Source organism: Metabacillus lacus (genome assembly GCF_009674805.1).
In the GTDB taxonomy this organism is placed as follows: Bacteria; Bacillota; Bacilli; order Bacillales; family Bacillaceae; genus Metabacillus_C; species Metabacillus_C lacus.
In genome coordinates this window covers 1-57,671 of the sequence record NZ_WKKI01000014.1, presented here as the reverse complement: position 1 = coordinate 57,671, position 57,671 = coordinate 1, and the positions used below count along the sequence as shown (strand labels likewise).

At 43.6% G+C, this 57,671-nt stretch carries 58 protein-coding genes, 1 tRNA gene, 1 other RNA gene and 1 pseudogene (1 of these 61 running past the window's edge); 51 read left to right on the top strand and 10 right to left on the bottom strand.

Annotated features, from left to right (window positions below):
• The 5 genes from uvrA to GJU40_RS09450 all read left to right on the top strand — a co-directional run.
• On the top strand, window positions 1-848 hold the 3' end of the coding sequence (gene uvrA, locus GJU40_RS09470) for an excinuclease ABC subunit UvrA (protein ID WP_154307516.1). 2,029 nt of this gene lie to the left of the window's left edge; 848 of the gene's 2,877 nt are visible here — the last part of the coding sequence; its start codon lies beyond the left edge, outside the window; it ends in the stop codon at window positions 846-848.
• 126 nt (window positions 849-974) lie between these two features.
• Entirely contained in the window at window positions 975-1,298 is a 324-nt protein-coding gene (locus GJU40_RS09465) for a magnetosome magnetite crystal formation protein family (RefSeq protein ID WP_154307515.1), read from the top strand.
• 29 nt (window positions 1,299-1,327) lie between these two features.
• Window positions 1,328-2,440: a DUF4097 family beta strand repeat-containing protein gene (locus GJU40_RS09460; RefSeq protein ID WP_154307514.1), complete on the top strand. Its 1,113-nt coding sequence runs from the start codon at window positions 1,328-1,330 to the stop codon at window positions 2,438-2,440.
• A gap of 6 nt (window positions 2,441-2,446) precedes the next feature.
• The gene (locus GJU40_RS09455; RefSeq protein WP_343031492.1) at window positions 2,447-2,647 is read left to right on the top strand and encodes a PspC domain-containing protein; all 201 of its coding nucleotides are present in this window, start codon (window positions 2,447-2,449) and stop codon (window positions 2,645-2,647) included.
• Window positions 2,648-2,649: 2 nt separating this feature from the next.
• Window positions 2,650-3,018: a phage holin family protein gene (locus tag GJU40_RS09450; protein ID WP_154307513.1), complete on the top strand. Its 369-nt coding sequence runs from the start codon at window positions 2,650-2,652 to the stop codon at window positions 3,016-3,018.
• Between the two features lie 212 nt (window positions 3,019-3,230).
• Here GJU40_RS09450 and GJU40_RS09445 read toward each other — a convergent pair whose 3' ends face one another.
• Both GJU40_RS09445 and msrA read right to left on the bottom strand, forming a co-directional pair.
• Entirely contained in the window at window positions 3,231-3,752 is a 522-nt protein-coding gene (locus GJU40_RS09445) for a CBO0543 family protein (protein WP_154307512.1), read from the bottom strand.
• Window positions 3,753-3,937: 185 nt separating this feature from the next.
• Window positions 3,938-4,468, bottom strand: a complete 531-nt coding sequence (gene msrA, locus GJU40_RS09440; RefSeq protein ID WP_154307511.1) for a peptide-methionine (S)-S-oxide reductase MsrA — start codon at window positions 4,466-4,468, stop codon at window positions 3,938-3,940.
• A 127-nt stretch (window positions 4,469-4,595) separates the two neighbouring features.
• Between msrA and GJU40_RS09435 the strand changes: the two genes are divergently transcribed.
• Window positions 4,596-5,492, top strand: a complete 897-nt coding sequence (locus tag GJU40_RS09435) for a metallophosphoesterase (protein ID WP_170289369.1) — start codon at window positions 4,596-4,598, stop codon at window positions 5,490-5,492.
• Here GJU40_RS09435 and GJU40_RS09430 read toward each other — a convergent pair.
• Entirely contained in the window at window positions 5,482-6,057 is a 576-nt protein-coding gene (locus GJU40_RS09430; RefSeq protein ID WP_154307509.1) for an N-acetylmuramoyl-L-alanine amidase family protein, read from the bottom strand. The genes GJU40_RS09435 and GJU40_RS09430 overlap by 11 nt on opposite strands.
• Before the next feature lie 143 nt (window positions 6,058-6,200).
• Here GJU40_RS09430 and GJU40_RS09425 point away from each other — a divergent pair, with 143 nt between their 5' ends.
• The 16 genes from GJU40_RS09425 (at window position 6,201) to trxB (ending at window position 22,957) form a co-directional block, all read left to right on the top strand.
• On the top strand, window positions 6,201-7,334 hold the full coding sequence (locus GJU40_RS09425) for a CgeB family protein (RefSeq protein WP_154307508.1): 1,134 nt from the start codon (window positions 6,201-6,203) through the stop codon (window positions 7,332-7,334).
• A gap of 195 nt (window positions 7,335-7,529) precedes the next feature.
• Window positions 7,530-8,471 carry an HPr(Ser) kinase/phosphatase gene (gene hprK, locus GJU40_RS09420; protein ID WP_154307507.1) on the top strand — a complete coding sequence of 314 codons (942 nt, stop codon included), beginning with the start codon at window positions 7,530-7,532 and terminating at the stop codon, window positions 8,469-8,471.
• A 24-nt stretch (window positions 8,472-8,495) separates the two neighbouring features.
• Window positions 8,496-9,314 (top strand): prolipoprotein diacylglyceryl transferase, encoded by an 819-nt coding sequence (gene lgt, locus GJU40_RS09415; RefSeq protein WP_343031491.1) that lies wholly within the window; start codon window positions 8,496-8,498, stop codon window positions 9,312-9,314.
• Window positions 9,315-9,327: 13 nt separating this feature from the next.
• On the top strand, window positions 9,328-10,278 hold the full coding sequence (locus GJU40_RS09410) for a nucleoside recognition domain-containing protein (protein ID WP_154307506.1): 951 nt from the start codon (window positions 9,328-9,330) through the stop codon (window positions 10,276-10,278).
• Entirely contained in the window at window positions 10,268-10,909 is a 642-nt protein-coding gene (ppaX, locus tag GJU40_RS09405) for a pyrophosphatase PpaX (RefSeq protein ID WP_154307505.1), read from the top strand. The genes GJU40_RS09410 and ppaX overlap by 11 nt, the downstream gene beginning before the upstream one ends.
• 2 nt (window positions 10,910-10,911) lie before the next feature.
• Entirely contained in the window at window positions 10,912-11,418 is a 507-nt protein-coding gene (locus GJU40_RS09400) for an acyltransferase (protein WP_343031490.1), read from the top strand.
• A gap of 2,377 nt (window positions 11,419-13,795) precedes the next feature.
• On the top strand, window positions 13,796-14,971 hold the full coding sequence (locus tag GJU40_RS09395) for an ATP phosphoribosyltransferase regulatory subunit (RefSeq protein ID WP_343031489.1): 1,176 nt from the start codon (window positions 13,796-13,798) through the stop codon (window positions 14,969-14,971).
• A complete protein-coding gene (gene hisG, locus GJU40_RS09390; protein ID WP_154307504.1) occupies window positions 14,968-15,603 on the top strand; it encodes an ATP phosphoribosyltransferase in 636 nt (211 codons plus the stop codon). The genes GJU40_RS09395 and hisG overlap by 4 nt, the downstream gene beginning before the upstream one ends.
• A 10-nt stretch (window positions 15,604-15,613) precedes the next feature.
• Window positions 15,614-16,894 (top strand): histidinol dehydrogenase, encoded by a 1,281-nt coding sequence (gene hisD / locus GJU40_RS09385; RefSeq protein WP_154307503.1) that lies wholly within the window; start codon window positions 15,614-15,616, stop codon window positions 16,892-16,894.
• A 1-nt stretch (window position 16,895) separates the two neighbouring features.
• Window positions 16,896-17,483 (top strand): imidazoleglycerol-phosphate dehydratase HisB, encoded by a 588-nt coding sequence (hisB, locus tag GJU40_RS09380; protein WP_154307502.1) that lies wholly within the window; start codon window positions 16,896-16,898, stop codon window positions 17,481-17,483.
• A complete protein-coding gene (gene hisH, locus GJU40_RS09375) occupies window positions 17,484-18,119 on the top strand; it encodes an imidazole glycerol phosphate synthase subunit HisH (protein ID WP_154307501.1) in 636 nt (211 codons plus the stop codon).
• Window positions 18,119-18,850, top strand: coding sequence for a 1-(5-phosphoribosyl)-5-[(5-phosphoribosylamino)methylideneamino]imidazole-4-carboxamide isomerase (hisA, locus tag GJU40_RS09370; RefSeq protein ID WP_154307500.1), 732 nt, complete (start codon window positions 18,119-18,121; stop codon window positions 18,848-18,850). The genes hisH and hisA overlap by 1 nt, the downstream gene beginning before the upstream one ends.
• Window positions 18,847-19,605 carry an imidazole glycerol phosphate synthase subunit HisF gene (gene hisF, locus GJU40_RS09365; protein ID WP_154307499.1) on the top strand — a complete coding sequence of 253 codons (759 nt, stop codon included), beginning with the start codon at window positions 18,847-18,849 and terminating at the stop codon, window positions 19,603-19,605. The genes hisA and hisF overlap by 4 nt, the downstream gene beginning before the upstream one ends.
• On the top strand, window positions 19,602-20,228 hold the full coding sequence (hisIE, locus tag GJU40_RS09360) for a bifunctional phosphoribosyl-AMP cyclohydrolase/phosphoribosyl-ATP diphosphatase HisIE (protein ID WP_154307498.1): 627 nt from the start codon (window positions 19,602-19,604) through the stop codon (window positions 20,226-20,228). Before hisF ends, hisIE begins: the two co-directional genes overlap by 4 nt.
• 224 nt (window positions 20,229-20,452) lie before the next feature.
• Window positions 20,453-21,898, top strand: coding sequence for a tetratricopeptide repeat protein (locus GJU40_RS09355; RefSeq protein ID WP_170289368.1), 1,446 nt, complete (start codon window positions 20,453-20,455; stop codon window positions 21,896-21,898).
• 102 nt (window positions 21,899-22,000) lie between these two features.
• Window positions 22,001-22,957: a thioredoxin-disulfide reductase gene (gene trxB / locus GJU40_RS09350; RefSeq protein ID WP_154307496.1), complete on the top strand. Its 957-nt coding sequence runs from the start codon at window positions 22,001-22,003 to the stop codon at window positions 22,955-22,957.
• Between the two features lie 203 nt (window positions 22,958-23,160).
• On the opposite strand, the gene gerQ is transcribed toward trxB, so the two are convergent.
• A complete protein-coding gene (gene gerQ / locus GJU40_RS09345) occupies window positions 23,161-23,685 on the bottom strand; it encodes a spore coat protein GerQ (protein ID WP_154307495.1) in 525 nt (174 codons plus the stop codon).
• 22 nt (window positions 23,686-23,707) lie between these two features.
• A complete protein-coding gene (locus GJU40_RS09340) occupies window positions 23,708-24,187 on the bottom strand; it encodes a cell wall hydrolase (protein ID WP_154307494.1) in 480 nt (159 codons plus the stop codon).
• Window positions 24,188-25,507: 1,320 nt separating this feature from the next.
• Here GJU40_RS09340 and GJU40_RS09335 point away from each other — a divergent pair.
• From GJU40_RS09335 to GJU40_RS21530, 8 genes are all read left to right on the top strand, one after another.
• The gene (locus GJU40_RS09335) at window positions 25,508-25,966 is read left to right on the top strand and encodes an NUDIX hydrolase (protein ID WP_154307493.1); all 459 of its coding nucleotides are present in this window, start codon (window positions 25,508-25,510) and stop codon (window positions 25,964-25,966) included.
• 54 nt (window positions 25,967-26,020) lie between these two features.
• Window positions 26,021-26,920, top strand: coding sequence for an RNase adapter RapZ (gene rapZ / locus GJU40_RS09330; RefSeq protein WP_154307492.1), 900 nt, complete (start codon window positions 26,021-26,023; stop codon window positions 26,918-26,920).
• Between the two features lies 1 nt (window position 26,921).
• The gene (locus GJU40_RS09325) at window positions 26,922-27,878 is read left to right on the top strand and encodes a gluconeogenesis factor YvcK family protein (protein WP_343031488.1); all 957 of its coding nucleotides are present in this window, start codon (window positions 26,922-26,924) and stop codon (window positions 27,876-27,878) included.
• 66 nt (window positions 27,879-27,944) lie between these two features.
• A complete protein-coding gene (gene whiA / locus GJU40_RS09320) occupies window positions 27,945-28,895 on the top strand; it encodes a DNA-binding protein WhiA (protein ID WP_154307491.1) in 951 nt (316 codons plus the stop codon).
• A 27-nt stretch (window positions 28,896-28,922) separates the two neighbouring features.
• Window positions 28,923-29,183: an HPr family phosphocarrier protein gene (locus tag GJU40_RS09315; RefSeq protein ID WP_154307490.1), complete on the top strand. Its 261-nt coding sequence runs from the start codon at window positions 28,923-28,925 to the stop codon at window positions 29,181-29,183.
• Between the two features lie 221 nt (window positions 29,184-29,404).
• The gene (locus GJU40_RS09310; protein ID WP_154307489.1) at window positions 29,405-30,277 is read left to right on the top strand and encodes a GNAT family N-acetyltransferase; all 873 of its coding nucleotides are present in this window, start codon (window positions 29,405-29,407) and stop codon (window positions 30,275-30,277) included.
• Between the two features lie 216 nt (window positions 30,278-30,493).
• Window positions 30,494-31,525: an alcohol dehydrogenase AdhP gene (gene adhP, locus GJU40_RS09305; protein ID WP_154307488.1), complete on the top strand. Its 1,032-nt coding sequence runs from the start codon at window positions 30,494-30,496 to the stop codon at window positions 31,523-31,525.
• A 215-nt stretch (window positions 31,526-31,740) separates the two neighbouring features.
• A complete protein-coding gene (locus GJU40_RS21530; RefSeq protein WP_154307487.1) occupies window positions 31,741-31,956 on the top strand; it encodes a DUF3951 domain-containing protein in 216 nt (71 codons plus the stop codon).
• 13 nt (window positions 31,957-31,969) lie between these two features.
• Here the strand turns inward: GJU40_RS21530 and GJU40_RS09295 are convergent.
• From GJU40_RS09295 to yvfG, 4 genes and pseudogenes are all read right to left on the bottom strand, one after another.
• Window positions 31,970-32,934: pseudogene (locus tag GJU40_RS09295) on the bottom strand (IS1595 family transposase).
• A gap of 644 nt (window positions 32,935-33,578) precedes the next feature.
• A complete protein-coding gene (gene clpP, locus GJU40_RS09290) occupies window positions 33,579-34,184 on the bottom strand; it encodes an ATP-dependent Clp endopeptidase proteolytic subunit ClpP (RefSeq protein WP_154307486.1) in 606 nt (201 codons plus the stop codon).
• Between the two features lie 287 nt (window positions 34,185-34,471).
• Window positions 34,472-34,546, bottom strand: a tRNA-Arg gene (locus tag GJU40_RS09285).
• A gap of 132 nt (window positions 34,547-34,678) precedes the next feature.
• A complete protein-coding gene (gene yvfG, locus GJU40_RS09280; protein ID WP_154307485.1) occupies window positions 34,679-34,894 on the bottom strand; it encodes a protein YvfG in 216 nt (71 codons plus the stop codon).
• A 79-nt stretch (window positions 34,895-34,973) separates the two neighbouring features.
• Between yvfG and rpoN the strand changes: the two genes are divergently transcribed.
• The 16 genes from rpoN to GJU40_RS09195 all read left to right on the top strand — a co-directional run bounded on the left by rpoN (window position 34,974) and on the right by GJU40_RS09195 (window position 52,115).
• Window positions 34,974-36,290, top strand: a complete 1,317-nt coding sequence (gene rpoN / locus GJU40_RS09275) for an RNA polymerase factor sigma-54 (RefSeq protein ID WP_154307484.1) — start codon at window positions 34,974-34,976, stop codon at window positions 36,288-36,290.
• 16 nt (window positions 36,291-36,306) lie between these two features.
• Window positions 36,307-36,555 (top strand): glutaredoxin family protein, encoded by a 249-nt coding sequence (locus GJU40_RS09270; RefSeq protein ID WP_154307483.1) that lies wholly within the window; start codon window positions 36,307-36,309, stop codon window positions 36,553-36,555.
• A gap of 134 nt (window positions 36,556-36,689) precedes the next feature.
• Window positions 36,690-37,709 (top strand): sugar-binding transcriptional regulator, encoded by a 1,020-nt coding sequence (locus GJU40_RS09265; RefSeq protein WP_154307482.1) that lies wholly within the window; start codon window positions 36,690-36,692, stop codon window positions 37,707-37,709.
• A gap of 51 nt (window positions 37,710-37,760) precedes the next feature.
• Window positions 37,761-38,768, top strand: a complete 1,008-nt coding sequence (gap, locus tag GJU40_RS09260) for a type I glyceraldehyde-3-phosphate dehydrogenase (protein ID WP_154307481.1) — start codon at window positions 37,761-37,763, stop codon at window positions 38,766-38,768.
• A 208-nt stretch (window positions 38,769-38,976) separates the two neighbouring features.
• Complete coding sequence (locus tag GJU40_RS09255) at window positions 38,977-40,161, top strand: phosphoglycerate kinase (RefSeq protein ID WP_154307480.1); 1,185 nt, start codon at window positions 38,977-38,979, stop codon at window positions 40,159-40,161.
• Window positions 40,162-40,208: 47 nt separating this feature from the next.
• Window positions 40,209-40,970 carry a triose-phosphate isomerase gene (tpiA, locus tag GJU40_RS09250; RefSeq protein ID WP_154307479.1) on the top strand — a complete coding sequence of 254 codons (762 nt, stop codon included), beginning with the start codon at window positions 40,209-40,211 and terminating at the stop codon, window positions 40,968-40,970.
• Window positions 40,963-42,498 (top strand): 2,3-bisphosphoglycerate-independent phosphoglycerate mutase, encoded by a 1,536-nt coding sequence (gene gpmI / locus GJU40_RS09245; RefSeq protein ID WP_154307478.1) that lies wholly within the window; start codon window positions 40,963-40,965, stop codon window positions 42,496-42,498. The genes tpiA and gpmI overlap by 8 nt, the downstream gene beginning before the upstream one ends.
• A gap of 20 nt (window positions 42,499-42,518) precedes the next feature.
• Complete coding sequence (gene eno / locus GJU40_RS09240; RefSeq protein ID WP_154307477.1) at window positions 42,519-43,814, top strand: phosphopyruvate hydratase; 1,296 nt, start codon at window positions 42,519-42,521, stop codon at window positions 43,812-43,814.
• Between the two features lie 172 nt (window positions 43,815-43,986).
• Window positions 43,987-44,220, top strand: coding sequence for a preprotein translocase subunit SecG (gene secG / locus GJU40_RS09235; RefSeq protein WP_154307476.1), 234 nt, complete (start codon window positions 43,987-43,989; stop codon window positions 44,218-44,220).
• 335 nt (window positions 44,221-44,555) lie between these two features.
• Window positions 44,556-45,296 carry an alpha/beta hydrolase gene (locus GJU40_RS09225; RefSeq protein ID WP_154307474.1) on the top strand — a complete coding sequence of 247 codons (741 nt, stop codon included), beginning with the start codon at window positions 44,556-44,558 and terminating at the stop codon, window positions 45,294-45,296.
• 20 nt (window positions 45,297-45,316) lie between these two features.
• Window positions 45,317-47,671 carry a ribonuclease R gene (gene rnr / locus GJU40_RS09220; RefSeq protein ID WP_154307473.1) on the top strand — a complete coding sequence of 785 codons (2,355 nt, stop codon included), beginning with the start codon at window positions 45,317-45,319 and terminating at the stop codon, window positions 47,669-47,671.
• A 103-nt stretch (window positions 47,672-47,774) separates the two neighbouring features.
• Window positions 47,775-48,245: an SsrA-binding protein SmpB gene (gene smpB / locus GJU40_RS09215; RefSeq protein WP_154307472.1), complete on the top strand. Its 471-nt coding sequence runs from the start codon at window positions 47,775-47,777 to the stop codon at window positions 48,243-48,245.
• 178 nt (window positions 48,246-48,423) lie between these two features.
• Window positions 48,424-48,788, top strand: a transfer-messenger RNA (tmRNA) gene (gene ssrA, locus GJU40_RS09210).
• Between the two features lie 387 nt (window positions 48,789-49,175).
• Entirely contained in the window at window positions 49,176-50,627 is a 1,452-nt protein-coding gene (locus GJU40_RS09205) for a serine hydrolase domain-containing protein (RefSeq protein WP_154307471.1), read from the top strand.
• 118 nt (window positions 50,628-50,745) lie between these two features.
• A complete protein-coding gene (locus GJU40_RS09200; RefSeq protein ID WP_154307530.1) occupies window positions 50,746-51,192 on the top strand; it encodes a MarR family winged helix-turn-helix transcriptional regulator in 447 nt (148 codons plus the stop codon).
• A 56-nt stretch (window positions 51,193-51,248) separates the two neighbouring features.
• Window positions 51,249-52,115, top strand: coding sequence for a permease (locus GJU40_RS09195; protein WP_343031486.1), 867 nt, complete (start codon window positions 51,249-51,251; stop codon window positions 52,113-52,115).
• A 795-nt stretch (window positions 52,116-52,910) separates the two neighbouring features.
• Here GJU40_RS09195 and GJU40_RS09190 read toward each other — a convergent pair.
• Window positions 52,911-53,228, bottom strand: coding sequence for an iron-sulfur cluster biosynthesis family protein (locus tag GJU40_RS09190; RefSeq protein WP_170289367.1), 318 nt, complete (start codon window positions 53,226-53,228; stop codon window positions 52,911-52,913).
• 451 nt (window positions 53,229-53,679) lie between these two features.
• On the opposite strand from GJU40_RS09190, the gene wecB reads away from it, so the two are divergent.
• From wecB to GJU40_RS20830, 5 genes are all read left to right on the top strand, one after another.
• The gene (wecB, locus tag GJU40_RS09185) at window positions 53,680-54,774 is read left to right on the top strand and encodes a non-hydrolyzing UDP-N-acetylglucosamine 2-epimerase (protein WP_154307468.1); all 1,095 of its coding nucleotides are present in this window, start codon (window positions 53,680-53,682) and stop codon (window positions 54,772-54,774) included.
• Window positions 54,761-55,750, top strand: coding sequence for a polysaccharide biosynthesis protein (locus GJU40_RS09180; RefSeq protein WP_343031494.1), 990 nt, complete (start codon window positions 54,761-54,763; stop codon window positions 55,748-55,750). Before wecB ends, GJU40_RS09180 begins: the two co-directional genes overlap by 14 nt.
• Window positions 55,747-56,574, top strand: a complete 828-nt coding sequence (locus GJU40_RS09175; protein ID WP_154307466.1) for a dTDP-4-dehydrorhamnose reductase family protein — start codon at window positions 55,747-55,749, stop codon at window positions 56,572-56,574. The genes GJU40_RS09180 and GJU40_RS09175 overlap by 4 nt, the downstream gene beginning before the upstream one ends.
• Entirely contained in the window at window positions 56,571-57,476 is a 906-nt protein-coding gene (locus GJU40_RS09170; RefSeq protein ID WP_154307465.1) for an NAD-dependent epimerase/dehydratase family protein, read from the top strand. Before GJU40_RS09175 ends, GJU40_RS09170 begins: the two co-directional genes overlap by 4 nt.
• A partial coding sequence (locus tag GJU40_RS20830; RefSeq protein WP_212029813.1) for a hypothetical protein occupies window positions 57,466-57,671 on the top strand: 206 nt, incomplete at its 3' end. The genes GJU40_RS09170 and GJU40_RS20830, both read left to right, overlap by 11 nt.

Sequence of the window (57,671 nt, the reverse complement as noted above, 5' to 3'; positions counted from 1 at the left end):
CGGAACAGCTTGATAAAGTCATCGATATTGATCAGTCGCCGATCGGCCGTACGCCGCGTTCCAATCCTGCCACCTATACAGGTGTCTTTGATGATATCCGTGATGTATTTGCCACCACCAACGAGGCAAAAGTCCGCGGCTACAAGAAGGGCCGGTTCAGCTTTAATGTAAAGGGCGGCCGCTGCGAAGCCTGCCGAGGAGACGGCATTATCAAAATTGAAATGCACTTTCTCCCAGATGTGTATGTTCCCTGCGAAGTCTGCCATGGCAAGCGCTATAACAGGGAGACCCTTGAAGTGAAATATAAAGGAAAAAACATTTCTGACATTCTAGATATGACGGTGGAAAACGCTGTTGATTTTTTCGAAAATATTCCCAAAATCAAGCGCAAGCTGCAAACGATCTTTGATGTTGGACTGGGCTATATTACGCTTGGCCAGCCGGCAACAACTTTGTCAGGAGGGGAAGCACAGAGGGTAAAGCTTGCTTCTGAACTTCACAGACGTTCCACGGGAAGATCTCTTTACATTCTTGACGAGCCTACAACAGGCCTGCACGTCGACGATATTGCCAGACTGCTGAAGGTGCTGCAGCGCCTTGTAGAAAATGGCGACACTGTACTCGTCATTGAGCATAACCTGGATGTGATAAAAGCAGCTGATTATATCATCGATATGGGTCCTGAAGGAGGAGATGGAGGCGGAACGGTTATTGCATCCGGAACTCCGGAAGAAGTTGTAAAGGTGAAAGGTTCCTATACGGGAAAATACCTCAAACCTATTCTGGAAAGAGACAGGGAAAGAATGAAAAGAAGGATCAGCGAGAAGGAAGCTGTTGTAAAAAGTTAACATTGGAGGAACGGATCTATGCTAAGTAGATCCGTTTTTACATATAGTTGATTGTGATGAGCATATAAAAATAAATGAAACCTCTCCTGTACCTCTTTCGTAGTAACTATTAAGGAGCTGATACTCATGCAGTCAAAGAGCCTGCTATCTTGCCTTTGCTATTTCAGTGTTTTTTTTGCGCCATTGATATTTCCGGTTATCGTCTATTTTGTTGCCGATGACGCAGAAACAAAAATGCATGCAAGAAAGTCGCTTCTCTCACACTTGCTGGCGCTTATCACGGTTGCCATTGCTTCAATCAGTTTTATCTTCGTTTTGGGAGCAGCCGTGTCCATAGGGACAGAATTATTCTTGTTAACAGTAGCCGGTTTTTTCCTATTTGGTCTAGTGAACCTAATGATCATCGTGTGGAATATTGTTCAAGGAGTTAAGCTGTTAAAAACTGTTTAAAATTGACATTTTAAAGGAGCTGGAAAGCAATGAAAGAGGAGAAAAAAAGAATACTTAGGTTAGTAGAACAGGGTAAAATAACTGCTGAAGAGGCCATTACGCTGATTGAAAGGCTTGAAGACGATTATGCTGCGAAAGAAGAGAGCATGATTTCTGCTCTTTCCACTGAGGTGCTGTCTCAAGATAATAGCGGCAGCCAGAAGAGCGAACAGCAGTCTCATCAAAAGCAGTCAACATTTGCTGCCAAGCTGATCGATTTGATCGACGGAGCTGTTAAAAAAGTAAAGGAACTGGATCTGGACCTGGATCTGCCGATCGGACAGTCACAGGATGTAAACCACACCTTTCAGTTCAATGGGGGAAGCTTGGACAGCCTGTATCTTCAATTTGTCTACGGAAGTGTTAACATCCTGCCGGGCAGCGGAGAGGATATCCGAGTTGAATGTGAAGCGAAGGTTTACAGAACAGACAGTTCAGAAGAGGCAAGAACCTTCTTTTTGGAAAACTTTGCAGTTGACCTTGAAGCTAACAAACTCAGCATTGTTTCAGATAAAAAAACCTTAAAGACAAATGTGACTCTGTACATCCCTGAAAGAAACTATAATGACGTCCAAGTGAGACTGTTTAACGGGCCAATCAGAGGGGAACATGTAACTGCAAGAGAGTTAAAAGCAAAGACCGCTAATGGCATGATTTCGTTTCAATCACTGAGCGGAGGATCTGCAAGTCTTGAAACAGCCAATGGGCAAATCAAATTGGCCAATAACCAAAGCAAAAAGATAGAAGCAGAAACAATTAATGGGATTATTGATGTGAACGGCAGCCCCGAAAAGCTTGATTTGCAGAGCTTCAACGGAAACATAGTGGTTGATTTGTTCAATCAGTCCTGTTCGACCCTGCTGGCAAAAACGACAACGGGAAGCATCGATGTGTATCTTCCTGAGCATACTCCCATTAATGGCGAGTTAAAATCTAATTTCGGAAATCTTTCAGCTTCTGTAAAAGGTGCTGAGATACTCACCGAGAAAAATGAAAATCTTCAAAAGGAACTTAAAATAGGAACAGGGGATGCACAGCAGGCCCTCAACCTTTTTGCAGAAACTAAAACAGGTTCCATATCCATAAAACATAACAAGAGGTGATGCTGAGTGAAACGTTTAGTCCGATCTAGACATGACAGAAAATTATCAGGAGTTCTGGGAGGCCTGGCAGCCTATTCAGGCCTTGATGCCACCCTGCTCAGGGTGATATACGCAGTCGCATTTATTTTCACAGGCTTTTTTCCATTAGGAATCGCTTATATTGCCGGAATTATCCTCATGCCAAATGAATCAGAAGGAACGCTCTGATCATGGCAAGATGGGCCATTAGCATTCTGGTCAATGCGGTCATACTCATTGTAGTGGCAGGCTACTTCAATTCCTTTTATTTAAGCGGAATTGGAGCAGCCATTGTTGCCAGTGTGATACTGAGCATTCTGAATGTGCTGGTCAAGCCGCTGCTCGTGCTGCTCACCCTGCCGGTTACAGTGTTAACTCTGGGATTGTTTCTCTTTGTCATCAATGCCATTACCCTGATGATTACACAGGGAATGATGGGAGATTCATTTCGTATCGATGGGTTTGGCACTGCTGTTTTGGCAGCGATTTTTATTGCAGTGCTGCATCTCCTGATCCAAAAAGCGGTGGTTGAACCGCTTCAAAATAGAAGAAGACCGTAGGAAAGCTCTCTGACAAGGGGGCTTTTTTATTTGTTGAAAAAGATTTTCTATAAAAAGCCAATAGAAAAAGCCGCAGATTCCTCTGCAGCTCTCTATCTTTCTGTTCCCCCTGTTCTGGCAAGGTAGACAGACATGATAATGTATGTGCTAAACAGCAGAAACAGAAACAGCGGTACCGGCAAAACATTTTCTATGTGCATTGTGTCACCTCACTACTTTAATGTTTCCAGTGGAACCGGAAATAATAAATAGAAAATGAGAGCAATCGGAGCTGATAAAATTAAAGCAGCTACAGGATATCTATAATGAATTCTCAAAATACTGAACAGGATTATATTCAGCCAAATGTTATGCCAGCTGTTCCATCCATTGTCATACACATACATTCCTTTATGGGCGAACAGTGCCTGAATGACAGTGAAAAAAGCTACCCATACGGAAAAATAAATGATCCTTGCTCTTCTAGCAGCATGAAAAGGATAACGCTGCAAATAGATAATGAGTGCCATCGGACAAATAAAGAAGGAAAATGCAAGGTTAATAATTGAATGATTCAGCCATTCAGCAGTAATGCCTCGAAAAGCCCACAGTGTATGGTTAAAATACAAATGGTTATAAACAAAGTTGATCACCACAAAAAATAGAATTGTCGGATATTGCTTGTGCCACTGCCTCCAGTCAATGAATTTATAGGCAAACAGAATCCAGACAACAATGACTAACAACAAATACATACGTAACCACCCTAACATAGAGAATGTTACCATCTTTGACAGAATTGTTTGTCACTATACAGGGAGAGCAAAAAGGGCTGTTTGCTGAGTGTGAGGGGGATGGTTTTTAGCTGGTGGGGAGAATTGCTAACTGTTTCAAAGGCAGCAAAAAAATCCCGGCTGCTACTCCGGGATTGTGACAAGTTTTATTTCCAGTTGTTGGTGATAAACTCTTCCCTGCCTGATTCAACGCGCTCCTGCTTATATTTCTCAGGATTTTTTTTGTAAAAGTCCTGGTGATACTCTTCTGCAGGATAAAACGGGGCTGCAGGAAGAATTTCAGTTACAATCGGTTTTTGAAAACGACCGCTTTGCTCCAGCTCTGATTTGGATTTTTCGGCAAGCGCCTTTTGTTCTTCAGTATGATAAAAGATGGCTGCTTTATATTGGCTGCCGCGGTCGAAAAACTGCCCTTCGTCATCTGTCGGATCAATTTGGGGCCAGTACAAATCCAGCAGCTGCTGATAAGGAAATACTTCAGGATCATATGTGATTCTAACAACTTCATAATGTCCTGTGCTACCCGTTTTTACCTGCTCATATGTTGGGTGTTCTGTATGGCCGCCTGAATAGCCGGAAACAATTCCTTTAATGCCGGGAAGTTCATCAAAAGGTTTCACCATGCACCAAAAGCAGCCCCCGGCAAACGTTGCCAGCTCTTCTTGATTTTTTTCCATTTCTTTTCCCCCTCAAATGATGTTTATCCTATTTTGCCACCAACTCCTGGATGAAGCAATAAAAAGGTTTTTCCCCTGATTTCATACTTCTTTCTTCTGTGGACAAGCTAAGGGCAAGGTGATGTGTATGAAATACGTTAAGTGGCTGTTATGCCTGGAAGCGATCTTGCTGCTATGTTCTTTTCCTTCCTCTTCAAACGCTTATAATCAAAAACCGTTCACATTTGTCTGGATGACGGACACTCAGTATTACGCCAAAAAGTACCCTGAAATTCTGCAAAAACAGCTGTCCTGGATTGTGAACAACCGGGAAAGTGAAGACATCCGCTATGTTCTGCATACAGGAGATCTTGTTCACAATGCGACTGACCCCCTACAATGGGAAAGGGCGCATTTGTTGTTGAGGATGCTGGATGCTGAACAAATTCCCTATGGAGTACTGCCGGGAAATCATGATTTGGAGCAGCAGCAAGAGAAATATCAGTCCTACTATTATTATTTCGGTGAACACCGTTTCAATTCACAAGCGTCCTACGGTGGCAGCTACCAAAACAATTATGGCCATTATGATCTTTTGGAGGCGGGGGATACCCAATTCCTGATTGTTCATATGGGGTGGAAGCCGACGAAGAACAGCATAAAGTGGATGAACGACATATTAAAATCGCACCGTGAGGCATATGCCATTCTTGCTTTTCATGATTATGTCAGCATTTCCGGCAGAAGAAGCAAAGACGGAGAAAAACTGTTTCAAAAAGTCGTCAAAAAAAATGAAAATGTAAAGCTTGTTCTCTCTGGCCATTATTATGGAAACCGCGAGCTGGTTACGGATGTGGAGGGCAGGAAGGTTTATCAGCTGCTGTCCAACTTTCAGGCCTTCCCACGGGGAGGAAAGGGATACATGAGGCTGCTGACATTTGATCCTGTTCAGAAGCTGATCAGCATTAAAACTTATTCTCCTTATCTCTCCTCAGGCTATAAAGAGCATCTTCAGATACCGTTTGAAAACCTGTCTAGCAACTAGACAGGTTTTTCGGCTTTAATCCATAGCATTCTGCAATTCCGGTGCAGATTGCCCTCGCGCAATCTTGCCTGTATGAATGTGTCCGGAGAAGAGCTGCCTCCGTCTTGTTTGTCATAAATCCGCATTCACAAAGAATGGCTGTCATCGCTGTTTTGCGAAGGAGAAAGTAGTCAGCTGCTTTGACGCCTCTGTCTCTTCTATTGGTGATGAAAATAAGCTGTTTTTGGATAGATTTCGCAGCTTCCACAGCTGCTGGAGGACGTGATGTATGAACAAAGGTTTCAATGCCGTTCGCTGAATTCCATGCCTCACCATTTCCATGGGCATTGGCATGGATGGATATCAGCAAATCAGCTTTCCACCTGTTTGCGGCAGCTGCCCGTTCGGCAAGCGGAACGTCCATGCTGTGATGGTGGGTAAAAAGTGTTTGCACGTTGTGATATTGCTGGAGCAGTCTGGAAAGTTCTTCTGCAGCTGCAGAATTAAAACTATATTCCTTCATTCCGTCTACTGTTTGTTTGCCGCGGGTCATGGGGCCGTGGCCTGCATCAATCGCAATTCTCATGTTTCTCCTCCTTTTGTAGGTGTATTCCTTTAAGTTATAGAAAAGAGGCATCTGCGGAGTAGCGCAAAGTAGCGAAGTAATGCTAATCCGAATATAAGTGTGTAGGAAGTAACTTTTACAATCTAACTGAAAAGGAGACAACTATGGATTTGATACGACACACTGTTGAGTCGGGAAAAGCGGTGTACGGCAATACGGCCCATGAGCTGCTTGCAGCCCTTGATTACTATTATGACAGAGACCATGTAAAGGCTGCCATGCTTGCGTCCCTTCTTCTGCAAATGGATCTCAGCCAGCATGAGCGTACAGCTGTAGAGATAAAGCTATGTGTCTCTGCCTATTATGCAGGATTGTTCGGGCTGGGCAGGAAGATAGCAGAGAAACATAGAAAGCTTCAACCGGAAAATGAAATTTATAAAAGAAATGTCGCGGCATTTAACGCCTATTTTCAACAGCACTTTGATTATTGTCTGTTCATTTGGCCACAAACCTACAAGCATTTGGCTGATGCAGCGAAGGGGCTGAAATGGAAGCTGGAAAGAGAGGGCAGCAATGTGATTCTGTCTGAAAGCATCATTCCTTCAGCGGAAAAAACGGTTGTGTTTGGAGCGTTCCTATCCCACAGCATTCCTGTCAGCATTCCAGAGAATTCTATTATATACAATCTGGAAATTCTGTATGACGGCTGTTCGTCAGATCATCCTGTTTTTCTGGATATGATAAAAGACAAAGAAATCTGGGATTACAGCGCCCATAATATTGAATGGCTGAAGAGGAGAGGTCTTGGCAAAAACCATCTTCATATGAAAATCGGCTATTCGCCCAACCTGCTAATAAACAGGGAGATTTTAAGGCAGCCTGTTATTGAAGACATAGACATCTTATTTATCGGCGCGCCAAATCAACGTAGAAATTTACTAGAACAGCAGCTGAAAGAATTAGCTCCGGACTTGAAGATTGTATTTATCAATGGCATTTGGGGGCCGGCAAAAGATGAATATATTCTCAGGTCAAAAATTTTATTAAATATTCATTACCTAGATTCTACCGAAGTGGAGTCCCCTCTGGAAACAGCAAGAATTGCCCAGTATATTGCCAATGGAAAATTTGTGATATCAGAGCACAGCTGCCGCGATGAAGAGCAGGAATGGCCGGGGATTGTGTTCACAGATTATGAAAATTTGGCGGAGACCGCTGTGACATATGCACATCTTCCAGAAGAGAGAAACTCGTTTGCGGAGCTCGGGCGCCGGTACTTTACAGAATCTTATAACTGAAGAAGAGCAGGAGATCCCGGCAATTTGTTTGGGTCTCCTTTTCTTATTTCTGGAGAAACACTTTTCTGAAATCCCTGCACTTTCCGCACAGAGAAATAACAGCAGTATTTTTTGTAGTTTTAGATTCGCAGAGAAAAGTGCTAAAATGGAAAAAGGGTTGTCAAAAGCAGGATCTACATGAAGGAGGAATTTCTTTTGCCAAAAGTACGTACGAAAGATTTGTTAGAAAATTTCCAGTTTGACCTGATCAGCGGTGAAGAGGGAATTAACCGTCCCATCACGACCAGTGATATTTCACGTCCCGGCATCGAGATGACAGGTTATTTCAGATATTATCCGCAAGAGCGTGTGCAGCTGCTTGGAAAAACAGAGATTTCTTATTTTAATCAGCTTTCAGATGCAGAAAAATCAGAACGTATGGCGTCACTATGTACAGAGGTAACGCCGGCAATTATCATCTCCAGAGACATGGATGTTCCTCACGAGCTCCTGGAAGAGTCCGAAAAAGCAGGAGTTCCGGTTCTCAAGTCACAGCTGAAAACAACGCGGCTTTCAAGCCATTTGACAAATTTTCTTGAAGGCAAGCTGGCACCGACAACAGCTGTACATGGTGTGCTTGTTGATATATATGGTGTAGGCGTTCTAATCATAGGAAAGAGCGGAGTTGGTAAAAGTGAAACGGCGCTTGAGCTTGTCAAACGCGGACACCGCCTTGTAGCGGATGACTGCGTGGAAATCCGTCAGGAGGATCAGGATACGTTAATCGGCAACTCTCCTGAATTGATTGAGCATCTTCTTGAAATTAGGGGGCTTGGCATCATCAATGTGATGACGCTTTTCGGTGCCGGAGCTGTGCGCAGCAATAAGCGGATTACGCTCGTTATCGATTTGGAACTGTGGGATCCGAAAAAGCAGTATGACAGAGTCGGCCTTGAAGAAGAAAAAATGAAAATTATTGATACAGACCTGACAAAGCTGACAGTCCCTGTAAGACCTGGGCGAAATCTGGCTGTTATCATTGAAGTTGCAGCGATGAATTTCAGGCTGAAACGCATGGGTGTGAATGCAGCCGAGCAGTTCACGAACAAGCTGGCTAACGTGATTGTCAGCAATGAAGAAAAAGAAAAAGAGAAATGAAGGAGTACATAGGGGGAAACTGAAGTGGAAAATGCTTTTCAGCCTATTAACCCGATAGCGCTTGATTTGGGAGTGCTCCAGATTCATTGGTACGGTGTGATCATCGGCCTGGGAGCTCTTCTTGGATTGCTGCTTGCTGTCCGGGAAAGCGAAAGACGAGGGCTTCATAAGGACACATTTGTTGATTTAGTCCTGTTTGCTATTCCGATTGCCATTCTGTCTGCAAGAGCTTACTACGTGATTTTTGAGTGGGATTATTACTCCCAGAATCCTGAGCAGATTCCAATGATCTGGCAAGGCGGTTTAGCCATTCACGGCGGCCTTTTGGGTGCATTCATTACAGGTGCAGTCTTTGCCAGGATAAAGAAAATCAGTTTTTGGAAGCTGGCAGATATTGCAGCCCCGAGCATTATACTCGGCCAGGCGATAGGCCGCTGGGGCAACTTTATTAACCAGGAAGCACATGGCGGTCCTGTTACACGCGAGTTTCTGGAAGGACTGTATCTCCCGGAATTCATCGTCAACCAGATGTTCATCAACGGTGTGTACTATCATCCGACGTTTCTTTATGAATCGCTATGGAATCTGGCAGGCTTTGCAGTGCTGATGCTCCTAAGAAGAGCAAATTTCCGCCGCGGCGAGCTGTTCCTAACTTATATTATCTGGTATTCTGTGGGCCGCTTCTTTATTGAAGGCCTCAGAACAGACAGTTTGATGATAACAGAAACCTTGCGTACAGCACAGGTGATTTCAATTGTCCTGATCGTTGCGGCTGTTGCAGTGCTCATTTATCGAAGAGTGAAGGGCTATTCGCAGGTACGCTATTTGGAAAAAGGGGAGTAAGGGGGAAGGGTTCTTGAATGCAAGCATAGTAAGCGGCTTTCAAAAAGGGCTGCAAACGACCTGGACACTTGGAAAGGTCATTTTTCCTGTAACACTTGCCGTCTCCTTGCTGCAGCATACTCCGTTGATTGACTGGATTATCTTTCTGATCACTCCGGTAATGGGCATTTTCGGTCTTCCGGGAGAGGCGGCCATTCCGCTTGTACTAGGGAACCTGCTCAACCTGTATGCAGGAATAGGCGCTATATTGACGATGGATCTTAGTGTAAAAGAGGTATTTATTCTCGCAGTCATGCTCTCTTTTTCGCACAATCTTATCATTGAATCGACAGTTGCCGCAAAAGTCGGCATAAAAATCTGGATTATTCTGGCCGTCAGGCTTGGGCTTGCTTTTTCATCCGCTTTTGCCATCAATCTGATATGGCAGGGCGGGCAGGAGCAGGCGCACTATGGCCTGGTTGCTTCCACCGGAGCAGCTCCTGAAGGATGGCTTGCCATCATTGCTGATGCTGTCATGAAAGCAGGACTTGGGATCGTGCAGCTTGCGGCAATTGTCATTCCGCTGATGATTTTGATTCAGCTGATGAAGGATAGGGGCCTTCTGAAGGTTTTTTCAAGATGGCTTGCCCCCTTCACCAGGATGCTGGGAATGAAAGAAAATACCTCATTGACGCTGGTAGCCGGTTTAACAATCGGTTTGGCATATGGAGCCGGAGTCATGATTCAAGCTGTAAAAGAAGACGGGGTCAGCTACAGAGATCTGACGCTGGCATTTATTTTTCTCGTCTCGTGCCATGCCGTGGTGGAAGATACGTTAATCTTTATCCCGCTTGGCATTCCGGTGCTGCCGCTGCTGTTAATCCGGGTTGTAGTAGCCATTGTACTGACTATTGTTGTAGGGCTCGTGTGGAAACGGGCAGAACATTCAACGAGAAGGGAAGCAAAAGCAACTTATGAAAATTAATACTATCCTATTTGACCTCGATGGAACACTGATTAATACAAATGATCTTATTATCGAATCTTTCCTGAGCACATTGAATGATTACTATCCGGATACGTACGAGAGAATGGATGTGCTTCCGTTTATCGGCCCGCCTCTTCTGGATACCTTTTTGGCCATCGATCAGGACCGTGCGGAAGAAATGGTAAAAGCTTACCGCAAATTCAATCATGAACAGCATGACCTGCTTGTGACTGAATACGAAACAGTATTTGAAACAATCTCAGCGCTACGTGAAAAAGGCTATAAACTGGGAATCGTCACAACAAAAATCAGGACCACCGTCAATATGGGCCTGAAGCTGACAAAGCTGGATCAGTTCTTTGATGTTGTGGTGACCCTTGACGATGTGAAAAATGCAAAGCCCCATCCTGAACCGGTTCAGCTCGCTCTCAGCAAACTGAATTCTTCCCCGGAAGAAAGCATCATGGTTGGAGACAATCACCATGATATCCAATCCGGCAAAAGTGCGGGCACGAAAACAGCCGGCGTTTCCTGGACAGTGAAGGGCATTGACTACCTAAGCAAATACGAGCCGGACTATATGCTGAATCAAATGAGCGACCTCTTAGAAATAGTTGGAGCGGAGTAATTGTGAGAAGAACGACCTCCCACCCCGTAACCGGTGCAAACTCTCTGTGGCACATCTATCAAACTGTGCCATTTTGGAAAGTGGTCAAAAACTTTATCATTATCCAGCTGGCAAGATACACGCCGTTTCTGGGCCTGAAAAACTGGATGTACAAAACGTTTCTCGGGATGAAAGTGGGCCATCAGGCATCCTTTGCCCTGATGGTCATGCCTGACATCATGTTTCCTGAAAAAATCAAAGTCGGTGACAATTCAGTGATTGGCTATAACACCACCATTCTGGCCCACGAGTACCTCATTGAAGAGTACCGGCTTGGAGACGTGGAAATCGGAAGCAGGGTGCTGATCGGCGCCAACACCACCATCCTGCCAGGGGTGATCATTGGCGACGGGGCCATCGTATCCGCTGCGACCCTTGTCAACAAAGATGTCCCGGCAGGTGCATTTGTCGGAGGAAACCCCATGAGGGTGATTTACACAAAGGAAGAAATGGAAGAAAGAACGAAATAGCTGCCGGTGTTCCGGCGGCTTGCTGGGGGAGGATCTCTTTGAGATTCTCTCTTTTTTTGGTTAGAAGGGGGCGGGGGTGTGGGTGTGGTGTTAGGGGAAATGCGATGAAGGCGGGGTTTGTTCTAGTATCTTTGAGATGCTATAACAAAGTGAGGGGTTTTGTTATACTATCTCTGGAAAAACGCCAGATAGTATAACAAAGAGGTCTGTTTTGTTCTACTATCTTTGAGATGCTATAACAAAGTTGGGGGTTTTGTTATACTATCTTCGGAAAAACGCCGGATAGTATAACAAAGAGGTGTGTTTTGTTCTACTATCTTTGAGATGCTATAACAAAGCGGGGGGTTTTGTTCTACGATCTTCGGAAAAACGCCGGATAGTATAACAAAGAGGTCTGTTTTGTTCTACTATCTTTGAGATGTTATAACAAAGCCATCAATTCCATAAGATTGTGTAAATACTTGGTGGAAGAGCGCCTTGTGAAAGCCATTATACAAATATAAACGGAAGAATTCCGCCTATTAGGAAAAAACAACGAAAATGGTTTGAAATAAACGGAGGATTTCCGTCTAAGCACCTAAAAAACCTTAAAATGGCGTGTTTTCAGCAGCTTAAGCGGAATTCGTTCCCTTATTTTCTCTAACAAACGGCTTATTTTGAAGTTAACCGGAATTCTTACGCTTATTTTATCTTTGTTGGGATGTGGGGCGCCTTGTGCTTGCTGTTCCACTCAATTTTGTCCTTCATCGGCCTTATGAAGGACATTTCAGAAGCTATTTCACTCGATTTTGTCCTTCATCGACCTTATGAAGGACATTTCGGATGCTATTTCACTCAGTTTTGTCCTTCATCGACCTTATGAAGGACATTTCCGAAGCTGTTTCACTCAGTTTTGTCCTTCATCGGCCTTATGAAGGACATTTCCGAAGCTATTTCACTCAGTTTTGTCCTTCATCGACCTTATGAAGGACATTTCCGAAGCTGTTTCACTCAGTTTTGTCCTTCATCGGCCTTATGAAGGACATTTCCGATGCTGTTCCACTCAATTTTGTCCTTCATCGACCTTATGAAGGACATTTCCGAAGCTGTTTCACTCAACTTTGTCCTTCATCGGCCTTATGAAGGACATTTCCGATGCTATTTCACTCAGTTTTGTCCTTCATCGACCTTATGAAGGACATTTCCGAAGCTATTTCACTCGATTTTGTCCTTCATCGGCCTTATGAAGGACATTTCCGATGCTGTTCCACTCGATTTTGTCCTTCATCGACCTTATGAAGGACATTTCCGATGCTATTTCACTCGATTTTGTCCTTCATCGACCTTATGAAGGACATTTCCGATGCTGTTTCACTCAGTTTTGTCCTTCATCGACCTTATGAAGGACATTTCCGAAGCTGTTCCACTCAATTTTGTCCTTCATCGCCCTTATGAAGGACATTTCCGATGCTATTTCACTCAATTTTGTCCTTCACCGGCCTTATGAAGGACATTTCCGATGCTGTTTCACTCAACTTTGTCCTTCATCGACCTTATGAAGGACATTTCCGATGCTGTTCCACTCAATTTTGTCCTTCATCGGCCTTATGAAGGACATTTCCGATGCTGTTTCACTCAATTTTGTCCTTCATCGACCTTATGAAGGACATTTCCGAAGCTGTTTCACTCAACTTTGTCCTTCATCGACCTTATGAAGGACATTTCCGAAGCTGTTCCACTCGATTTTGTCCTTCATCGGCCTTATGAAGGACATTTCCAATGCTGTTCCACTCAATTTTGTCCTTCATCGGCCTTATGAAGGACATTTCCGAACCTGTTTCACTCAGTTTTGTCCTTCATCCACCTTATGAAGGACATTTCCAAAGCTGTTTCACTCAATTTTGTCCTTCATCGCCCTTATGAAGGACATTTCCGATGCTGTTTCACTCAACTTTGTCGAAGCTGTTCCACTCAATTTTGTCCTTCATCGCCCTTATGAAGGACATTCCCCTAGCTGTTCCACTCAATTTTGTCCTTCATCGCCCTTATAAAAGACATTCTCTTCCTGTGGCACTACTATCTTTAAGTCCCTATAACAAAGCACCAGCTTTTCTCCATCCCACTATCCTCAAATCCCCGCAACCCAAATCCCCCAACCCCAACCACACATCCCCGTCCCAGCCACGCACCCCCGCTACCCCCAACAGGTTTTCTCTCTTAATCAAACATTTGTTTAAAGGTAATAGCCCCTATCATATCGAAGAAAATAACAGAGGAGAAACGCATACATAGGAGTTTGCCTACTTGATTTTATTTCTGCAGTTTGTTAGTATGGTAACAAATTAGCGAACTAAAGGATTTTGAAAATTGTAATCAGTCCGTTACGGAGGTGCAGCACGTGTTTATGTTTGAAAAACCGCTCGGTATGAGGGATACTCTGCCTTCATTATATGAAACGAAAAGAGTGACACGCTCGGGGTTAACAGAGGTGATTAGAAAGTGGGGGTATCAGTTTTTGGAGACTCCGACGTTGGAGTTTTATGAAACTGTTGGTGTGCAGTCAGCCATTTTGGATCAGCAGCTTTTTAAATTGCTGGATCAGCAAGGGCATACGCTTGTGCTTCGTCCGGACATGACGGCGCCTATTGCAAGGATTGCAGCTTCACGGCTTTATAATGGAAAGCATCCGCTCAGGCTTGCTTATGCAGCAAATGTGTTTCGGGCTCAGCAGCGTGAGGGTGGAAGGCCGGCTGAGTTTGAACAGGTGGGCATTGAGCTGATTGGCGATGGTACGGCAAATGCGGATGCAGAAGCGATTGCGCTTATGATTACTTCTTTAAAGGAAGCGGGTCTGCAATCCTTTAAGGTGGCGGTTGGGCATATCCGCTTTGCAAATGCCCTGTTTGAAGAGGTGCTGGGAAATCAGGAGCGTGCTGATACAGCAAAGCGTTTTCTTTATGAGAAAAATTATGTGGGATACAGAGAGCATGTAAAGTCACTGCCTCTGTCTTCGATTGATCAGCAGCGTCTGCTTGGTCTTCTTCAGCTCAGGGGCGGAATTGAAACGGCGGAAGCAGCTGCCGGCATGACTTCGACTAGAGAAGGTAAAGAAGCTGTTGCAGAAATACACAGGCTGTGGGAGATTCTTGAGGATTACGGACTGACCGATTATGTAAAGCTTGATTTTAACCTTGTGAGCCACATGAGTTATTACACCGGTATTTTATTTGAGGTTTATGCATCGGATGTAGGCTATCCGATTGGTAATGGCGGAAGATATGATAATCTTTTTCAAGAGTTTCAAACGCCTGCCCCCGCTACCGGATTCGGCCTCATTCTCGACAGAGTTCTTGAAGCACTCGGCAAGCAGAATAGTGAAACAGAAAAGTGTTTTTGTGTGATCTACAGTCCTGAACGGAGAGCAGAAGCGATCCGGCATGCTATCTCTTTAAGAGAGGAAGGAAAGCTGACGGTTCTGCAGGACCTGGCAGGGGTGGAGGATGTAGATGCTTTCTCAAAAACCTTCTCTGATGTAACGTACTTTATTGGCTCCAGGAGGGATAATCAAGAATGAGCAATCAATCTTTAACCATTGCGATGCCGAAAGGCCGGATATTTGAAGAGGCAGCGGATCTTCTGCGAAAGGCCGGTTATAAGCTTCCGCAGGAGTTTGATGAGTCCAGAAAGCTTATTTTAGAAGTACCTGAAGAAAATCTGCGCTTTATCCTGGCGAAGCCGACAGATGTGACAACATATGTAGAACATGGCGTGGCAGATGCGGGAATTGCAGGCAAAGATGTGATGCTTGAAGAGGAAAGAGATGTGTACGAGGTGCTGGATCTTAAGATCAGCGCCTGCTATCTGGCGGTTGCCGGGCTCCCGGGAACGGGCATGAATGAAGTTGCGCCAAAGGTTGCCACCAAATATCCCAATATTGCGTCCAGCTACTTCAGGGAGCAGGGGGAACAGGTGGAGATCATTAAGCTGAATGGCAGCATCGAGCTTGCCCCGCTGATTGGGCTTGCCGACCGTATCGTTGACATTGTTTCGACGGGACAGACATTGAAGGAAAATGGACTGGCTGAGTTTCAGCATATTTGCGACATCACTTCAAGGCTGATTGTGAATCCTGTAAGCTACCGGATGAAAGATCAGCGGCTGGATGACCTTGTGAACCGGCTGTCCTCGATTATAGAAGGAAACTAGGTGATTACTTATGAAAATAACGAAAATACAGGAGAATTTGCTGTCGCTTCAGCGTTCAATTGATTCCGGAACGGCTGAGCAGCGGGAAGCAGTCCGGAACATTATTGAAGCAGTCCGGAAAGACGGGGATACTGCACTCAAGAAGCTGACAGAAAAGTTTGATGGTGCTGTTCTTGACAGCCTGCTTGTTTCACCTGAAGAGATAGAGGAAGCGTATTCACTGCTGCAGCCGGACCTGCTGGAGACCATCCGTGAAGCTGCACAGAATATCAGAGATTTTCACAGCAGGCAAAAGCGTGAATCCTGGTACTATGAGCGCCCCGACGGTACCATGCTCGGACAGAAAGTCACACCGCTTGATTCAGTGGGGGTTTATGTTCCGGGCGGAACTGCTGCTTATCCATCTTCTGTGTTAATGAATGTCATACCTGCACAAACAGCGGGTGTGGAGAGAATCGTCATTGTATCTCCGCCGGATTCAAACGGAAAGCTTCCGGCCGGTGTTTTGGCAGCTGCAGCTGAACTCGGTATTACCGAGATTTATAAAGTGGGAGGTGCTCAGGCAGTAGCAGCTCTTGCTTACGGCACCGCCTCCATTAAAAAAACAGATAAAATTATGGGACCCGGCAATATTTACGTGGCTCTTGCCAAACGCGAGGTGTTTGGAACGGTGGATATTGACATGATTGCAGGGCCAAGTGAAATCGTTGTGCTTGCTGATGAAACAGCTTTTCCGAATGAAGCGGCTGCCGATCTTCTTTCTCAGGCTGAGCATGATGCCAATTCTTCAAGCATACTCGTGACACCTTCTCTTGAACTGGCAGAAAAGGTTCGGGATGAAGTGTTGCGGCAGCTGGAAACTCTTCCTCGCAAGGAGATTGCGCAAAAATCCATCGAGAATCATGGGCACATTTATGTCGCCGAAACGTTTGAAAAGTGCATTGAAGTGGTCAATGTCCTGGCTCCCGAGCATTTGGAGATACTTGCGGACAATCCTGAGGGCTGGCTGGATGCTATTAAGCATGCCGGCGCTATTTTTCTTGGACGTTACAGCTCAGAGCCTGTAGGCGATTATTTTGCAGGACCGAACCATGTTCTTCCGACAAATGGGACTGCGAGGTTTTCAAGCCCGCTGACAGTTGATGATTTTATGAAAAAGTCCAGTGTGATTTCATACAGCCGCCAGGCATTGGAGAATAACGGAGCGAAAATAGCGGCTTTTGCAAGGCTTGAAGGGCTGGAAGCACATGCACGTGCAATTGAAGAGCGCTTGAAAGAAGGAGGAAAATAACATGAGCAGAGAAGCATCCATTGAAAGAAAAACAAATGAAACCAATATTTCACTATCAATCAACTTGGACGGTGAAGGCGGGAGCAGCATTTCCACGCCCGTTCCGTTTATGTCTCATATGCTTGACCTTTTTTCCAAGCACGGGCAATTTGGCCTTCAGCTGAATGCGGAAGGCGACACTGAAATTGACGACCACCACACTACTGAGGACATTGGCATTTGCCTCGGCCAGGCGCTTCAGGAAGCACTCGGCGATAAGTACGGCATCAAACGCTATGGAAATGCGTTTGTCCCGATGGATGATGCTTTGGCACAGGTTGTTGTGGATTTAAGCAACAGGCCTCATTTGGAAATTTCTGCAGCATTCCCAAGCCAAAAGGTAGGTACATTTGATACAGAGCTTGTTCATGAGTTTTTGTGGAAGTTTGCTCTTGAAGCAAGGATGAATCTGCATGTGATTGTTCATTATGGAACAAACACACATCATATCATTGAAGCGGTATTCAAGGCACTTGGCCGCGCACTTGATGAAGCGACTTCAATAGATCCCCGCGTTAAAGGTGTGCCGTCTACGAAAGGGATGCTGTAAATGATCGGCGTGATTGATTATGGAATGGGGAATTTGTACAGCGTTTCTAAGGCATTGGAGCGCCTGGATGTGCCCTACTTTCTTTCGGCCAGACGTGACGAACTCATGAAAGCTGACGGGCTGCTCCTTCCCGGAGTAGGTTCATTTAAAGATGCGATGCTGATTCTCGATGAAACAGGACTTGCAGATTTTATCAGGGAGTGGGCAGAACAGGGTAAGCCATTGCTTGGAATATGCCTTGGCATGCAGCTTCTTTATGAAAACAGCGAGGAAAATGGCTACTCCGAGGGACTTCGTCTCTTGAAAGGCTCTGTAAAAAAAATACCTTATCAGACTGAACAGGGAGAGGCGTTAAAGGTGCCTCATATGGGCTGGAATTCCCTGAACTTCGTCAATAGCAGCTTTCTTCTTGATGAGAGTGCAGATCCTTACGCATATTTTGTCCACTCTTATTTTGTTGACGAAACAGAGAGAGACGCTGTTTTTGCAAGTGCGGACTACGGAGTTTCAGTTCCTGCTGTTGTCGGAAAGAAAAATGTGTTCGGCACACAATTTCATCCTGAAAAAAGCAGCAGCCTCGGCATGAGGATTCTGAAAAATTATACAAACTATGTGACTGGAAAGGTGAACAGCTAATGGGCGACTTTACTATTTATCCTGCAATTGATATCAGAGGCGGAAAATGCGTCAGGCTCATGCAGGGCGATTACAGCCGGGAAACAATTTACGGAGACTCTCCTTTTGAGATGGCACAGTCGTTTGCCCAAGCGGGTGCAAGCTGGATTCACATGGTGGATCTTGACGGTGCAAAAGAAGGAAGAATTGTGAACCATCAGCATGTCTTAAAAACAGCTTCAGAGCTCTCATCTTCCGTACAGGTGGGCGGCGGCATTCGGACGGAAGAGGAAGTTGCGGCTTACCTGGAAGGCGGGGTGGACAGGGTGATTCTCGGGAGCTCAGCCATCTCACAGCCAGAGTTTGTGAAAAAAATGCTGAGGACGTACGGAAACAAAATTGCCATTGGGCTGGATGCGAAGAATGGATATGTTTCAACAGAAGGCTGGCTGCAAACGTCGAAAGTAAGAGCGGTTGATCTTGGCAGAGAACTGGCGGGAGAGGGAGCTGAAGTGTTCATTTTTACAGATATCTCAACTGACGGTATGCTGTCCGGGCCAAATGTAAGGGCAACTGCGGAACTTGCAGAGGCGACCGGCAAGGAAATCATTGCGTCAGGAGGCGTCAGCTCGATAGAAGATCTTCTATCCCTGAAAAAACAACATGGAATTGCAGGCAGCATTGTAGGAAAAGCCCTTTATACAGGACAGTTTACTTTAGAGAATGCCTTCAAAGAGGTGTATTCTCTATGATTACGAAAAGAATTATTCCCTGCCTTGATGTGAAGGATGGCAGAGTTGTAAAAGGAGTTCAGTTTCTTGGTCTCCGGGATGCCGGAGATCCTGTGGAGCTGGCGGCTTTTTATGACAGTGAAGGAGCGGACGAGCTCGTTTTTCTTGATATCTCTGCATCTCATGAAGGACGGAAAACGATGGTGGATGTTGTATCAGAAGTTGCTGCAGCGCTTGCCATTCCATTTACGGTGGGCGGCGGCATTAACACGCTGGATGATATGAAGAAAATTTTAAGAGCTGGTGCGGACAAAGTGTCTGTGAATACTGCTGCTGTTCTCCGTCCCGAGCTGATTACAGAAGGCGCGGGCTTTTTTGGAACACAGTGTATCGTTACAGCGATTGACGCCAAGTATGACGATGAACTCGGAAGCTGGAGGGTGTATACCCACGGAGGCAGGAAACCTACATCATGGGAGGTTACGGACTGGGCGAAGGAAGCTGTTGCGCGCGGTGCAGGCGAAATTCTGCTCACAAGCATGGACGGTGACGGAAGCAAGGCAGGATTTGACAATGAGCTGAACTGTGCTGTCAGCGAGGCGGTATCTGTGCCGGTCATTGCCTCGGGAGGAGCCGGGAATTCACAGCATTTTCTGGATGCTTTTCAAAAAGGGAAAGCTGATGCAGCGCTTGCGGCATCGATTTTTCATTACAAGGAAACATCAGTGGCTGAAGTAAAAAGATTCCTACGGGAGCAGGGAGTGAGAGTTCGATGAATATTGATGAAATTCAGTTTGACAGCAAGGGCCTCGTACCTGCGATTGTACAGGACTCAGTCAGCAAGGAAGTATTAACTTTAGCGTACATGAACAAAGAATCACTGCAAAAAACCCTGGATACTAATGAAACATGGTTCTTCAGCAGATCCAGGCAGGAGCTTTGGCATAAAGGGGCAACCTCCGGCAACACCCAGGAAGTGACGGAGCTTCGCTATGACTGCGATCAGGACGCAATTCTTCTGCTCGTCAAGCCTAGCGGGCCGGCATGCCATACAGGAGCTTACAGCTGCTTTTCCGGAAGCTTTCAATCTGATTTGGAAAAAAAGAGCGGCCGCTTTGATATTCTTTCTTCCCTGGAGCGCATCATTGCTGAACGTCATGCTGAACGCCCTGAAGGAGCTTATACAACCTATCTGTTTAATGAAGGTGTAGATAAAATCCTGAAAAAAGTGGGAGAAGAAGCATCAGAGGTCATTATTGCAGCAAAAAACAGAGACAGTGAGGAGCTTTCGTGGGAAGCGGCCGATTTGATTTATCATCTGCTGGTGCTGCTCAGGGAACAGGAACTGTCACTGGATGAGGTGCTCAAAAAGCTGGAAGAACGCCATCAGGCTAAATAGCTAAACCGGCCGCTGTGCGGCCTTCTTTTTTTGCAGTGACCTTCTGTGAAATGAGAAGGTGGTATTTTTCCTGAAGTGCTCACGTGCTGTCTCCATTCCCACCCTGCATGAGAATTCGTTGACAACCGGCGGTACAAAGGCTTCATTCTAAATATTCACTGTTGAAGACGAATTATTTTGTGGTATACTTACGTTTGGTGAAATGTATGAAATGGAGGATAGACGTGGGAAAACAAATGACAGAACGGAAGCGAAAAGCAGAGGTTGTCCCATTCTTCCAAGACGGACAATATTTTTACAAAAAAGGACTAAAAGCATATCATGAGAAAAACCTGGAGAGAGCCGGCAAATGGATGCAGCGTGCAGCTGATTTAGAGCCAAACGATCCGGAAATATTGTCTCAGCTTGCTATGATCCTGTCTGAACTTGGTCAATACAAAGAGTCAAATGACATATATGCAGTGATTATTGAAACAGCAGATCCGGAGATGAGTGAATGCCATTATTTTATGGCCAATAACTTTGCACATCTGGGTCTTTTTCATGAAGCCTATAAATGCGCGATGATGTATTCAGATAAAGAGCCGGATGGTGACTTTCTCGAAGAAAATGAAGATCTTCTGGACCTTCTTTCAATTGAGGGAATTGAAGAGGATATGGGCGGAGGTTCAGATGAATTGATTCTGAAGCAGGACGCTGCAAAGTCTCTTCTTGAGAACGGGAATTTTGAGGAAGCCATTGAACTGCTTGAGGAAATTGTCCGGGACTTCCCTGAATTCTGGTCAGCTTATAACAACCTCTCGTTGGCGCACTTTTATAAGGGAAACGTGAAGGCCGCCAAGAAGTATCTTGATACAGTTCTGACCAAAAGTCCTGGAAATCTTCACGCGCTTTGCAATCTGCTCGTTTTTTATTATTATGAACGGCAGGACAATAAGGTGCTGGAGCTGTCGAAGCGGCTTGGCAGCATCTACCCGATTTTGATTGAGCACCGCTATAAGCTTGGAGCGACCTTTGCGCTTGTAGGACAGTATGCACTCGCCTACCGCTGGCTGCGCTCTCTGCAGCGTCAGGGCTTTGATGGAGATGATACGTTTTACTACTGGCTCGCTTCAGCTGCTTATTATACAGGAAATCAGAACACTGCCGACTATGCCTGGCAGCGTGTGGTTGAAATTAATCCTTCCAAGGCAGAAACTCAGCCGTGGAAGGAAGTGAAGGGCAAGGGTTCCCCGGCAATGCTGCTGGAGGAAAGATTTGCTGCGATTTTTCTTGCTGCTGAAACGGGCAGAAAAGAGGATGTTCTTTCCTATCAGGAAGCTGAAAGGCCGAAAACTTCGATTGAACGTGCTTTTATAGATTATGTTCTTCAGCAAAAACAGGAACAGGGGACTGAGGAGGCAGCTTTTATTTACTTTGCAGCCCGTCTGTTTGTGAATAAAAGTGTGAAGGAAAGCGCTGCGTATATCAAACTGTTCAGAATTCTGCTGTCAGCTGCTGAAAACAGCCACTCACTAAAAAACTATACAGCATGGAGCGCTGCTGCTTACTACTTGTATGAAACAGCACAAGGCAGGAAGGCAACCAAGCTGTCCATTGCGGAGAAATTCGGTATTTCTTCTGCAACGCTGGCTAAATATCAGAAATTAGCCGAAGAATATGATCAATGAGCAAAATATTAGCAGAATCTCTATTTATTTTATAGGATGTTTGTAGGGCAGGATAGTAGATAGAGATGTGCATGTTGATGCAATTGATAAGGAGTGATATTCATGGCAGAGGATAAAATTTATGATGTAATTATCGCAGGTGCAGGTCCAGCGGGGCTTACTGCTGCTGTCTATACGTCAAGGGCAAACCTTTCAACGCTGATGATTGAGCGCGGAATTCCAGGCGGACAGATGGCCAACACGGAGGACGTTGAAAATTACCCGGGGTATGAGCATATTTTAGGACCTGAGCTTTCGACAAAAATGTTTGAGCATGCTAAAAAATTCGGTGCTGAATATGCTTATGGCGACATTAAGGAAATTATAGACGGCAAAGAGTACAAAACTGTCTCGGCAGGCACGAAAACGTACAAAGCGCGGGCGGTCATTCTTTCTACAGGAGCAGAGTACAAAAAGCTGAACGTTCCTGGAGAAAAAGAACTCGGCGGGCGCGGCGTTTCTTACTGTGCTGTTTGTGATGGTGCATTCTTTAAAAACCGCGAGCTTCTTGTTATTGGCGGGGGCGACTCTGCAGTGGAAGAAGGGGTTTACCTGACCCGTTTTGCTTCAAAGGTGACAATTGTCCACCGCAGAGATGAGCTTCGCGCTCAAAAAATTCTGCAGGATCGCGCTTTTGACAACGATAAGATTGATTTTATCTGGAATCATACTGTTAAAGACATTCACGAGGAAAATGGGAAAGTTGGCAGCGTAACGCTTGTTGATACTGTGACGGGAGAAGAAAAAGTGCGCAGCACGGACGGTGTGTTTATCTATATCGGTCTTGTTCCGCTTTCCAAACCATTTGAAAATCTCGGCATTACAAATGAAAGTGGATATATTGAGACAAACGAGCGTATGGAAACAAGAGTGCCGGGCATCTTTGCAGCCGGTGATATTCGCGAAAAATCCCTGCGCCAGATTGTAACAGCCACAGGTGACGGAAGCATTGCTGCACAAGCTGCACAGCATTATATTGAAGAGCTGCTGGAGGAACAAAAAGAAAAGGAAGCAATGTAAACAGAATCGTAACTCTGTTTTAACCCAGCTGTAACACGGATGAAACAATTATATTGTATGATAAGGGTAGTAATTGACCCCCTTTTATTAATAGACGATTTTAGAGCATGGATGCCCTTTTCCGTGCTCCTTTTTTTTATCATTTTCCCCATAAGGAATAACCCCCTTTTGTTAAAGGAGGTTATTAAAAATCTTTTCACACATTAATCTGTCGTTTCGAGGCTCGCCTGCATAGCCGGAGTAATCTGTGCTTGAGGGTAGTTGATTCGATCCTCAAATTCAACCCAGTCGAGATTTGCCATCATGAGCAGGTAGCGTTTTCCGCTGGCAGGGTCGCTGATAATGATATGGTCACGGCCTGCGGTTTCCACTCGGCCCTTGTATACCATCGCATTCCATCTTGAATTTCCTTGATAAGTAAAATAGAATGTACCTACTTTTCCTTTGTTAAAGCGCAGAATATTTTCAATAAATGATTCTTCCACTGCGCCCAGCGGAAATTGCTGTCCCGTTCCAAGCGGAAGCACCGGCATGGAGTATGATGGACCTGAATGCATAGTTGTCGGAAAGCCGCTGTGCTGCTGTGTTTGCTGCATAGAGGGCATCATGCTGCCTTGCTGTTGAGTTTGAAAGCCTGCCGGCGAGACGCCGTGCTGCTGCCCGGACATTTGTCGCAGAACAGAACCAGGGTAAAAGCCGGGATAGTATTGTGATCCTCCACAAGTCATTAAATAAACAGCTCCTTTTTATTTATGATCTATAAAACTCGGGACAATAGCCCGGAACACCTATATAAAAACAATGATTTTTGTGTGCATAGTCAAATTGTGTCATTGGAGACCTTGGCATCGTAGGGGAGCAGGGTTCTCGATATGACCGCCCGGGACTTGGGTTAAAAAACCACAGGCTGGTTCTTGATCTGGGTTCTCTGTAGCCGTTCAGCAGGTCTCTGGCCCTCTGGAGATCTTCTTCATCGGGACGCTGTGTGTACAGTGATCCGTTTAAGACAGGCTCAAAGTGGGGAATTCCGGTACCTGGTATCACTTGATAAATGGCATGGTTAATGGTGCGCAAATTCTCAAAGTCAGGTGCACAGTCAGCTTCCACACGGTTTGCAATCACGGTTCCTACCATCGTCATTCCCAAGGGGCCTTCGCCGATCGCCTCAGCCAGCATCATTCTCGCCAGCGATTCAACGTCCCGTTCGTTATGTTTAATACGTCTGCCCAATTTCTCACCCCCTTCAGCCTATACAGGTAACTTATTTCCGAAAGGGAGTTTTGGAAACTTGCCTATCTGCCCAAACTGAAATTTTTCCTGATGAAGCTTTAAAGGGGAGTATTGTACCTTAGCTAAAGGAGTAGTAGTTTGTCACGTCATTCCGCCGGCAGCAGGACAATAATTGGTTAGTACGTGCAAGTTTAGCTTCAGCATTTTGGTTTTGTCCTTGATGAACTTTATGAAGGACATTTCTACTGTTTTTTAGCTGGGTTTTGTCCTTCATGACCCTTATGAAGGACATTTCAGCTGCATTTTCACTGAGTTTTGTCCTTCATCGCCCTTATGAAGGACATTTCAGCTGTCTTTTCACTGAGTTTTGTCCTTCATCCCCCTTATGAAAGACATTTCAGCTGCATTTTAATTGAGTTTTGTCCTTCATCGGCCTTATGAAGGACATTTCAGCTGCTTTTTCACTGAGTTTTGTCCTTCATCGGCCTTATGAAGGACATTTCAGCTGCTTTTCCTCTCAGTTTTGTCCTTCATCCCCCTTATGAAGGACATTTCAGCTGCATTTTCATTGAGTTTTGTCCTTCATCCCCCATATGAAGGACATTTCAGCTGCTTTTCCTCTCAGTTTTGTCCTTCATCCCCCTTATGAAGGACATTTCAGCTGCATTTTCATTGAGTTTTGTCCTTCATCCCCCATATGAAGGACATTTCAGCTGCTTTTCCTCTCAGTTTTGTCCTTCATCCCCCTTATGAAGGACATTTCAGCTGCATTTTCACTGAGTTTTGTCCTTCATCCCCCTTATGAAGGACATTTCAGCTGTTTTTTAGCTGGGTTTTGTCCTTCATCACACTTATGAAGGACATTTCAGCTGCATTTTCACTGAGTTTTGTCCTTCATCGCCCTTATGAAGGACATTTCAGCTGCATTTTCACTGAGTTTTGTCCTTCATCCCCCATATGAAGGACATTTCAGCTGCATTTTCACTGAGTTTTGTCCTTCATGACCCTTATGAAGGACATTTCAGCTGCTTTTTCACTGAGTTTTGTCCTTCATCGCCCTTATGAAGGACATTTCAGCTGCATTTTCACTGAGTTTTGTCCTTCATCCCCCATGTGAAGGACATTTCAGCTGCTTCTCCTCTCCCTAAAATTTAGTGACTAGAGCCTTTATATGAAACTTTTTAGTTCGGGCAACGTATGCTTAGAAAAGGGAAAAGAAAAATGAAACTTTTCCAATGGGCAGAGTAGTTCATTGTGGGGGCATGTGTAAAATAGTATAATGAAGCTAGATTAGATTTCTTGAGGTTTGAGGTGAACGTTATGCAGAGGATTACAAATTGCGTACTGCTGAAAGATTCAAAAGCATTGCTGCTTCAGAAGCCGAGAAGAGGCTGGTGGGTTGCGCCTGGAGGAAAGATGGAGCAGGGTGAGTCCGTAAAAGATAGTGTGATTAGAGAATACCGCGAAGAGACTGGCATTTATTTGAAAAATCCCGAGTTAAAAGGGCTTTTCACTTTTATTATTAAAGAAGGCAATGAAATTGTCTCTGAATGGATGATGTTTACGTTTTTTGCTTCAGAATATGAAGGCGAAAATGTTGAGGAATGCGAGGAAGGGATACTGGAGTGGCAGGAGGTTGCTGATATACCAAGTCTGCCGATGGCTCCCGGTGATCATCATATCCTGGATTACGTTATGAAGGGATCACGCATGATTTTTGGAACCTTTACATATACACCGGACTTTGAACTTCTTTCTTATCGTTTGGATCCTCAATGATTGATAGATAGCAAGGCGAATTAAAAATAACAATGTGAGAGGAGGCTGTCCTGCATGGAAACAGAGGAAAACACTCATCAGCTGTCTCAGGAAACACAGATGGTGATTATCACTGGAATGTCTGGAGCGGGGAAAACTGTCGCTATACAAAGCTTTGAAGATCTGGGATTTTTTTGTGTGGATAATCTCCCGCCGACACTTCTGCCAAAGTTTCTGGAGCTGATGAAAGATTCAGGATCTAAAATGAACAAGGTTGCGCTTGGTATGGACCTGCGCGGAAGAGAGTTCTTCGATTCACTTTTTCAGGCACTGGATGATATAGCGGAAAAAGCGTGGATTACGCCGCAAATTCTTTTTCTTGATGCAAAAGATTCGACACTTGTCACCAGATACAAGGAAACAAGGCGCTCCCATCCGCTTGCTTCAACCGGGCTTCCGCTGGAGGGTATCAGCCTTGAACGCGAGCTGCTTGAAGAGTTTAAGGGCAGAGCCCAGATTATTTTTGATACAACAGATCTGAAGCCGAGGGAGCTCAGGGAGAAAATTCTGAAGCAGTTTGCTGAGAATCAGGAGCATACCTTTACAGTAAATGTGATGTCGTTCGGTTTTAAATACGGCATCCCGATTGATGCGGATCTTGTTTTTGATGTGCGCTTTCTGCCAAATCCGCATTATATTGAGCATATGAGGGCGAAAACAGGCCTGGAGGAAGAAGTTTCGTCCTATGTGCTGAAGTGGAACGAAACACAGAAATTTCTTGAAAAAATCCTTGATCTGCTGGCATTTATGCTGCCCAACTACAAGCGGGAAGGCAAAAGCCAGCTGGTCATATCGATAGGCTGTACAGGCGGTCAGCATCGTTCAGTTACACTGGCAGAGCATATAGCAAATCACTTTAAAAAAGATTATAAAACTCATGTGACGCACAGAGACATAGAAAGAAGACATCGTTAACGTGACAGATAACGTCGAGCCAAAAATTGTCATCATTGGCGGAGGAACAGGACTTTCCGTACTGTTAAGAGGATTGAAGAAATATCCGCTTGATATCACAGCTATCGTAACTGTAGCAGATGATGGGGGAAGTTCAGGCAGGCTCCGCAATGAACTGAAAATACCGCCGCCTGGAGATATACGAAATGTTTTAGCAGCACTATCAGATGTAGAACCTCTTGTTGAGGAACTGTTTCAGCACAGATTCAATAAAGGCAACAGCTTGACAGGGCATTCACTGGGTAATTTAATTCTTGCAGCGATGACCAACATTACAGGTGATTTTACGAATGCGGTCAGGGAAATGAGCAAGGTTTTAAATGTCAGAGGAAGAGTTCTCCCTGCAGCCAATACAAGTGTTGTGTTAAAGGCAGTGATGGAGGACCGTACCGTTGTATCGGGAGAGTCCAAAATTCCTATTGCCGGGAAAAAAATTAAAAGGGTTTTTCTGTCTCCAAAGGAGGTCGAGCCGCTGCCGGAAACACTGGATGCAATCAGCGAAGCAGACCTTATCATCATTGGTCCGGGAAGCTTATATACTAGCATTCTGCCCAACCTCCTCGTTCCGAAGCTTGGAGAAGCTGTCTGCCATGCAGAGGCACAAAAAATCTATATTTGCAACGTAATGACGCAGCCTGGAGAAACACTGTATTATTCAGCGAGCGACCATGTGAAAGCTCTCTATGATCATATGAACTGCGAATTTATTGATAAAATTCTTGTGAATCATGAAGGCATTCCTGATGAATTGCGGATTCGATATGCTGAAGAGCTGGCAAAGCCTGTTCACTTTGATACGGATGAACTTCAAGCTCTCGGCCTTGAAGCACTGTACGATTCAATTATTACGTATGAAAATGGTGTAATCCGCCATGATACGGTAAAGGTGGCCAAACTGATTTACGAGATGCTGAAGTAGTGTATACTAGAGTATATGAGCAATGCAAACGCATGCACATTTAGATAGATTGGGGGTGCAGTAAGCTTGTCTTTTGCATCTGAAACGAAAAAAGAACTGACAAACTTTGAAATGAAGCCTTGCTGCATGAAGGCTGAGCTTTCGGCTTTAATCCGCATGAATGGCTCCATTTCTTTTTCCAACAGAAAAATTGTGCTGGATATTCAGACAGAAAATGCTGCAATTGCCCGCCGCATTTATACCCTGCTTAAAAAGCAGTTTGATGTGAACGTAGAATTGCTTGTCAGGAAAAAAATGCGATTAAAGAAAAACAATGTGTATATTGTAAGGCTTGCAGATCAGGCCAGAGAAATATTGGAAGATCTATTAATTCTTGAAGAAGGATTTGTTTTTCACCGAAGCATTTCTGAAACGCTCGTCAAGAAAAAATGCTGCAAGCGTTCTTATATGAGGGGAGCGTTTTTGGCAGGAGGTTCTGTTAACAACCCCGAAACTTCCTCTTATCATTTAGAAATTTTTTCCCTCTATAAGGAACATAACGATTCCTTATGTGAGTTAATGAATACCTTCCACTTAAACAGTAAAACACTCGAAAGAAAAAAGGGCTTTATCACGTACTTGAAGGAAGCGGAAAAGATTGCTGATTTTCTCAGCAATGTTGGCGCGCATTCTGCTCTCCTCCGTTTTGAGGATGTAAGAATTGTCCGCGATATGAGAAATTCCGTGAACAGGCTTGTAAATTGTGAAACAGCCAATTTAAACAAAACAATCGGCGCAGCCATCAGGCAAGTGGAAAATATCAAATATATTGATGAAAGAATCGGCCTTGAGGCGCTTCCGGAAAAACTGAGTGAGATCGCAAGGCTGAGAGTCGAATACCAGGATGTTACTTTAAAAGAACTTGGGGAAATGGTATCAACAGGGACAATCAGCAAATCCGGAATCAACCATAGATTGCGCAAGCTGGACGGAATTGCCGAGCAGCTTCGTCTTGGACAGCCGGTGTCTTTTAAATAAATTGAAGTAGGGAGAGGGGATTAAGAGATGGTTGAAAAAAGTGTGGAAGTACAATTGAAAACTGGTCTGCAGGCACGTCCTGCAGCATTATTTGTACAGGAAGCAAACCGCTTTTCTGCGGATATCTTCCTTGAAAAAGACGGTAAAAAGGTCAATGCCAAAAGCATCATGGGATTAATGAGCCTTGCCATTGGGACTGGCACGACCATTACATTATTCGCTGATGGAGCAGATGAGGACGAGGCTCTTGAGGCATTGGCTGACTATGTGAAACAGGAAGGTGCTTAATCCTTCCGTTATCGGCAGGATTAGCATTCTCGACTGAATACCCTTTGATTTGGGTGATGATACATTTTGAACTGCACTCCATTGTTAGACATAACTAACGATTGGGGTGCAGTTTTTTTTGTTGAGAAATGGAGAATGGGACTGAGGCGGCATTTTTCTTACATTGATTTTTTAAAAATAATGTTTTCATTATTTAAAAAAATGACGGGCGGTGAAGTCTATTGAAATACACTGATCGTTCTTTAAGAATGATTGAATTTGCAGAAATGGAAGCTGAAAGGACAGCACAGATTGTGTATCCGGTTCATTTACTGCTGGGCATATTGCTCGATAGGACCGGGGCAGGTGCTGAGCTGCATAGGGAGTATCCAAGTCTTATAGGGATATTAAATGAGAGGATGAGGGAAATATACTCCGCTAAGGAAGAAAAAGGAGTTATTTATAAACCTTTTACCATACATATTTCTCAAACCACGAAAATGGTAATGGAGAACGCGAGGTATCAAATGAAACGTTTTAAACAATTGTATGTAAATGAAGGACATATAGTGGATGCAATCTTTAAAGTGAATGACTCTTTAACGAGTGCAATATTTGCTGGATTGGATGTTTCCCGTATTCTTGACATCCTGTCTCACCCAAGAGATATGATTGTTTTTTTAAAAGACTATTCTACTCCAACTATTCCAACAGGCGGGATAACTTTTAGAAAAGCAAAGCAAAGTGATGCTGCTGCTTTGAAAATTTTTGTAGGACGAGAATTTGGAAGTGGGTGGATAGAGTCAGTTTCAAACGGTTTTTCTCAAAAAGATATCCCTATCTATATTGCTTTAGAAGGGAAGGAGATTACAGGTTTTGCTTGTTTTGATGTAGTGGGAGGAAAAAGAGGCGTGTTTGGTCCAATGGGTACATCACTTGCATACAGGATACAGGGAATAGGATATACTCTGCTTCATTATTGTTTAAGTGAGATGAAGGAGATAGGCTATGAATATGCTGTTATTGGAGAAGCCGGTCCCCTTGAGTTTTATGAAAAAACTTGCAGTGCTGTTGTTATCCCTAGAAATAGTTTCTCATACCGATCGCACCTATGACGCGGTTGGAAAATAAACAGGTGTGAGCAATTTCCTATCAAATAAAATGTAAATGTGGGAATGGGTATCTAAAGAAATGAATGAACAAAAATTCACAGTTTGCTCAACATTTCACAATATCCAATGAGAAAGACTTGGTATAATTAACTTGTGATATCACAAACATCGCTTTCCATCTAATCGCAGTTATTACGCTAACTAAAGGAGAGATTACTCATGAAAGCAGTAGTAGTTAACCCAAACAGCAAAGCAAATATCGACATAATTGAAAAGGAAATTCGGCCATTAAAGGCTGGCGAGGCCCTAGTAGATATTGAATATTGTGGAGTTTGCCATACGGATCTACACGTAGCTGCTGGTGATTTCGGCAATGTTGAGGGACGTGTCCTCGGTCATGAAGGGATCGGCATTGTTTCTAAAGTGGCGGATGACGTGACTAGTTTAAAGATTGGCGATCGAGTGAGTGTGGCCTGGATGTTCGAAGCTTGCGGCAGATGCGAGTATTGCACAACAGGCAGAGAAACTTTTTGCCGTAATGTAAAAAATGCCGGCTATAGCGTGGACGGCGGCATGGCTGAACAATGTATCGTAACAGCTGATTTTGCAGTGAAGGTTCCCGAAGGACTACATCCCGCACAAGCGAGCAGCATCACATGTGCTGGAGTGACAACTTATAAAGCGATTAAAGTAGCTGATATTAAGCCTGGCCAATGGATTGTCATCTATGGCTGCGGAGGGCTGGGCAATCTCGCTATCCAATATGCCAAACATGTGTTTAATGCGAAAGTAATAGCTGTGGACATTAACAATGACAAATTAGCACTTGCTAAAGAAATTGGCGCAGATATCACAATTAATCCTGTGACAGAAGGCGATGCGGATAAAATCATTCAAGAACAAATCGGCGGTGCCTATTCCGCAGTAGTGACAGCTGTGTCCAAAGCAGCCTTTAACTCTGCTGTTAATGCCGTACGTGCTTGCGGAAAAGTGATTGCAGTAGGCCTTCCATCAGAAACAATGGATTTAAATATCCCGCGTCTCGTTCTCGATGGCATTGAAGTTGTCGGATCTTTAGTTGGTACTCGCAAAGATTTAGAAGAAGCTTTCCAATTCGGGGCAGAAGGCAAGGTTGTGCCAGTGGTTCAAACACGCTGCCTGCATGAAGTTGCAGAGGTCTTCGAAGAAATGAAACAAGGGAGTATTCAAGGCCGGATGGTCATCGACTTTAAATCAAATCATTGTGGATAAAATGTAAATAGATGAATAAAGGCAGAGCCCCAGGCTTTATACTTTCGGCTCTGCTTTTTTTGCAGCATGATTTTAATAGGCATTTTTAAACAATGATGGTAATAGTTTATTATGGCTGTTTTCGTAAAAATTTGTTGTTTTTGGACAAAGGAATATTATGGGTTGTAATAGAATTGATTAGTAAGTAATCCTAATTACAGAGTTGGAGTGATTAAATGGCATATGTTTATACTTTATTCGTTATTTCTGTAATAGGTTTTGTTTGTTATCGGATGATTAAGAAGAAATCAACGCCTTCGAATAGATACACACCTTATGATGACATCACAATGGGAATAAAAAGAGACGGTTTACAACAAGACAATCCAGTACAGGATACCAAGCATCACATTCAATATGAAGAGAAATCAAATAACCACAAGACCGTCTAAAGCGGTCTTGTCGTTATGCACTTTTCAACATATCAACCGTAGTGCTATTCGATTTTTGACACGCCGAAATAAGCATTTGCTCCACTTGTTTTTCAAAGGATAAATGCTTGTCCAATTCCAACCATCTGAACCAATAAAGATAGTTATCGAGGTATTTAGTTGCAACACCTTGAAACCGTTCCATCCAAGTCTTCAATCTGCTATGAAAATTGTTCACGTTCTGAATGTGGAAAATCCCTTTTTTCACCCGTTGTTTCTTGCGTTCATTGACTGTTTCGTGTTGTAATCCTTTGATTTTTGCGAACTTCTTGTAATTAGTCGCAGTATCGGTGCAGAGCAAAGAAGATGGGTGAATATACTTCCCAATCGCAGCGTCTATCTCTTCTGCTTTTACACGACCCGTTCCAGCCTTTAGAGCAATGATATTGTGATTACGGTCTTGTGCTACCACAACCGCAATTTTAAGGTCCGAAATACTTCTTTTTTCATCTTTCGTAGCACGTTTTTTAGCTTTTCGATGGGTTACTTCTCTTCCTTTCATTAACTCACGGAAGAATGTCTCATCACTTTCTACTATACCTTGAAGTTGTGCAAAATCGCAGTTGAGATGTGTATCTTTAAACGTTTAGCGATTTTTGGCAAGGTATATCCCTCAACCATCATCTCCATATACTTGACCCATTTCTCAGGATAACGAGAGCCTGAAAATGGCGTGTTTGTCATATCATTAAACGTTTTGTTGCAATCCTTACACAGATAGCGTTGGCGAGTCTTGTACTTACCATTTCGCTTAACAGACGTGCTCCCACAATGAACACAAGCCATACCACTACTAAAACGAGTTTCACGGATTTGTTTCAGTAGTTTTGTAACCTTGTCAGGTTCATCTGGAAATAAGTCTCTTTTTAGAGCATTAAACAGTTCTAACTGCTCTTCTGTTGTAAGTTCATTTGCATTTTCATACACATCCAACCACATACCGAACGCCTCTTTGAAACGCGATTATATCAAGCCTTTAACAGTTTGGTCAAGAAAGCAACAATTTATGCGAAAACAGCCTTTATTATTAAGCGGCTTTCCCATTGAGAAGGCTTGCCCACCACTAAAGGGAAAATAAACGGAGACATTCCGGTTATTTGCTATTTGCAGCTTATTTTGGGAGAAATAAGGGTAGGATTTCCGGTTATCTCAAAATAATGCCCCTTTTTAAGCGTTTTTAAGGTGATAGACGGAATAACTCCGCCTATTAAGGGCATTTTGGCCGCTATTTTCAACATAAGCGGAAATCCTCCGCTTATTGGTCAGTCCTGGCTGCTCAAACGGACTGATTATAATGCTATCTGTTGTTTAACCGGAAATCTTCCATCTATTTGTCAGCCCCTGCTGCAACCAACCAAATTCTCCTTTATGCTATCTGCAGTTTAACGTGGAATCCCCCAGTTATTTTTAAAATCTCTTTCCCTATCAAAAGAAATCTCCCGTCTACCCAATAAGCAGGTTGTCCCCCTGACTTAATCCCACCCGACAAGAGCATCCAAACCGCAAACATGTATGAGAGTATCCCTGTAACCGCCAAAAAAAGGCGGCCGGACAAATGTCTGGGCCGCCTTTTCCTATTGTGTTTATGATTCGTTGTTGTTGTCCAAGATGTTGCGCGTAAGAACTTTGTCGATCATTCCGTACTCAAGCGCTCGATCAGCAGTCATAAAGTTGTCGCGTTCTGTGTCGCGCTCAATGACTTCAAGCGGCTGGCCAGTACGTTCTGACAAGATTTTGTTGAGTTTTTCGCGAAGGAAAAGAATGCGTTTTGCAGCAATTTCAATTTCTGTCGCCTGTCCTTGTGCTCCTCCAAGCGGCTGATGAATCATCACTTCGCTGTTAGGAAGGGCATATCTTTTGCCTTTGGTACCTGCAGCAAGAAGGAAAGCACCCATAGATGCTGCCATACCGATACAGATGGTTGAGACTTGGGGCTTGATGAACTGCATTGTATCATAGATTGCCATGCCGGCCGTGATGGAACCTCCAGGGCTGTTTATGTAGATGGAGATGTCCTTTTCCGGATCTTCCGCTTCAAGAAATAGAAGCTGAGATACGATGGAATTAGCAACGTTATCGTCAATTCCGCTGCCAAGCATGATGACTCGGTCCTTCAGCAGGCGTGAGTAAATATCGTAAGCACGCTCGCCGCGGTTTGTTTGTTCAATTACAGTAGGAATTAAATTCATGTGTAATCCTCCTTAGCAGCTGGCAGCCCGGTTTCTTGTGCAAACCGGGTTAGCTGAAATATAAAGCTTTATGTACTGTTAATGATACATACAAGGTCAATTAAGGTCAAACAAAAAACTCAGATAAAGCCCTGAATTTTATCGACAGTGTTTGCCGACAGTTTTTTCTTCTGAAACCTCTATACATGATATCCGTTCCCGTGGAAAAATAAACCTTTCTTCACGCAAAAAAGCTCCCTCAATACCAGGAAGCTTTGACTTTCAATATGAATATGTAGATGTTATAGCGCGCTCGAAGGGATTCGAACCCCCGACTGACGTGGTACCGGAAACCACCGCTCTATCCACTGAGCTACGAGCGCATTTTTTAAAGTCAGTAAGAATATTATATATGATTTATGTAATCATATCAACCTTTATAAACATATCCTTTCTGTTTCTGACTATAATTGAAAGAAAGACCAGTGAGCGCAGGGCCGCACTGGATACTCTTCTTAAAGTGTTTTCTTTATTTCATTATATGCTTCATCAAGATTTTGAATTCTTTTCAGCACAACAGAGTTTTTGGTGAGCTGATCTTGGACCAGTGTGCTGACGACAGATCGGTAGTAGCTGTTCATTGCATCTATTTTGCCGGATCGTCCTTCATTCATTGAAATATGTTCTTTCAAATTTTGCTTAAAGTATGGCAGGGAAAATAATTCGCTCATTGAAAACGCTCCTTCCAGATTTGTATCATTACAAGCCGCCGTTGATTGTTGTAAAATGTTCATGTAGGGGGAAATAGACATGAAGATGAATGTTGGTTTGTTTCAAGAACAGTCTCTTAAACTGAATATGACTCAGGAGTTAAAGCAGGCGATTACTCTGCTTCAATATTCCGCTGCTGACCTCTCAGCCTATTTGCAGGAAATAACCCTTGAAAATCCCCTCATTGAATTAAGATACAAAAATAGTTCCAACGTATTGTACCATACATCTCCACGCAATAAGAATGCAAATCATGCTTTTGAAGATGAGATTGACAGGCTTTCTGCCCGGTCGGGTACACTGAGGGACCATCTTCGCGAGCAGCTGGTTGGATATAAGCTGACGAAAAAGGAAGCAAAAGGAATCGCCATTCTTTTGGAGTGCGTGGACCGTAATGGCTATCTGCTTGATTCCGTTGCTGATATTGCTGAAAGTGCGGGGTTGGAAGAGGATATGCTGCAGAAGTGCTTACCCATTATTCAATCACTGGAGCCTGCCGGCATTGGCGCGAGAAATTTGCAGGAATGCATTCTCCTTCAGCTCAGGCGGCTGTCTCCCAGAAATGAACCTGCAGAAAGAGTGATCTCGGACTACTTTACACTCTTTGCAGAAAAGTCATGGAAGCAGCTTTCCTTAAAAACAGGACTCTCATTACAGGAAATACAGCTTATACAAGATGATATTAAAGCATTAAAACCACGACCGGGGCTTGCGGTCGGATATTCCAGCCCCGCCTATGTGATCCCTGACCTGGTGATTTCCCTGATTGACGGGGAACCCGCCATCAGCTATCAGGACGGATTGTATCCGGAGGTTGTTCTTAACAAGAGGTATGTTCCTTTAGGCCAGGCTCCCGATGAGCACGTACGGGCATATATCGGCGGAAAGCTGCAGCACTTTAAGTGGATTTCAAAATCGCTGCAGCAGAGAAAGGAAACGATGCTGAAAGTGATGCGGGAAATTGCAGTGATACAAAGAGAATACTTATGCGGCACTTCCGCTCTTTTGAAACCGCTGACAATGAGGGAGATAGCAGACAGGCTGTCCGTTCATGAATCTACTATCAGCCGGACTGTGAAGGATAAATATATTCAAACACCTCACGGAATGTATGAAATGAAATTCTTTTTTTCAAATAAGCTGCAGCAGGGGAGCGATGAAATTGTTGCTTCTTCAGCGGTAAAAACCCTAATGACAAAGCTGATAAATTCTGAGGATGAAAAAAAGCCTTTTTCCGATCAGGCAATCGCGAACGCTTTGAAAGTTGACTGCCATATTGAAATTTCAAGAAGAACCGTGGCAAAATACAGAGAGCAGCTGAAAATTCCTGCTTCTTCAGCAAGAAAAAGATATTGAAAGAAGATGGTGCTATATGCTTTCTTTAACCGTATATTCACGCGCGCAATGCCCGCTTTGCGACAAAGCGATACTTGAGCTCAACGCTCTTCAGGAAGAGCTTCCATTTCACTATCACACTGTTGATATTTATGGAGATGATGCTCTTCTGGAACAATACCAGCTGATGATTCCTGTGGTTGTTCATGGAGAAGATATCCTTCAATACGGCCTCATTAGAAAAGAACATATAAGAAAGCGTTTACTTGAAAAAATGGGCGACTAATAGGTTGAATAAGCTTACAACCCCTGTTAAAATGAAAGTTGTAACAGGGGTGATTTTTTTTCACCATGGCGGGACATAATATGTCGCAGCGGGACAATAAAAGTCCATCTCATGAGTGAAGGGGAACTGTAGCAATGAGAAATATGATTGATGTTCAAAAGAAATTATTGCCCGATCTTCTGCAAGTGATGCAAAAACGCTATCAGATACTCAGATACATACGATTAATGGAGCCCATTGGACGGAGAAGCCTGTCATTAAGCCTTGGGATCAGCGAACGCATCCTCAGAAGCGAAGTCCTATTTCTGAAAGAACAGAATTTAATCGACATCGGCAGCAGCGGCATGACCCTGACAGACGAGGGCGGCAGCCTGCTGAAAGACCTTGAGGAAATGATGAAGGATGTTTTAGGTTTAACCCTTTTGGAAAATACATTAAAGGATAGATTAAATCTGAAGCAGGTAATAATTGTTTCTGGAGACAGTGATCAATCCCCCTGGGTAAAGCAAGAGCTGGGCAGAGCCTGTGTATCATGTATAAAAGAACGGCTGACGGGGAATAATATCGTCGCAGTTACCGGAGGCACTACTCTTGCAGCCGTAGCAGACATGATGACCCCTGACAGCAGAAACCGCGAAATCCTTTTCGTGCCGGCCCGTGGAGGGCTTGGAGAAAACGTTCAGAACCAGGCTAACACCATATGTGCGAAAATGGCTGAAAAAGCCATGGTGAATTACCGCCTTCTTCACGTTCCGGACCAGCTGAGCAAGGATGCGTATACTTCTATTATTGAGGAACCTTCCATCAAAGAGCTGCTGAGGACAATTAAATCCTCCAGTATGGTCGTTCACGGGATAGGAGATGCTATAACAATGGCGGAACGCAGGAACACTCCCAAAGAAGACGTGGTGAAAATAGAAGGGGCGGAAGCAGTTGCAGAAGCCTTTGGCTACTATTTTAACCAGTCCGGGAAAGTGGTTCACAAAGTACATACGGTGGGCGTACAGCTTGAGGATCTTGCTGATATTCCGCATGTGATTTCTGTCGCCGGCGGAGCATCAAAAGCAAAGGCGATCAAGGCTTACCTGAAACAAACGCTGGATTCTGTCCTGATTACAGATGAAGGTGCGGCAAAAGAGTTACTTAGGGAGTAATTTCTCTCCCTGAATATAAAATTTTTTCACCTATTAAAGGAGGAAACAACAATGGCAGTAAAATTAGGTATTAATGGATTTGGCCGTATTGGACGTAATGTTTTCCGTGCAGCACTTAACAATCCTAACGTAGAGGTAGTAGCAGTAAACGATTTAACAGATGCAAATATGCTTGCTCATCTTTTGAAATATGATACTGTTCACGGCAGCTTGGATGCTGAAGTTTCTGTAGAAGGAAACAACCTTGTAGTAGACGGCAAAGAGATCAAAGTTCTTGCTGAGCGCGATCCTGCTCAACTTGGTTGGGGAAATCTTGGAGTTGAAATCGTAGTTGAATCTACAGGCCGCTTCACGAAGCGTTCTGACGCTGCAAAACATCTTGAAGCTGGTGCGAAGAAAGTTATCATTTCTGCTCCTGCATCTGATGAAGATATCACAATCGTAATGGGTGTTAACCATGACAAATACGATGCTGGAAGCCATGACGTTATCTCTAACGCATCTTGCACTACTAACTGTCTTGCACCATTTGCAAAAGTATTGAACGACAAGTTTGGCATCAAACGCGGTATGATGACAACAGTTCACTCTTACACAAATGATCAGCAAATCCTTGACCTTCCGCACAAAGACTACCGTCGTGCGCGTGCTGCTGCAGAAAACATCATTCCTACAACAACTGGTGCAGCTAAAGCAGTTTCTCTAGTTCTTCCGGAATTGAAAGGCAAGCTGAACGGCGGAGCAATGCGTGTTCCAACTCCTAACGTTTCTCTTGTTGACCTTGTTGCTGAGCTTAATCAGGATGTAACTGCTGAAGAAGTAAACGCAGCTCTTAGAGAAGCAGCTGAAGGCGATCTTAAAGGAATTCTATACTACAGCGAAGAGCCATTGGTTTCTTCTGACTATAATGGAAGCCCTGCTTCTTCGACTGTTGATGCTCTTTCAACAATGGTTATGGAAGGCAGCATGGTTAAAGTTATTTCCTGGTATGACAACGAGAGCGGCTATTCTCACCGTGTCGTTGACCTTGCAGATTACATCGGTTCTCAAGGCCTTTAATTCAATCTGCCTGATATTCAGGTATCGTTTGGATTCAGAGAGGTAAAAGGCTATAATGGAAGCGTAACTGGGGGAAGGGATCCATTTCCCTTCCCTTTTATATTTTTACAGAAACTTGTTGAAGGAAAAACGAGAGAGGTTAACTAATAGTATAAAAGCTAGCAGTTAACCTGCTTTCATGTTTTGAGAAAAAGGAGGATTCCTGAAGATGGACAAAAAGTCAGTAAGAGACATCGATGTCAAAGGGAAAACAGTATTCTGCCGCGTGGATTTTAACGTACCTATGAGTGAAGGAAACGTATCAGATGACACCCGTATTCGTGCAGCACTGCCTACAATTCAGTATCTAACAGAGCAAGGCGCAAAAGTTTTGCTTGCAAGCCACCTTGGACGTCCAAAAGGGCAAGTCGATGAGGAGCTTCGATTGAATGCTGTAGCTGAGCGACTTCAAGAACTTCTTGGGAAAAATGTAGTAAAAACAGATGAAGCATACGGGGACACAGTAAAAGCTGAGATTAGCAAGCTTTCAGAAGGCGATGTTCTTCTCCTTGAAAATGTCCGCTTCTATCCTGGTGAAGAAAAAAATGATCCAGAACTTGCTAAAGCTTTTGCAGAACTTGCTGATGTGTATGTGAATGATGCTTTCGGAGCAGCACACCGTGCACATGCATCTACTGCAGGTATTGCAGAACATCTTCCAGCAGTAGCAGGATTTTTGATGGAAAAAGAGCTTGAAGTGTTAGGGAAGGCCCTTTCCGATCCGGAGCGCCCGTTCACAGCCATTATTGGCGGAGCAAAGGTAAAGGACAAGATTGGCGTTATTCAGCACCTTCTTGACAGAGTTGATAACTTAATTATTGGCGGAGGCCTTGCTTACACGTTTATCAAAGCCCAAGGGCATGGTGTCGGCAAATCTCTTTTGGAAGAAGATAAAGTAGATTTGGCAAAATCCTTCATGGAACAGGCGAAAGAAAAAGGCGTTAATTTCTATATGCCTGTAGATGTAGTCGTAGCTGATGACTTCTCAAATGATGCAAATACACAGGTTGTCTCTTTTGACAGCATTCCCGACGAGTGGGAAGGCCTGGATGCAGGACCGAAATCCCGTGAAATTTATGCGGATGTTATTAAAAAATCCAAGCTTGTAATCTGGAACGGACCTATGGGTGTTTTCGAACTGGATGCATTTGCAAATGGAACAAAGGCTGTAGCGGAAGCATTGGCTGAAGCAGAAGATACATATACAGTCATCGGCGGCGGAGACTCTGCAGCAGCAGCTGAGAAATTTAAGCTTGCAGAAAAAATGGATCACATCTCTACAGGCGGCGGAGCTTCTCTGGAGTTCATGGAAGGTAAAGAACTTCCTGGCGTCACAGCTTTAAACGATAAATAGAAATCTTTAAAAGCGGAAGTTGACCGCTTTGAAAGGAAGGTATATCGATGAGAAAGCCTATTATTGCAGGCAACTGGAAAATGAACAAAACACTTTCAGAAGCTAAAAGCTTTGCAGAGGAAGTAAAGAACCTGGTTCCTTCTTCTGACAAAGTAGAATCAGTGGTTTGTGCTCCTGCTTTGTTCCTGGAGCGTCTCGTGGAAACTGCGGACAGCACTCAGTTAAAGATTGGCGCACAAAATATGCATTTTGAAGAAAATGGGGCATTCACTGGTGAAATCAGCCCTGTTGCTTTAAAGGATCTTGGAGTAAGCTATGTCATTCTCGGCCATTCCGAGCGCCGGGAATTGTTTGCTGAAACAGACGAAACAGTAAACAAGAAAACGGCAGCTGCTTTCAAGCACGGCCTTACACCAATTGTCTGCTGCGGCGAGACATTGGAAGAGCGTGAAGCCGGTAAAACGAATGACCTCGTTGCTGATCAGGTGAAAAAAGCACTGGAGGGTCTTACTGAAGATCAGGTGAAGCAGGTTGTTATTGCTTATGAGCCAATTTGGGCCATCGGTACCGGCAAATCATCATCTGCAGAAGATGCGAATGATACTTGCTCTCATATCCGCAAAGTACTGGCAGAAACCTTCAGCCAGGAGACAGCTGATGCAGTCCGCATTCAATACGGCGGCAGCGTGAAGCCTGCTAATATTAAAGAATATATGTCCCAAAGCGACATTGACGGTGCTCTTGTGGGCGGTGCAAGCCTGGAGGCTCAATCGTTCCTGCAGCTTTTGGAGGCAGGACAGAATGAGTAACAAACCTGTAGCACTGATTATTCTTGACGGCTTTGCAATGCGGGATGAAATCCGCGGCAATGCTGTTGCGCAAGCAAACAAGCCTAACTTTGACCGTTTCTGGAACAAGTACCCTCATGCAACATTAAATGCAGCAGGAGAAGCAGTGGGACTTCCGGAAGGACAAATGGGCAACTCTGAGGTTGGTCATTTAAATATTGGTGCCGGCCGTATTGTATACCAAAGCTTAACAAGAGTGAATGTAGCAATCCGCGAAGGCGAGTTTGCGAAAAATGAGACTTTCCTGGGTGCGATTGAGCATGCCAAAAAGAATGGAACAGCGCTGCATTTGTTCGGCCTGCTGTCTGACGGCGGCGTTCACAGCCATATTGAACATCTGTATGCACTTCTTCACCTGGCTGCAAGCGAGGGACTGAAGAAGGTGTATATCCACGGTTTCCTGGATGGCCGCGATGTGGGGCCGAAGACTGCTCAGATGTACATTGACGCTCTGAACAAGGAAATGGCAGAACGCGGTGTTGGCGAAATTGCCACCCTGTCAGGACGCTACTATTCCATGGACCGCGATAAGCGCTGGGATCGTGTTGAAAAAGCATACAAAGCATTGGTGTACGGCGAAGGTCCTACTTACTCATCTGCTGATGAATTGATTGAGGATTCCTACCGGAACGGAATCTTTGACGAGTTCGTGCTTCCCTCTGTGATTACACGTGAGGACGGCCAGCCGGTGGCAAAAATTAATGATAATGATGCGGTGATTTTTTATAATTTCCGCCCTGACCGTGCCATTCAGATTTCCAATACGTTTACAAACGAAGATTTCCGTTCATTTGACCGTGGACCTAATCATCCAAAAGATCTTCATTTTGTCTGCTTTACACACTTCAGTGAAACAGTGAAGGGGTATGTGGCATTTAAGGCGACAAATTTGGATAATACGCTTGGCGAGGTACTTGCACAAAATAATCTCAAGCAGCTTCGCATTGCTGAAACCGAGAAATATCCTCATGTCACGTTCTTCATGAGCGGAGGACGTGAAGAAAAGTTTCCTGGTGAAGAGCGGATATTGATAGATTCTCCAAAAGTTCCAACCTATGATCTTCAGCCTGAAATGAGTGTGTACGAAGTAACGGACGCGTTGCTTGGTGAAATAGAAGCTGAAAATCATGATGTAATTATTTTGAACTATGCAAATCCGGATATGGTCGGCCATTCAGGTATGCTGGAGCCGACGATTCAGGCGGTAGAAGCAGTGGATGACTGCCTTGGAAAATTGATTGATGCCATAACTGCAAAGGGTGGTTATGCGATTATCACTGCAGACCACGGAAATGCTGACCAGACAGTAACAGAAGAGGGAACTCCTCACACTGCGCATACAACGAACCCGGTACCGGTTATTGTAACGAAAGAGGGAGTAACACTTCGAAAAGATGGTATTCTAGGAGATCTTGCTCCAACAGTTTTAGATTTGCTTGGGTTGGAGAAGCCTAAAGAAATGACAGGAACAACATTATTTACTAAATAACTCTTAAAGGAGAGAAAAATATGCCATACATTATTGATGTTTATGCACGCGAAGTACTTGATTCCCGCGGGAATCCAACGATTGAAGTAGAGGTTTTCACTGAGACTGGAGCTTTTGGCCGTGCAATCGTGCCAAGCGGAGCTTCTACTGGAGAGCATGAAGCAGTTGAACTTCGTGACGGGGAAAAAGACCGTTACCTTGGAAAAGGTGTTCTAAAAGCTGTTGAAAACGTAAATGAAGTAATCGCTCCTGAACTAATCGGCATGGACGTTACTGATCAGGCTGGAATCGACCGTCTTATGATCGATCTTGACGGTACAGAAAACAAAGGCAAATTGGGCGCAAATGCAATCCTTGGCGTATCAATGGCAGCAGCTCATGCGGCAGCTGATTATGTAGGCCTTCCATTGTACCGCTACCTTGGCGGATTCAATGCGAAGCAATTGCCGACTCCAATGATGAACATCATCAATGGCGGTTCTCACGCTGATAACAACGTTGACTTCCAGGAGTTCATGATTCTTCCTGTTGGCGCTCCAACGTTTAAAGAAGCAATCCGCATGGGTGCAGAAGTATTCCATGCCCTGAAATCTGTTCTTAAAGGCAAAGGCCTTAACACAGCTGTTGGAGACGAAGGCGGCTTTGCTCCAGACCTTGGTTCTAACCGTGAAGCTCTGGAAGTGATTATCGAAGCAATCCGCAATGCCGGCTATGAGCCAGGTAAAGATATTCTTCTTGGAATGGACGTTGCTTCTTCCGAATTCTTCAACAAAGAATCAGGCAAGTATGACTTGACTGGCGAAGGACGCACAGGACTAAGCTCTGCTGAAATGGTAGACTTCTACGAAGAGCTTGTAAACGAATTCCCAATCATTTCTATTGAAGACGGTTTGGATGAAAACGACTGGGAAGGCCACAAGCTTCTAACTGACCGTATCGGCAGCAGAGTACAGCTTGTTGGTGATGACTTGTTCGTAACAAACACGAAAAAGCTTGCTGAAGGTATTGAAAAAGGAATCGCAAACTCAATTCTTATCAAAGTAAACCAAATTGGTACTTTGACTGAAACGTTCGAAGCAATCGAAATGGCGAAGCGTGCAGGCTACACTGCAGTTGTATCCCACCGTTCAGGTGAAACAGAAGATGCTACAATTGCTGACATCGCTGTTGCAACAAACGCCGGCCAAATCAAAACAGGTTCTTTGAGCCGTACAGACCGTATTGCTAAATACAACCAGCTTCTTCGCATCGAAGACGAGCTTGGCGCATTGGCAGTATATGATGGCCTGAAGTCTCTATACAACTTGAAAAAGTAAGCTGGCTCTTCAGCCGGGGAATAGATCCCCCGGCTGTTTTTAAATTCTGCACTATAGATTCATGAGACAATTCTGTTTACGTTTACTAGTTTTCTTTTGCCGCAGTTGATGACAATTGTCTATTTATGTGATAAATTAAAAATAATGCTATTCGTATTCAGGAGGTGTCACAATGCATACTGCTCTTATAACTTTGCTTCTTATCACATGTATTGCTCTTATTGTCGTTGTCTTATTGCAATCGGGAAAAAGTGCCGGTTTGTCCGGAGCGATTTCCGGAGGTGCCGAGCAGCTTTTCGGAAAACAAAAGGCGCGCGGAATGGACTTGGTCCTTCACCGGATTACGATTGTTCTTTCCGTGATTTTCTTTGTGTTGACGATCGCTGTTTCCTACTTTGCTTTATAAAATAAATGTGTAAAAAGGTCTGATTTCATCAGGCCTTTTTTGTTCGGAAAAAATGCCTTCCTGCATGTGCAAGTGTTTTCTTCTCAGCACTTTAAAAGCGGAGAAATCCTGTGCCTGCTTGGTTAGGTTTTGTTGATTAAACGTTTGTTTACAACCGTTTTTGCTTTGCAGGAGCATGCATCAGAGCAGCTTTCTGCTCCAGGATACAAAGCGGGGGAGAGTGGAAAACAGTCGCTGTTAAACAGGATTTTTGAAAATTCAGCTTCACTTTGCTTAAATAGATTTAACACTGTTGACAGAAACTAATTTACAAAGATAAAAAGGAGTTTTTCAATATGAAGAAAGTACTGCCAAAACCATTTACTTTTAAAGGAGGGGAGAAAGCAGTTCTGCTGCTTCACGGATTTACGGGTAACACTGCCGATGTCAGGATGCTTGCACGCTACTTAAATGAAAGAGGCTATACATGTCATGCCCCTCAGTACAAAGGCCATGGCGTGCCGCCGGAAGAACTGGTGCACACAGGCCCGGAAGACTGGTGGAGCGATGTGATGGAGGGCTACAATACGCTCAAGGAGATGGGTTACTCCGATATAGCGGTGGGCGGATTATCTCTTGGAGGGGTTTTTTCCTTGAAATTAGGTTACACTGTCCCTGTAAAGGGTATTGTGCCAATGTGCGCTCCAATGTACATAAAAAGCGAGGAAGTCATGTATAAGGGTGTTCTTGACTATGCCCGCAATTATAAAAAGTTTGAAGGCAAATCACCAGAAGAAATTGAAGAAGAAATGAAGGAATTCGAAAAAACACCGATGAATACGCTGAGAGCTCTTCAAGGGCTGATATCAGACGTGCGCAGCAATGTAGATATGATTTATTCTCCAACTTTTGTGGTTCAGGCACGTCATGACCACATGATTAATACAGATAGTGCAAATATTATTTATAACGAAGTAGAAACTGAGCAAAAGAAGATCAAATGGTTCGAGGAATCCGGGCATGTCATCACGCTTGATAAAGAGCGTGAACAGCTTCACGAGGATGTTTATGAATTTCTGGAAAGCCTTGATTGGTAATTTGCTGAAGGAGAGTGTTTATGGATAACGAAAAAGCAATACAGGATCACATTTCCAAGCTGCTTGCATTTATGGAAGAGGAAGCTTATAAGCCTCTGACAGTTCAGGAACTTGAACAGGCATTTGGAATAGAGGATTCTGCAGAGTTCAAAGAATTTGTTAAAGCGCTTGTTGTGATGGAAGAAAAGGGACTGATTGTCCGGACGAGAAGCAACCGTTATGGACTGCCTCATAAAATGAACCTTGTCCGCGGTAAAGTGTCTGGGCATGCAAAAGGATTTGCATTTGTAGATCCGGGCCAGCCCGACATGAAGGACATCTTTATTCCGCCGAATGAGCTGAATAATGCCATGCATGGTGATACTGTCCTTGTCAGGCTGAGCACTGAAACCTCCGGCACCCGCCAGGAAGGCACCGTTATCCGCATTTTGGAGCGGGGTGTGGAACAAATTGTCGGGACATATACGGAAAGTAAGCACTTTGGTTTTGTCATAGCTGATGACAAGAAGATAGCCAATGATATTTTCATTCCGAAAAACGGCTCTAATGGGGCAGTGGAAGGCCATAAAGTAATCGTGAAGCTTACAACGTATCCTGAAGGAAAAAAGAGCGCTGAAGGTGAAGTTGTCCAGATTCTTGGCCATAAAAATGATCCTGGTGTGGATATTCTGTCGATCATCCATAACCATGGTCTGCCTCAGGCTTTCCCGGAGGAAGCACTTCAGCAGGCGCAAGATGTAAATGATGTGATAGAAGAGTCTGATATCGGAAGTGACAGGCGGGATTTGAGAGATCAGGTTATCGTTACAATTGACGGTGAGGACGCGAAGGACCTTGATGATGCTGTAACGGTCACAAGGCTTGAAAACGGCAATTACAAACTGGGCGTGCATATTGCTGATGTCACCCATTATGTTACTGAAGGGTCGCCTATAGATATGGAAGCGCGGGAAAGAGGGACAAGTGTCTACCTGGTGGACAGGGTAATCCCAATGATTCCGCATCGTTTGTCAAATGGGATCTGCTCTCTTAATCCAAAGGTAAACCGCTTTACACTTTCCTGTGAAATGGAAATTGATGAAAAAGGCGAAGTGGTCAAGCATGAAATTTTCCAAAGTGTGATTAAGACAACGGAAAGAATGACCTATTCTGCTGTGAATAAAATTCTTGCTGATAAAGATGAAGAAACGAGAAAGAAATACAAAGAATTGGTTCCAATGTTTGAACAGATGGGAGAGCTTGCCCAAATTCTGCGGAGCAAGCGGATGACCAGGGGAGCCATCGATTTTGATTTTAAAGAGGCAAAGGTTCTGGTCAATGAAGAAGGCGCGCCGTACGAAGTGGTTCTGCGCGAACGGTCCGTGGCAGAGAGGCTGATTGAGGAATTTATGCTTCTCGCCAATGAAACAGTTGCGGAGCATTTTCACTGGATGAATGTGCCGTTTATTTACCGCATCCATGAAGATCCGAATGAAGAGAAGCTGCAGAGATTTCTGGACTTTATCACAAACTTCGGATACGTTGTCAGGGGAACTGCAAACGCCATTCATCCCCGCGCTCTGCAAAGCATTATAGAAGAAGTTTCAGGAAAACCGGAAGAGATCATCGTTTCAACGGTTATGCTCCGGTCCATGAAGCAGGCGAAGTATTTTGAAGAAAGCCTCGGCCACTTTGGGCTTGCAACAGAATACTATACTCACTTTACATCGCCTATCCGCCGCTACCCTGATTTAATTGTGCATAGATTAATTCGAACGTACCTGATTGAAGGCCAGGCGGCAAATGAAAAAACTAAGGCAAAATGGGCAGACAAGCTTCCTGGTATCGCTGAGCATTCCTCCAATATGGAGAGACGTGCGGTTGAGGCTGAGCGTGATACTGATGAGCTTAAAAAGGCAGAATACATGCTGGACAAAGTCGGCGAGGAATATGACGGAATTATCAGCTCTGTAACAAACTTCGGAATGTTTGTGGAGCTGCCAAATACCATCGAGGGGCTTGTCCATGTAAGCTACATGACGGATGACTATTACCGCTATGACGAGCGCAGCTATGCCATGATCGGCGAGCGGACCAGCAACGTGTACAGAATTGGTGATGAAATTACGGTCAGAGTTGTAAAAGTAGACAAGGATGAAAGAGCTGTTGACTTTGAAATTGTTGGGATGAAGGGCACGCGGAGAAGGCCTGAAAAGGACCGTCCGACCATCATTAAAACAAGGAGCAGCGAAGGCAGCAAAGGCCGTAACGGAGGACAAAGAGGCGGCAAAAACGATTCTGATAAAGGCGAATGGTCCAATAAACCGCCAAGAAAGAAAAAGAAGAAAAAATCGTTTGAGAATGCACCTAAAGCAAAACGTAAAAAGAAAAGGTAAACTGAAGGAAGCCGGCTTCTGGCTTCCTTTCTTTTCTTTAGCGTAAAAATTTGATAAAATTGTAACTATCGCTAAACCGAACGTTTCAAGGAGAGGATGCAAGATGCCAAAAGGGACAGGAAAAGTGGTGGCGCAAAATAAGAAAGCCAACCACGACTATTTTATAGAAGAAACATATGAGACTGGAGTTGTGCTGCAAGGGACGGAAATTAAGTCCATCCGTGCCGGCCGTATTAACCTGAAGGACTCCTACGCAAGGGTTGAAAAGGGAGAGGTTTTTCTTCACAATGCCCACATCAGTCCTTATGAACAAGGGAACAGGCATAATCATGAACCCTTGCGAACAAGAAAGCTGCTGATGCACCGCAGGGAAATTAATAAATTGATTGGCTTTACAAAGGAAGAAGGCTATTCCCTTGTGCCCTTAAAGGTCTATCTAAAGAATGGCTTTGCCAAGGTTTTGCTCGGGCTTGGCAAGGGTAAAAAGAAATACGACAAAAGGGAAGATCTCAAAAAGAAAGAAGCAAGCAGAGATATTGAACGTGCATTCCGCGATCGCCAAAAGGATTACTGATTCCCGGGGAGGATTGGTACCGCATGGTATTTCTATATTTTGGACTGGCTTCCATATTTCTGGCTGCCGCATGCAAGGTATATGAAGTGGACAAATCTTGAATATATGCTATAATAGGATATGTGATTGATACGGATCACAGCACTTAGCTCACTATTCTCCGTACCCTTTATATCATGGGGACGTTACGGATTCGACAGGGGTAGTTCGAGCTTGAGTTGCGAGCCGAGGGGATCGGCCTCGACAAAACGTCAAAGCCAATAATAACTGGCAAATCTAACAACAACTTCGCTTTAGCTGCTTAATAACAGTCTATAGCGGTTCCTCCCTCCATCGCCCATGTGGTAGGGTAAGGGACTCACTTTAAGTGGGCTACGCCTGATTTCGCCGTCTGAGGATGAAGGAAGAGACTAATCAGACTAGCTGCCTGGACGCCTGTCGGGAGGCATAAAGTGCAGCGAACTGGGAATATTCCGACTACGCTCGTAGACGCTTAAGTCACGATATTTCTGGACGTGGGTTCGACTCCCACCGTCTCCACCAATACATACTTGGTGGTTTTCTATTGTAATCTAACTTAAAGCCTAAGCTGCCAACCTGGCGTGTTAATGCTTTAATAATATTTCTTAATGAAGAATTCCTAGGGAATTCTTTTTTTTATAGTAAAAATTACCAAAATTTGTGATACTATTTTATTAAGAGAAGTCAGGAGGGGTACTATGCGCAGCGAGGAAATTTCAATTGCTTTGCAGGAAAATCCCAACTATATCCCAGCAGTTTTGGCTTAAACAAAAATAAAGAACCGCAGGAATCTACGGGGATAGCTTGGTCCTAAAGAGAAACCTCTGTTGGCAAAGAAAAAGGCTGACAAGTTCGCTCTGTCAACTAAAGGGTGTGAAGAGACGGGTAGTTCAATTGGGGGTAAGTCAAATGAAACGTCTGCTAATTATAATACCTATATGCTTCTTATTATGTATAAGTTTTTCACCTTTTACTGCCAGTGCTGAGGAGGTAGATCAAATAAAGAATTTAATTTCAAAAGAAGTGCAAAAAGGAAAAATTCCAGGAGTATCAGTTGTAGTAATTAAAAATGGAAAAGTACTTCTCATGGATAGCTATAACAATCCCTCCTACAAAAGTAGTATTAATAGAAAAACGAAGTTTGAAATAGCATCTAATTCTAAAGCCTTCACAGGATTAGGAATGATGAAGCTGGTAGAACAAGGTGAAATAGACTTGGATGATAATGTAAAACAGTATATTCCCTGGTTGCAGTTTGTATATAAGGACAAACCAGTAGATATCTTGGTTAAAGATTTTCTATATCATACAAGTGGTATTCCAGCAAATTCTGTAGCCAACATCCCAATAACTAACAAAAAGAATGGTCTTGAGCAAACGATAAGAAAGTTAAACGGTATGAATTTAAACAGTTTACCCGGAGTGCAGTTTGAATATGCTACCTTTAATTATGATGTTTTGGGGTTGATTATTGAGCGTGTAAGTGGAGAAGCTTATGCTGATTACATGAAAGAAGAGATTTTTAAACCTCTGGATTTGAATCATACCTCAATCAATATTTTAACTCCTGAAGAAAACACACAAGGTTATAAACGAGGTTTTTTTACAAGTATCAAATATAATGCTCCAACCTATTCTGGAAATATTCCTGCAGGATATATTTCTTCAAACATAATAGATATGTCTAAATGGCTTCAGATTCAATTACATCATACTAAATCGGATATGAGTAATATAATAAATGGAGCTAATGATAAAAGCAGCTTTATAGATGGAACACTTAACTATTCCAGCGGGTGGATGATTCATAAAAAAAATAATGATTTCTTTCACGAAGGAAACAACCCGAATTATTCATCTTTCATACTTTTTAATAAAGAGAAGAACTTTGGGGTAGCGGTTCTTGCTAACAGTAATTCTGTGTATACCAGCAGGATTGCTTATCGTATTCAAAATTTATTATATTCTACCAAAACGGAGTTGCCTTCTTATGATTACAATACAGCTATAGATACGTTTTCAACTATAACAATGATCATTTCATTGGCTTTTAGTCTTTTTTTAGTATTTAAATTACAAATGTTATATAAAAATGGCTATAAAATAAAGGACCGAAAATTAAAATATTCTCTACTGATTCTTTGTATACTCTTCCTTTCTATAGAAATCAGTTTAATTATTTTAGCTCCAAAGCTATTGATGGGGTACAATTGGAAGTTCCTTGTTGTGTGGATGCCATTCAGCTTTTTACCAGCTGTAATTTGTTCTGGAATATTGATCCTTATGCTTAATTTGTTTGGGTTTTTCTTTCTATTTTTCAAAAAAGGTGATATCAATGGGAGTAACAATATTCTACAATAATGCATAGAGAGGCTTCGCTTATTATTATTTGTAATTTACAAATAAAATACTTGCATGATGCAAATACTTACTCTATTCTTGAAGAGACAATAGATGAAGGAAAAGGGAAGTGAGTATGTTGGAAAACAACCGGGAGTTATTTCAAGTAATGGTAAGGAGACTGGGACTACTGAATAAAAACTGCTGTACAGTCGGAGCTGTCAATCTTTCGCTTGTACAGAGCCACATTCTTTATGAAGCGGGCAGAAGAGAATCTTCTTCCATTCAGGACATTGCGGATGCATTGGGAACAGATATTACAACATTCAGCCGCCAAGTTCAAGGACTGGTGAAACTGGGGCTTCTGGAAAAGCAACAATCAGAGAAGGATAAGCGGGTTTATCATCTTAGCTTAACTCCGGAAGGAAAGGACATATCAGCTTCTGTAGATGAACAAATGAACGGTTATCTGGAAGAGGTTTTCTCTTATATGAATACAAGCGAAAGGGAACAGGTGGTGGATTCGATCAAGCTGCTGAATACAGCAATGTCTAAAAGTGCAATGTGCTGCCGGCCTGTGCAGTAAAGGCTGCTATGCAGCGAAGTAATACTTGCGAAATGCAAATATTGGAGTTGGTAATAGTGTGGGAAGAAGTGATTTATAAATTTTTAGGAATAGCATTGGAGCTGGCATTGCTGTTTATGGTCATCTCGTTTTTTATCCATCTTCTCCAAATGTTACTGCCATATGAGAGGATTCAGGCTTTATTAAAGGAGAGCAGCCTGGTCAAAAGCGGGTGTTTGGCATTCATTTTCGCTTTCGTCACGCCCTTTTGCTCCTGTTCGACAATTCCTATTATCGTAAACCTGCTGAATAATCGTGTGCGTTTCGGCATTGTCATGGTGTTTTTATTCTCCTCTCCAATTCTGAATCCAGTCATACTAACGTTGATGACAGCATTATTGGGTTGGAAGGTCGCTTTGTTTTACACAGTTATTACTTCTTTATTGTCACTTTTGATTGGTTTTACTCTGGAAGCTCTAGGGTTTGAGAGAGAGGTGAAAAAGGTGCTCATCAATCATGACAATGAAAAAACAAAGGGAGTAAATGTAAAAGGAGCTTTTTTAGAAACCATTAAGATGATGAAACATGTATTTCCATTTATTCTGATTGGCGCTGCCATTGGGGGAATTCTGCATGGTGCCGTTCCGACAGATTTCATTACGCAGCATTTCGGAGGAGAGAGATGGTGGCTTGTGCCGATTGCAGCAGTTGCCGGCATTCCTCTGTACATCCGGTTGTCCTCCATGATACCGATTACGCATGTGATGGTTGCAAAGGGGATGGTGCTTGGTCCTGTGATGGCTTTGATGATTAGTTCTGCGGGTGCCAGCCTGCCGGAATTGGCATTGTTAAGCAGCATCTTTAAAGTAAAGCTTATGATGGTATTTGTTATCTCTGTTATTTCCATGGCAACAATTTCAGGGTTTTTATTTTACATTATATAGGAGGTGAAAAGGATGGTATCCTTTTGGAAAATGCTGTTTTCAAAAGAAGGGAAGGAATGCTGTAAAGTGGTTATTGAGGAAATAAAGACGGCATCTGTCAAAACAGAGTCATCAAGGGAGGGGGAGAAAAGGTGAATTGATTTATAAAGAGTTCACATTTTAGCACTGGAACAAGTAAAAGAGATTTTTAACAAAATCTGCAACCTTAAAAAAAAGAGCCCGGAATGGTAGGAATGGAAGTCAGGGCATAATTCATCGGCCTTATGAAGGACATTTCTGATGCTTTTTCACTGAGTTTAGTCCTTCATCCAATGGACAACCTGAACTTGGAAAGTGCTTGCTCTGACTCTAAAAAGAGTTGGAGTTAAAGTACTAAGAACATAACTGCTGATTGAAGCGGAGGGAGGGTGCTTGACTCCTGGAGGCTCACCGCCCGCCCCCCGGAAAGCAAGCACCCGTAGCGGAAATCAGCCTTTTTCCCAACATTCCTGAACAAAAAAGGCAGCGAGAAGGGCTCCTCACTACCAATTGTCGACAAACTAAAAGACCCACAGCAGTTGAGCTTTTCTTTATTTTGCAGCACCCTCTTCTCTCCAGAATTGAAGAGTGTCATACAGGGAGATTAAATGAAAATGTGGGTTTTCATCCTAAGCTCTTGAGCTTTTTAGATATATTGACAGCCGGCTTTCCTATTTAATCTGAATTTTCGGACCCCTGGTTAGCTACGGTTTCTTTCCTCGTTAAACCCAAAAAAGGATGTGCAGTAGTCATTGCTTTCTGCACATCCTATTTCTGCTATTCTGTTTCATTCACCAGCCGGATCCGGCTGTTGAAAATTTGGTTTCTGTTTCGAAAAACAAAGTGGTTATTTGAAAAGTCGATAAGGAGTTCTCCGTCAAATCTGTCCTCAAAGTTCTTTTCAACAATAAATGTGCGGCCGCCTGCCGTTATTTTCTCTTCAAGGCTGCTGTCAGCATCTCTATTCGGTATTGCTTTCATTTCATATACATTGTTGACGATATCGCAGCTGCCTTTATCAAATGGAATGTGAATGACTGAATGTCCGGGCAGTTTCTCAAATTGATTCTTTGCACTTTCGGTGATTTCAATCATGCTGAATGCCTCCTTATTGTAACCCTTTATAATAGTAAATTCCCATTCACAACAAATTTCACACCTTTGCAGGCTGATAGTAAGCCTGTTTTTTTCTTTTGATTTTGCATTTAGCAGGAGCATTTTTTTGCTGCCCACACCTCAACGGTTAATGGATTACTCTTCTTACAAGATAAGATCTCATTGCTTCTAGTTATTAGTATATGCTCCGCTATCAGGCCATTGAATTTTATGTATATCTCCTGGCTTGGGTGAATTGCCGTTGCTTATCCATTCCCACCGAATACCATACTAAAGGGCTTGCTGAAGACTGCTGCTAATGTTTTCTACAACCATTGCTAATCAGGCTGTTATGTAAAGTTAGTAGAGCTGCCTATAGCAAGACAGCGGGATAAGCATATTGTAACAGCAGAGGAAGAAGGGGACTGGTTGTAGAGAGAGGAGTGGGAACTTGAAGATCATGACCATTTTGGGCACCAGACCTGAAATTATCCGTTTAAGTCTTATTGTGAAAAAGCTCGATATGTTTGCAGAGAAGCATGTGCTGGTTCATACAGGTCAGAACTTTACTAAGTCGCTGAGCAAAGTCTTTTTTGAACAGCTGCAGCTGAGAGATCCGGATTACATGCTGTCTGAAAAGCAGCAGACCTTCGGAGAGCAGCTGTCGCGAATGTATAAGGAACTAGAACCGATTCTGCTCAATGAGAAGCCTGATAAAGTGCTGGTACTCGGTGATACAAACAGCGGTCTCAGTGCAATTTTGGCTGAGCGGATGGGAATTCCCGTCTTTCACATGGAGGCAGGAAACAGATGCTTTGATCTGGAGGTACCAGAGGAGAAAAACAGGCGGGTAATTGATGCCATTTCGACGATTAACCTTCCGTATACTCCCCAAAGCAGAGAAAATCTCCTTCGAGAAGGAATTCCCGCTGACCGTATCGTTGTTTCAGGAAATCCAATCTGGGAGGTCTTGACGCATTATCAGGATCAAATTTCACAAAGTGCAATACTCAAAGACCTTAAACTAAAAAAACAAAATTATCTCCTGGTGACGATTCATCGAGCGGAGAATGTGGACCATGAAAGCCGGTTAACTGAAATACTCAACGGTTTAAATCTCACAGCAAAAAAATATAAGAAACGGATCATCTGCAGCCTGCATCCCAGGACAGAGTCGAAGCTGAAGCACCATGCTGCAGACATCCATCCTCTTGTAGAGTTTCACGCTCCTTTTGGATTTTTTGATTTTGTAAAGCTTGAACAAAATGCTTTTTGTGTGCTGACTGACAGCGGGACGGTTCAGGAAGAGTGCTGCCTGTTTCATGTACCGACTGTTACTGTCAGAAAAACCACGGAAAGGCCTGAGACACTGGAATGCGGAAGCAATGTGCTGTCAGGAATAGATGCGGAACAGATCGTCCGTTGTGTAGAGGTAATGGAAACTCAGCAAAAAAACTGGAGTATACCAGCCGGTTATAACTGTCTGGATGTATCAGATAAAGTATTGAAAATCATTATGGGAGGCATGAATGGTGTTAAAAAATAAAACCATTTTGGTAACAGGCGGAACAGGCTCTTGGGGATATGAACTAGTAAGGCAGCTGATAGGATACAGCCCGAAGGAAATACGTATTTTCTCAAGAAATGAATCCAGCCAGTTTACGATGAAACAGGAGTTTGACAACAATCCGCTGTTAAACTTCATTATTGGAGATATTAAAGATCTTGATGCTTTAATGGAGGCCACCCAGGGCGTCGATTATATTTTCCATCTTGCGGCCTTGAAGCATGTGCCGGTTTGCGAAGCTCAGCCAATGGAAGCTTTAAAGACAAATGTAAATGGAACAAAGAATATCATTGATTCAGCGATCGCAAACAAAGTGGATACAGTTGTGAATGTTTCAACAGACAAAGCTTCAGATCCTTCCAATTTTTACGGCTTTTCAAAGGCAATGGCTGAAAGATTGATTATTCATGCAAACACGCTGAATACAGATACTCGATTTGTCTGTATTAGAGGCGGGAATGTGCTGGGAACAAACGGCAGCGTAATTCATGTTTTCCGTAAGTCAATTCAGGAAAAGGGCAGAATCGGCATTACAGACTTGGAAATGACAAGGTTTTTCCTTACTTTAGAAGATGCGATTAAACTTGTGTTTAAGGCAACGTTTGAAAGCATCGGCGGAGAAACATTTGTCATGAAAATGCCAACTTGTAAGATTCTCGATCTGGCACAAGTGCTGATTGAAGAATCGGGAGTAGAAAAAGTAGAAATAGATGTAACAGGCAAAAGGCAGGGAGAAAAAATTCATGAACTGCTAATCTCAAAATTTGAAAGTGAAACATCAATCGAATTTGACGAGGAGTATTTCATCATCCTTCCTTCTTTGCATATACCTGGATTGAATGAGTTTTATAGTAAATACGATAAAGTCCAGCTGACAAACTATGATTCCAGTACCGGTTTAATGACCAAAGACGAAATCCGTGAAATGCTGAAGAAAGGCGGATTTATTAAATGAAACTCTTGATCCTTGGTGGTAAAGGAATGGCGGGGCATATCGCTGCGGCATATTTCGGAAAACTCTCCGAATACCAGGTCTTTTATACATCAAGGGACCCCCAGGATCAAAATGGAATTTTCCTTGAGGTAACAGATGTAAACAGCCTTGAAAAAATCATCGACATTATTAAGCCGCACATCATTATTAACTGTATTGGAATTCTCAACGACCATGCAGCAAAAGATCCCATGCTTGCTCTGCAAGTTAACAGCCTCCTGCCGCACCAGCTTGTAAAGCTTGCTGACAGGCAGGGAGCCAGGGTTGTGCATATCAGCACGGATTGTGTTTTTCTGGGAACAAAGGGGAGCTATACTGAGAATGATCTTCCTGATGGCATTTCAGAATATGCAAGATCTAAAAGATGGGGAGAATTTATCAGTGATAAGCACCTGACCGTGAGAACTTCCATTATCGGTCCTGAGCTGAAAACGAACGGAATCGGATTATTTCAATGGTTTATGAAGCAGTCAGGTGAAATCAAGGGTTTTAAGAGAGCACTTTGGAATGGCGTCACTACTTTAGAGCTTGCAAAAGCCATTCATTACTTTATTGAAAATAATGTGACGGGTCTTTATCATCTTGGAATGGAAGATAAAATTTCCAAATATGATCTATTACATTTGATTGGGCAAGTGTTTGGAAAAGGTGATGTGCAAATTGAGCCGGACGAGGATTTTGTGCTGGACCGGACGATTAAAAATACCAGAACAGACTTTGTGTACCGCCTGCCGAGCTATCAAGTCATGCTGGAAGAATTGAGAGATTGGATGAAACAGCAATGACAAGAATGATGATAACCGGAGCATCCGGATTTACCGGCCTTCATGCATGCCGGCATTTTTCAGAAAAGGGCTATCTGGTTTCTGCTGTCTGCAGAAAGCGCAATCCAGCCCTATCATTCTCAGGTACTTCTTCTGAGATAGCCGACTTAACAAATCAACAAGAAGTGGAAGCTCTTATCAGCAGAGTGCAGCCGGACTATCTCCTGCATCTTGCTGGCCAGAACCATGTAGGCATATCGTGGGAGGATCCAGTTGGAGCCTTGGAAGCAAATCTTATGTCCACAGTGTACCTCCTGGAAGCTCTCAGAAAAAAACAGCAGCATTGTAAAGTAATCATAGCAGGTTCAGCTCTTCAATACGATCCCGCAAATCTTTCTTCACTCTCCCATCCTTACAGTTTTAGCAAGACCCTTCAGTCAATTGCTGCACAGTCTTGGCACAAGCTTTATCATCTGCCGGTTATCATTGCAAAACCTTCGAATTTGATAGGTCCTGGCAAATCCAGCGGTGTCTGCGCTGTTTTTTCCAGGTATATTGCAGAGATGGAATGCGGAGGCAGAGACAAACAGCTGGAGCTTTCAAGCAGGTCGGTTTACAGGGACTTTGTAGATGTGAGAGATGCTGTTCATGCCTATGAGATTCTCCTTACTAGCGGAACCTCGGGGGAAACCTATGATATTGCCAGCGGAATCATGAGGTCTCTTGGAGAGGCGGCAGATGCATTAAGGAAACATAGCAAGGCAGACTTTCATGTTCTTGAAAAAAACTCAAATTATGTAGAGAAACCTGAGGCGATTACTTCCGAAAGGCTGAGGGACTTAGGCTGGGAACCCACATACTCTTTTGAAACCTCTTTATATGACACCCTTCAATTCTGGAGGGAAGAGGGTTGTGCACAATGAGAAAGAAAGCTCCACTGCTGTGGAGCTCAGGCTGTCGAGAAACTCTCGACAGTCTTTTATTTTTTTTCTTTTACTTTCCCAATTCACCGCGTTAATTTGGTATAATATAGGTAATAACTCTAGGATGGTGAATGGGATGTTTAAACCAAAAAGAGAATCACAAAATGAAGCGGAATTTGTTTTTATTGAAGACTT

What these genes read in the sequence shown, in the direction of transcription:
- GJU40_RS09430 (WP_154307509.1), bottom strand. Translation starts at nt 6,057, where the DNA reads ATGAGAATTGCGATTGATGCAGGCCACGGCCCCATGACCCGCGGCAAA.
- trxB (WP_154307496.1), top strand. Translation starts at nt 22,001, where the DNA reads ATGGCAGAGGATAAAATTTATGATGTAATTATCGCAGGTGCAGGTCCA.
- GJU40_RS09335 (WP_154307493.1), top strand. Translation starts at nt 25,508, where the DNA reads ATGCAGAGGATTACAAATTGCGTACTGCTGAAAGATTCAAAAGCATTG.
- secG (WP_154307476.1), top strand. Translation starts at nt 43,987, where the DNA reads ATGCATACTGCTCTTATAACTTTGCTTCTTATCACATGTATTGCTCTT.
- GJU40_RS09445 (WP_154307512.1), bottom strand. Translation starts at nt 3,752, where the DNA reads ATGTATTTGTTGTTAGTCATTGTTGTCTGGATTCTGTTTGCCTATAAA.
- gap (WP_154307481.1), top strand. Translation starts at nt 37,761, where the DNA reads ATGGCAGTAAAATTAGGTATTAATGGATTTGGCCGTATTGGACGTAAT.
- hisD (WP_154307503.1), top strand. Translation starts at nt 15,614, where the DNA reads ATGAAAATAACGAAAATACAGGAGAATTTGCTGTCGCTTCAGCGTTCA.
- GJU40_RS09270 (WP_154307483.1), top strand. Translation starts at nt 36,307, where the DNA reads ATGCTTTCTTTAACCGTATATTCACGCGCGCAATGCCCGCTTTGCGAC.
- GJU40_RS21530 (WP_154307487.1), top strand. Translation starts at nt 31,741, where the DNA reads ATGGCATATGTTTATACTTTATTCGTTATTTCTGTAATAGGTTTTGTT.
- eno (WP_154307477.1), top strand. Translation starts at nt 42,519, where the DNA reads ATGCCATACATTATTGATGTTTATGCACGCGAAGTACTTGATTCCCGC.
- GJU40_RS09315 (WP_154307490.1), top strand. Translation starts at nt 28,923, where the DNA reads ATGGTTGAAAAAAGTGTGGAAGTACAATTGAAAACTGGTCTGCAGGCA.
- adhP (WP_154307488.1), top strand. Translation starts at nt 30,494, where the DNA reads ATGAAAGCAGTAGTAGTTAACCCAAACAGCAAAGCAAATATCGACATA.
- GJU40_RS09425 (WP_154307508.1), top strand. Translation starts at nt 6,201, where the DNA reads ATGGATTTGATACGACACACTGTTGAGTCGGGAAAAGCGGTGTACGGC.
- GJU40_RS09190 (WP_170289367.1), bottom strand. Translation starts at nt 53,228, where the DNA reads ATGATTGAAATCACCGAAAGTGCAAAGAATCAATTTGAGAAACTGCCC.
- ppaX (WP_154307505.1), top strand. Translation starts at nt 10,268, where the DNA reads ATGAAAATTAATACTATCCTATTTGACCTCGATGGAACACTGATTAAT.
- GJU40_RS09205 (WP_154307471.1), top strand. Translation starts at nt 49,176, where the DNA reads ATGAAACGTCTGCTAATTATAATACCTATATGCTTCTTATTATGTATA.
- hisF (WP_154307499.1), top strand. Translation starts at nt 18,847, where the DNA reads ATGATTACGAAAAGAATTATTCCCTGCCTTGATGTGAAGGATGGCAGA.
- hisG (WP_154307504.1), top strand. Translation starts at nt 14,968, where the DNA reads ATGAGCAATCAATCTTTAACCATTGCGATGCCGAAAGGCCGGATATTT.
- GJU40_RS09255 (WP_154307480.1), top strand. Translation starts at nt 38,977, where the DNA reads ATGGACAAAAAGTCAGTAAGAGACATCGATGTCAAAGGGAAAACAGTA.
- GJU40_RS09460 (WP_154307514.1), top strand. Translation starts at nt 1,328, where the DNA reads ATGAAAGAGGAGAAAAAAAGAATACTTAGGTTAGTAGAACAGGGTAAA.
- yvfG (WP_154307485.1), bottom strand. Translation starts at nt 34,894, where the DNA reads ATGAGCGAATTATTTTCCCTGCCATACTTTAAGCAAAATTTGAAAGAA.
- GJU40_RS09265 (WP_154307482.1), top strand. Translation starts at nt 36,690, where the DNA reads ATGAGAAATATGATTGATGTTCAAAAGAAATTATTGCCCGATCTTCTG.
- msrA (WP_154307511.1), bottom strand. Translation starts at nt 4,468, where the DNA reads ATGGAAAAAAATCAAGAAGAGCTGGCAACGTTTGCCGGGGGCTGCTTT.
- hisB (WP_154307502.1), top strand. Translation starts at nt 16,896, where the DNA reads ATGAGCAGAGAAGCATCCATTGAAAGAAAAACAAATGAAACCAATATT.
- rapZ (WP_154307492.1), top strand. Translation starts at nt 26,021, where the DNA reads ATGGAAACAGAGGAAAACACTCATCAGCTGTCTCAGGAAACACAGATG.
- hisA (WP_154307500.1), top strand. Translation starts at nt 18,119, where the DNA reads ATGGGCGACTTTACTATTTATCCTGCAATTGATATCAGAGGCGGAAAA.
- GJU40_RS09175 (WP_154307466.1), top strand. Translation starts at nt 55,747, where the DNA reads ATGAAACTCTTGATCCTTGGTGGTAAAGGAATGGCGGGGCATATCGCT.
- rpoN (WP_154307484.1), top strand. Translation starts at nt 34,974, where the DNA reads ATGAAGATGAATGTTGGTTTGTTTCAAGAACAGTCTCTTAAACTGAAT.
- gerQ (WP_154307495.1), bottom strand. Translation starts at nt 23,685, where the DNA reads ATGACTTGTGGAGGATCACAATACTATCCCGGCTTTTACCCTGGTTCT.
- GJU40_RS09435 (WP_170289369.1), top strand. Translation starts at nt 4,596, where the DNA reads ATGAAATACGTTAAGTGGCTGTTATGCCTGGAAGCGATCTTGCTGCTA.
- GJU40_RS09450 (WP_154307513.1), top strand. Translation starts at nt 2,650, where the DNA reads ATGGCAAGATGGGCCATTAGCATTCTGGTCAATGCGGTCATACTCATT.
- GJU40_RS09170 (WP_154307465.1), top strand. Translation starts at nt 56,571, where the DNA reads ATGACAAGAATGATGATAACCGGAGCATCCGGATTTACCGGCCTTCAT.
- GJU40_RS09225 (WP_154307474.1), top strand. Translation starts at nt 44,556, where the DNA reads ATGAAGAAAGTACTGCCAAAACCATTTACTTTTAAAGGAGGGGAGAAA.
- hisIE (WP_154307498.1), top strand. Translation starts at nt 19,602, where the DNA reads ATGAATATTGATGAAATTCAGTTTGACAGCAAGGGCCTCGTACCTGCG.
- smpB (WP_154307472.1), top strand. Translation starts at nt 47,775, where the DNA reads ATGCCAAAAGGGACAGGAAAAGTGGTGGCGCAAAATAAGAAAGCCAAC.
- rnr (WP_154307473.1), top strand. Translation starts at nt 45,317, where the DNA reads ATGGATAACGAAAAAGCAATACAGGATCACATTTCCAAGCTGCTTGCA.
- gpmI (WP_154307478.1), top strand. Translation starts at nt 40,963, where the DNA reads ATGAGTAACAAACCTGTAGCACTGATTATTCTTGACGGCTTTGCAATG.
- hisH (WP_154307501.1), top strand. Translation starts at nt 17,484, where the DNA reads ATGATCGGCGTGATTGATTATGGAATGGGGAATTTGTACAGCGTTTCT.
- GJU40_RS09465 (WP_154307515.1), top strand. Translation starts at nt 975, where the DNA reads ATGCAGTCAAAGAGCCTGCTATCTTGCCTTTGCTATTTCAGTGTTTTT.
- clpP (WP_154307486.1), bottom strand. Translation starts at nt 34,184, where the DNA reads ATGAATTTAATTCCTACTGTAATTGAACAAACAAACCGCGGCGAGCGT.
- tpiA (WP_154307479.1), top strand. Translation starts at nt 40,209, where the DNA reads ATGAGAAAGCCTATTATTGCAGGCAACTGGAAAATGAACAAAACACTT.